The 57,671-nt window shown below is 70.7% G+C and carries 49 protein-coding genes; 28 read left to right on the top strand and 21 right to left on the bottom strand.

Annotated elements, in window-relative coordinates:
- Positions 1–198: 198 nt before the first annotated feature.
- On the bottom strand, positions 199–1,122 hold the full coding sequence (gene murQ / locus QMG73_RS26770; RefSeq protein ID WP_281900167.1) for an N-acetylmuramic acid 6-phosphate etherase: 924 nt from the start codon (positions 1,120–1,122) through the stop codon (positions 199–201).
- Positions 1,119–2,033, bottom strand: a complete 915-nt coding sequence (locus tag QMG73_RS26765) for a MurR/RpiR family transcriptional regulator (protein WP_281900166.1) — start codon at positions 2,031–2,033, stop codon at positions 1,119–1,121. Before QMG73_RS26765 ends, murQ begins: the two co-directional genes overlap by 4 nt.
- A gap of 160 nt (positions 2,034–2,193) precedes the next feature.
- On the opposite strand from QMG73_RS26765, the gene QMG73_RS26760 reads away from it, so the two are divergent.
- Positions 2,194–2,874: an SDR family NAD(P)-dependent oxidoreductase gene (locus tag QMG73_RS26760; protein ID WP_281900165.1), complete on the top strand. Its 681-nt coding sequence runs from the start codon at positions 2,194–2,196 to the stop codon at positions 2,872–2,874.
- Here QMG73_RS26760 and QMG73_RS26755 read toward each other — a convergent pair.
- On the bottom strand, positions 2,827–3,504 hold the full coding sequence (locus tag QMG73_RS26755) for a dTMP kinase (RefSeq protein WP_281900163.1): 678 nt from the start codon (positions 3,502–3,504) through the stop codon (positions 2,827–2,829). The two genes, QMG73_RS26760 and QMG73_RS26755, sit on opposite strands and share 48 nt — an antisense overlap.
- A gap of 265 nt (positions 3,505–3,769) precedes the next feature.
- Between QMG73_RS26755 and QMG73_RS26750 the strand changes: the two genes are divergently transcribed.
- The 6 genes from QMG73_RS26750 (at position 3,770) to QMG73_RS26725 (ending at position 7,300) form a co-directional block, all read left to right on the top strand.
- Positions 3,770–4,492 (top strand): RNA polymerase sigma factor SigF, encoded by a 723-nt coding sequence (locus tag QMG73_RS26750; protein WP_281900317.1) that lies wholly within the window; start codon positions 3,770–3,772, stop codon positions 4,490–4,492.
- Positions 4,493–4,528: 36 nt separating this feature from the next.
- Positions 4,529–5,101, top strand: coding sequence for a nucleotidyltransferase family protein (locus tag QMG73_RS26745; RefSeq protein ID WP_281900161.1), 573 nt, complete (start codon positions 4,529–4,531; stop codon positions 5,099–5,101).
- A complete protein-coding gene (locus tag QMG73_RS26740; RefSeq protein WP_281900160.1) occupies positions 5,098–5,343 on the top strand; it encodes a hypothetical protein in 246 nt (81 codons plus the stop codon). Before QMG73_RS26745 ends, QMG73_RS26740 begins: the two co-directional genes overlap by 4 nt.
- Complete coding sequence (locus QMG73_RS26735) at positions 5,340–6,050, top strand: metallophosphoesterase family protein (RefSeq protein WP_281900159.1); 711 nt, start codon at positions 5,340–5,342, stop codon at positions 6,048–6,050. The genes QMG73_RS26740 and QMG73_RS26735 overlap by 4 nt, the downstream gene beginning before the upstream one ends.
- A gap of 53 nt (positions 6,051–6,103) precedes the next feature.
- The gene (locus QMG73_RS26730) at positions 6,104–6,247 is read left to right on the top strand and encodes a GPGG-motif small membrane protein (RefSeq protein ID WP_170167261.1); all 144 of its coding nucleotides are present in this window, start codon (positions 6,104–6,106) and stop codon (positions 6,245–6,247) included.
- A 171-nt stretch (positions 6,248–6,418) separates the two neighbouring features.
- Complete coding sequence (locus QMG73_RS26725) at positions 6,419–7,300, top strand: MHYT domain-containing protein (RefSeq protein WP_281900155.1); 882 nt, start codon at positions 6,419–6,421, stop codon at positions 7,298–7,300.
- On the opposite strand, the gene QMG73_RS26720 is transcribed toward QMG73_RS26725, so the two are convergent.
- Positions 7,275–8,057 (bottom strand): peptidoglycan DD-metalloendopeptidase family protein, encoded by a 783-nt coding sequence (locus tag QMG73_RS26720; RefSeq protein ID WP_281900153.1) that lies wholly within the window; start codon positions 8,055–8,057, stop codon positions 7,275–7,277. The genes QMG73_RS26725 and QMG73_RS26720 overlap by 26 nt on opposite strands.
- Before the next feature lie 240 nt (positions 8,058–8,297).
- Here QMG73_RS26720 and QMG73_RS26715 point away from each other — a divergent pair, with 240 nt between their 5' ends.
- The 5 genes from QMG73_RS26715 (at position 8,298) to QMG73_RS26695 (ending at position 14,361) form a co-directional block, all read left to right on the top strand.
- Positions 8,298–9,638, top strand: a complete 1,341-nt coding sequence (locus QMG73_RS26715) for an ABC transporter substrate-binding protein (protein WP_281900151.1) — start codon at positions 8,298–8,300, stop codon at positions 9,636–9,638.
- Positions 9,639–9,700: 62 nt separating this feature from the next.
- Positions 9,701–10,750, top strand: coding sequence for a carbohydrate ABC transporter permease (locus tag QMG73_RS26710; protein WP_281900149.1), 1,050 nt, complete (start codon positions 9,701–9,703; stop codon positions 10,748–10,750).
- A gap of 1 nt (position 10,751) precedes the next feature.
- The gene (locus QMG73_RS26705; protein ID WP_281900147.1) at positions 10,752–11,714 is read left to right on the top strand and encodes a carbohydrate ABC transporter permease; all 963 of its coding nucleotides are present in this window, start codon (positions 10,752–10,754) and stop codon (positions 11,712–11,714) included.
- A gap of 17 nt (positions 11,715–11,731) precedes the next feature.
- Complete coding sequence (locus QMG73_RS26700; protein WP_281900145.1) at positions 11,732–12,751, top strand: LacI family DNA-binding transcriptional regulator; 1,020 nt, start codon at positions 11,732–11,734, stop codon at positions 12,749–12,751.
- A gap of 5 nt (positions 12,752–12,756) precedes the next feature.
- Positions 12,757–14,361, top strand: a complete 1,605-nt coding sequence (locus QMG73_RS26695; RefSeq protein ID WP_281900143.1) for a glycoside hydrolase family 13 protein — start codon at positions 12,757–12,759, stop codon at positions 14,359–14,361.
- A gap of 60 nt (positions 14,362–14,421) precedes the next feature.
- On the opposite strand, the gene QMG73_RS26690 is transcribed toward QMG73_RS26695, so the two are convergent.
- Positions 14,422–15,825 (bottom strand): MFS transporter, encoded by a 1,404-nt coding sequence (locus tag QMG73_RS26690; protein WP_281900141.1) that lies wholly within the window; start codon positions 15,823–15,825, stop codon positions 14,422–14,424.
- 95 nt (positions 15,826–15,920) lie between these two features.
- Between QMG73_RS26690 and QMG73_RS26685 the strand changes: the two genes are divergently transcribed.
- On the top strand, positions 15,921–24,335 hold the full coding sequence (locus QMG73_RS26685) for a toxin glutamine deamidase domain-containing protein (RefSeq protein ID WP_281900140.1): 8,415 nt from the start codon (positions 15,921–15,923) through the stop codon (positions 24,333–24,335).
- A 6-nt stretch (positions 24,336–24,341) separates the two neighbouring features.
- On the opposite strand, the gene QMG73_RS26680 is transcribed toward QMG73_RS26685, so the two are convergent.
- From QMG73_RS26680 to xylA, 6 genes are all read right to left on the bottom strand, one after another.
- Entirely contained in the window at positions 24,342–24,803 is a 462-nt protein-coding gene (locus QMG73_RS26680) for a hypothetical protein (RefSeq protein ID WP_281900139.1), read from the bottom strand.
- A gap of 401 nt (positions 24,804–25,204) precedes the next feature.
- The gene (locus tag QMG73_RS26675) at positions 25,205–26,635 is read right to left on the bottom strand and encodes a hypothetical protein (RefSeq protein WP_281900138.1); all 1,431 of its coding nucleotides are present in this window, start codon (positions 26,633–26,635) and stop codon (positions 25,205–25,207) included.
- Entirely contained in the window at positions 26,632–27,687 is a 1,056-nt protein-coding gene (locus tag QMG73_RS26670) for an SUKH-3 domain-containing protein (protein ID WP_281900137.1), read from the bottom strand. Before QMG73_RS26670 ends, QMG73_RS26675 begins: the two co-directional genes overlap by 4 nt.
- Entirely contained in the window at positions 27,684–28,409 is a 726-nt protein-coding gene (locus QMG73_RS26665; RefSeq protein ID WP_281900135.1) for a YwqJ-related putative deaminase, read from the bottom strand. The genes QMG73_RS26670 and QMG73_RS26665 overlap by 4 nt, the downstream gene beginning before the upstream one ends.
- A gap of 22 nt (positions 28,410–28,431) precedes the next feature.
- Positions 28,432–29,829 carry a xylulokinase gene (gene xylB, locus QMG73_RS26660; protein ID WP_281900133.1) on the bottom strand — a complete coding sequence of 466 codons (1,398 nt, stop codon included), beginning with the start codon at positions 29,827–29,829 and terminating at the stop codon, positions 28,432–28,434.
- A 16-nt stretch (positions 29,830–29,845) separates the two neighbouring features.
- Positions 29,846–31,033: a xylose isomerase gene (gene xylA, locus QMG73_RS26655; protein ID WP_281900132.1), complete on the bottom strand. Its 1,188-nt coding sequence runs from the start codon at positions 31,031–31,033 to the stop codon at positions 29,846–29,848.
- A gap of 74 nt (positions 31,034–31,107) precedes the next feature.
- On the opposite strand from xylA, the gene QMG73_RS26650 reads away from it, so the two are divergent.
- Positions 31,108–32,292 (top strand): ROK family protein, encoded by a 1,185-nt coding sequence (locus QMG73_RS26650; protein ID WP_281900130.1) that lies wholly within the window; start codon positions 31,108–31,110, stop codon positions 32,290–32,292.
- Here the strand turns inward: QMG73_RS26650 and QMG73_RS26645 are convergent.
- Positions 32,247–32,738, bottom strand: a complete 492-nt coding sequence (locus tag QMG73_RS26645; RefSeq protein ID WP_281900128.1) for a MarR family winged helix-turn-helix transcriptional regulator — start codon at positions 32,736–32,738, stop codon at positions 32,247–32,249. The genes QMG73_RS26650 and QMG73_RS26645 overlap by 46 nt on opposite strands.
- Positions 32,739–32,790: 52 nt before the next feature.
- Between QMG73_RS26645 and QMG73_RS26640 the strand changes: the two genes are divergently transcribed.
- A complete protein-coding gene (locus QMG73_RS26640; RefSeq protein ID WP_281900126.1) occupies positions 32,791–33,906 on the top strand; it encodes a PP2C family protein-serine/threonine phosphatase in 1,116 nt (371 codons plus the stop codon).
- Between the two features lie 7 nt (positions 33,907–33,913).
- Here QMG73_RS26640 and QMG73_RS26635 read toward each other — a convergent pair whose 3' ends face one another.
- From QMG73_RS26635 to QMG73_RS26625, 3 genes are all read right to left on the bottom strand, one after another.
- Positions 33,914–35,419 carry a sugar transferase gene (locus tag QMG73_RS26635; protein WP_407676863.1) on the bottom strand — a complete coding sequence of 502 codons (1,506 nt, stop codon included), beginning with the start codon at positions 35,417–35,419 and terminating at the stop codon, positions 33,914–33,916.
- A 175-nt stretch (positions 35,420–35,594) separates the two neighbouring features.
- Complete coding sequence (locus QMG73_RS26630) at positions 35,595–37,325, bottom strand: substrate-binding domain-containing protein (protein ID WP_281900125.1); 1,731 nt, start codon at positions 37,323–37,325, stop codon at positions 35,595–35,597.
- 209 nt (positions 37,326–37,534) lie between these two features.
- Entirely contained in the window at positions 37,535–38,581 is a 1,047-nt protein-coding gene (locus QMG73_RS26625; RefSeq protein ID WP_281900124.1) for a lactonase family protein, read from the bottom strand.
- 66 nt (positions 38,582–38,647) lie between these two features.
- On the opposite strand from QMG73_RS26625, the gene QMG73_RS26620 reads away from it, so the two are divergent.
- The 4 genes from QMG73_RS26620 to QMG73_RS26605 all read left to right on the top strand — a co-directional run bounded on the left by QMG73_RS26620 (position 38,648) and on the right by QMG73_RS26605 (position 42,203).
- Positions 38,648–39,298, top strand: coding sequence for a GntR family transcriptional regulator (locus QMG73_RS26620; protein WP_281900122.1), 651 nt, complete (start codon positions 38,648–38,650; stop codon positions 39,296–39,298).
- Positions 39,295–39,999, top strand: coding sequence for a (Fe-S)-binding protein (locus QMG73_RS26615; RefSeq protein ID WP_281900121.1), 705 nt, complete (start codon positions 39,295–39,297; stop codon positions 39,997–39,999). Before QMG73_RS26620 ends, QMG73_RS26615 begins: the two co-directional genes overlap by 4 nt.
- A gap of 75 nt (positions 40,000–40,074) precedes the next feature.
- The gene (locus tag QMG73_RS26610; protein WP_281900119.1) at positions 40,075–41,481 is read left to right on the top strand and encodes a LutB/LldF family L-lactate oxidation iron-sulfur protein; all 1,407 of its coding nucleotides are present in this window, start codon (positions 40,075–40,077) and stop codon (positions 41,479–41,481) included.
- Positions 41,482–41,588: 107 nt separating this feature from the next.
- The gene (locus tag QMG73_RS26605; protein ID WP_281900118.1) at positions 41,589–42,203 is read left to right on the top strand and encodes a LutC/YkgG family protein; all 615 of its coding nucleotides are present in this window, start codon (positions 41,589–41,591) and stop codon (positions 42,201–42,203) included.
- Here QMG73_RS26605 and QMG73_RS26600 read toward each other — a convergent pair.
- Complete coding sequence (locus QMG73_RS26600) at positions 42,187–43,290, bottom strand: type 2 periplasmic-binding domain-containing protein (protein ID WP_281900116.1); 1,104 nt, start codon at positions 43,288–43,290, stop codon at positions 42,187–42,189. The genes QMG73_RS26605 and QMG73_RS26600 overlap by 17 nt on opposite strands.
- Positions 43,291–43,329: 39 nt before the next feature.
- On the opposite strand from QMG73_RS26600, the gene QMG73_RS26595 reads away from it, so the two are divergent.
- The gene (locus tag QMG73_RS26595) at positions 43,330–44,034 is read left to right on the top strand and encodes a hypothetical protein (protein ID WP_281900114.1); all 705 of its coding nucleotides are present in this window, start codon (positions 43,330–43,332) and stop codon (positions 44,032–44,034) included.
- Between the two features lie 82 nt (positions 44,035–44,116).
- Here QMG73_RS26595 and QMG73_RS26590 read toward each other — a convergent pair whose 3' ends face one another.
- From QMG73_RS26590 to QMG73_RS26575, 4 genes are read right to left on the bottom strand one after another with little or no spacing between them, the layout of a single operon-like run.
- On the bottom strand, positions 44,117–44,704 hold the full coding sequence (locus QMG73_RS26590) for a GTP-binding protein (RefSeq protein WP_281900112.1): 588 nt from the start codon (positions 44,702–44,704) through the stop codon (positions 44,117–44,119).
- The gene (locus tag QMG73_RS26585; RefSeq protein ID WP_281900110.1) at positions 44,685–45,080 is read right to left on the bottom strand and encodes a DUF742 domain-containing protein; all 396 of its coding nucleotides are present in this window, start codon (positions 45,078–45,080) and stop codon (positions 44,685–44,687) included. Before QMG73_RS26585 ends, QMG73_RS26590 begins: the two co-directional genes overlap by 20 nt.
- Positions 45,070–45,480, bottom strand: coding sequence for a roadblock/LC7 domain-containing protein (locus tag QMG73_RS26580; RefSeq protein WP_281900315.1), 411 nt, complete (start codon positions 45,478–45,480; stop codon positions 45,070–45,072). The genes QMG73_RS26585 and QMG73_RS26580 overlap by 11 nt, the downstream gene beginning before the upstream one ends.
- Positions 45,481–45,511: 31 nt before the next feature.
- Complete coding sequence (locus QMG73_RS26575; protein WP_281900108.1) at positions 45,512–47,890, bottom strand: sensor histidine kinase; 2,379 nt, start codon at positions 47,888–47,890, stop codon at positions 45,512–45,514.
- A gap of 135 nt (positions 47,891–48,025) precedes the next feature.
- Between QMG73_RS26575 and QMG73_RS26570 the strand changes: the two genes are divergently transcribed.
- From QMG73_RS26570 to QMG73_RS26535, 8 genes are all read left to right on the top strand, one after another.
- Entirely contained in the window at positions 48,026–48,574 is a 549-nt protein-coding gene (locus QMG73_RS26570; protein WP_281900106.1) for a hypothetical protein, read from the top strand.
- 11 nt (positions 48,575–48,585) lie between these two features.
- Positions 48,586–49,587 (top strand): hypothetical protein, encoded by a 1,002-nt coding sequence (locus QMG73_RS26565; protein WP_281900104.1) that lies wholly within the window; start codon positions 48,586–48,588, stop codon positions 49,585–49,587.
- A 168-nt stretch (positions 49,588–49,755) separates the two neighbouring features.
- Positions 49,756–51,390: a DUF4331 domain-containing protein gene (locus QMG73_RS26560; RefSeq protein WP_281900102.1), complete on the top strand. Its 1,635-nt coding sequence runs from the start codon at positions 49,756–49,758 to the stop codon at positions 51,388–51,390.
- A gap of 61 nt (positions 51,391–51,451) precedes the next feature.
- Complete coding sequence (locus QMG73_RS26555) at positions 51,452–52,705, top strand: tetratricopeptide repeat protein (protein WP_281900101.1); 1,254 nt, start codon at positions 51,452–51,454, stop codon at positions 52,703–52,705.
- The gene (locus QMG73_RS26550; protein WP_281900100.1) at positions 52,702–54,069 is read left to right on the top strand and encodes an urease accessory protein UreH domain-containing protein; all 1,368 of its coding nucleotides are present in this window, start codon (positions 52,702–52,704) and stop codon (positions 54,067–54,069) included. Before QMG73_RS26555 ends, QMG73_RS26550 begins: the two co-directional genes overlap by 4 nt.
- 48 nt (positions 54,070–54,117) lie before the next feature.
- Positions 54,118–55,572 (top strand): flavin-containing monooxygenase, encoded by a 1,455-nt coding sequence (locus QMG73_RS26545; protein ID WP_281900099.1) that lies wholly within the window; start codon positions 54,118–54,120, stop codon positions 55,570–55,572.
- The gene (locus tag QMG73_RS26540; protein ID WP_281900098.1) at positions 55,569–56,423 is read left to right on the top strand and encodes an SDR family oxidoreductase; all 855 of its coding nucleotides are present in this window, start codon (positions 55,569–55,571) and stop codon (positions 56,421–56,423) included. Before QMG73_RS26545 ends, QMG73_RS26540 begins: the two co-directional genes overlap by 4 nt.
- Positions 56,420–57,196 (top strand): alpha/beta fold hydrolase, encoded by a 777-nt coding sequence (locus QMG73_RS26535; protein ID WP_281900096.1) that lies wholly within the window; start codon positions 56,420–56,422, stop codon positions 57,194–57,196. The genes QMG73_RS26540 and QMG73_RS26535 overlap by 4 nt, the downstream gene beginning before the upstream one ends.
- Before the next feature lie 70 nt (positions 57,197–57,266).
- Here QMG73_RS26535 and QMG73_RS26530 read toward each other — a convergent pair.
- A partial coding sequence (locus tag QMG73_RS26530) for a family 43 glycosylhydrolase (protein WP_281900094.1) occupies positions 57,267–57,671 on the bottom strand: 405 nt, incomplete at its 5' end.

Below are 57,671 nucleotides of genomic sequence, written 5' to 3'. Positions count from 1 at the left end.
TATCAAGGGATTCGGTTACAACCTCGGGGCGGATTGGACGGCCACTGTGCACGTTTCGCCCAGTCGATGACATCACCTGGTGCTGGCCCGCACAGCGATCCGGCTCACTACCTGTCTGCGATCCTCGTCACTTCACAGTACGGACGTACGCCGTCGGTGGTTCAGCGCTTGTTCAGGGCTTACCCGTGGCGCGGCACACTATGCGAGGTGAGTGAGGGCGCCTCGAACATGGCCCGCGGACCGTCCCAGCGCCGCCTTGGCGCCAGCGACGTCGGCGCCGGACACCAGAGTCACGAGTGCGATCTTGAGGTCGCCACCCGCCTCGGCGAGCGCCCGCCGGCAGTCCTCTTCGCTCCGGTCGGTCGCGGCCATGAGGATCGAGATCATCCGGCCGCGCAGCTTCGCGTTGGTGGCGACTAAGTCGATCATCAGGTTCGAGTACACGCGGCCGAGGCGGACCATGACCGCGGTGGAGAACGCGTTCAGCACGAGCTTCTGCGCGGTGGCGGCCTTCATCCGGGTGGAGCCGGTGATGACCTCGGGACCGGTGTCGACGCCGATGAAGACGTCTACCTCGGCGGCGGCCGCCGCACCCGGGTCGGCGGCGACGAGGGCGCAGGACGCGCCGTTGGCCCGCGCGGTGCGCAGTGCGCCCAGCACGTACGGCGTGCGACCGCTGGCGGCCAGGCCCACGACGAGGTCACCGGCGCGTACCGAGGCGGCCGCCTCGCTGGCCCCGGCCGCCTCGTCGTCCTCCGCGTCCTCGACCGCGTGGTGGGTCGCCTCGGGCCCGCCGGCGAGGTGGGCGCGGAACCAGTCGGGCGGCGTGTTGAACGTGGGCGCGAGCTCCGCCACGTCGAGCACGCCGAGTCGACCGGACGTGCCGGCGCCGAAGTAGTGCACGCGGTGCCCGCCCCTGATCGCGGCGACAGCCAGGTCGACCGCCGCGGCGACCTCGTCGAGTACCGCCGAGACCGCCAGCGGCACAGCCTGGTCGGCCTCGTTGATGACCCCGAGCACCTCGCGGGTCGACATCAGGTCCAGGTCTTCGCTGCTTGGGTTTCGCAGTTCGGTGGGCGAGCCGATACGGACGACGGGTCGGCCGTCCGTATCCGCCGTCAACGCGACCGCCGTGCGGAGGTCACCCGATGGGGCTGTACCGCCTCGGCGGTGACCTCCAGCGCCCGGCGTGCCTTGGTCCGGTTACGGGCGGCGACGCCGACGAAGAGGCAGTCGATGACGGTCAGCTGCGCCAACCGGCTGGCCATCGCCCCGGAGCGGTACGTGGTCTCGCGGGCCGCCGTGGTGAGCACGAAGTCCGCGGTATCCGTGATCGGCGAGCGCGGGAAATTGGTCAGCGCCACCGTGGTGGCCCCGCGCGCCTTTGCCTGCTGCAACACCTCGATCACGTCGGAGGTGGTGCCGGTGTGCGAGATACCGATCGCGACGTCGCCCTTGCCCAGCAGCGCGGCGGAGGTGAGCGCCATGTGTATGTCGGGCCAGTAGAACGCGGTGCGGCCGATGCGGTGCAGCTTCTGCTGGAAGTCGGAGGCGACGAACCCGCTGGCGGCGGCGCCGTACACGTCGACGCGACCGGCGGCGGTGATGGCGTCGACGACCTGCTCGCACACGGCGGGGTCGAGTTGCTCGGCGGTCTCCTCGACAGCGCGCGCGTCGTTGAACGAGATCGTGGCGATGATCTGGGCCAGGTCGGCGCCGGGCGGGATGTCACCGCCGACGACCCGGGCGTCCGGCGGCTCGACCCGGCGGGCGGCCTCGGCCGCGAGGCGGATGCGCAGCTGCGGGTATCCCTCCATGCCGACCGACCGGCAGAACCGGATGACGGTGGCCTCGGAGGTCTCGGCGGCGGTGGCGAGGTCGGTGATGGTGCGGCGCGCGGCGTCGGCGGGATCGGCCACGACGAGACGAGCGACGCGCTGCTCGGCCGGCGACAACGACGGCAGCAGGCCGCTGATGTGAACAATCAGCCCGCTTGACTCGTGTGTCGCAGAAACCTTCGTCGTCTTCGCCACGGATGAAACTTACTTTCAGAATGCCCGGACCGTCAACCGTGACTGTCGAGTACTGAGAAGGTACGCCCAACTGGGCGTGCGTGGGCGCCAGAATAGCTATCTGACCGTGCCATTCGCCTACCACATTCGGCTCATCCGGTCCGGCGATACGGTGTGACCCATGTCAGACAGGACGGTGCTGGTCACCGGCGGCACGGGTGGGCTCGGCAGAGCGGTCACGACCGCGTTCGCCGCGGCGGGCTGGCGGGTCGTCGCGCCCGTGCGCTCGGCAACCGAGGAAAAGGGCGACGCGACATATGTGATCGCCGACCTGAATGACCCGGGGGCGGTCGAGGAAGCGGTGTCCACCGCCGCGGGCGAGGCCGCCGCGCCGTTGCGGGCGGTCGTCAATCTCGTCGGCGGGTACGCGTCGACGGGGCTGGTGCACGAGACGCCGTACGAGGCGTTCGAGGCGATGCTCACGCTCAACCTGCGCGCCACCTACCTCGTGACCCACGCCGCGCTGCCGCACCTGCTGGCGGCCGGCGGAGGCGCGGTGGTGTGCGTGTCGTCGCGCGCGGCCGTCGCGCCGTTCCCGGGCGCGGCCGGCTACATCACCGCGAAGGCGGCGGTGCTCGCGTTCGCGGGGGCGGTCGCGGCCGAGTACCGGCAGAAGGGCGTGCGGTGCAACACCGTGCTGCCGAGCGTGATCGACACCCCGGCCAACCGGGCCGCGCAGCCGGACGCCGACCACTCCCGGTGGGTACAGCCGGAGGAGATCGCACCGATCATCCGGTACCTGGCCAGCGACGAATCAGGGCCGACCAGCGGCGCGGCTGTTCCGGTCTACGGCAGAGCCTGAGAACTCCAGATCCGCGAGGCCCAGCTGCTCGTGGATCCGGCGGGTCACCTGATCCGGGGTGCCGTTGGCGTCGATCGCCCGAAATGTCGGGTACTCCGGAAGCGACCGGTACGCCGCGCTCGCCGCCGCGAGGTAGTCGACGGTCTCGTGGTCGGTGCCGCGCAGTTCGATCCGCTGGTACGCCTCACCGGGGCGCACGTCGAGCAGAAACGTCACGTCAGGCGGCGGGAACACCGCGTACGCCAGTCGCGCCAGCCACTCACCACGGCCGCCGCCGACCTGGGTGCGGATGCTCGCGTACTGGCACACCGCATACCGGTCCATGACCGCCACCTGCCCGGTGAGCACCGAGCGCAGCAGCGCCCGCGCGATCGCGAGCCAGCGCAGCAGCGACTCGACCCAGAGCAGGCCGGTGCGGCCAAGCAGACCCTGGGCGTCGCGCCGTCCCAGGTGCCGGGCCAGCCGCCCGAACCAGCGGCGGCCACCGGCGTTCTGCCAGTAGTGAGCGGGGATGCCGCGATCGGTCAGCTCGGCGGCGAGTCGATGGGCCTGGGTGGTCTTGCCCGAGCCGTCGACGCCGACGAGCGCCACGATGCGCGGACGGCGGACCGGATGGGCGGGGAGAACCATGCCAACCAACGGTACCGAGACGATGCCACCTATTGGCAAATAGTCCCTTTTACCCTTTTCGAACCACTTATCCATCGTCCTTTCGGCTAGATTTCCCATGCACTTCTGGTTTATGGTCGATATCTGATCAGCCAATGCGTGTCGCTTTTTGGCCCGTGTCCGCAACTGCCTTACAGGGGGGACCGCCGTGCCGACCAAGACTGTGCCGACCACGCCGCTCGACGAGCGGAGCCTTGCCGATAGCGCCAGCAACCTGCTGGCAACCATGACTTCCCTGCCCGCGGGCCACCCGTCCCGGGCCCGGGTCCGCGATCAGGTGATCGAGAGCTGGCTCCCGCTGGCCAACCACCTGGCGAATCGCTTCTCCGGACGCGGCGAGCCGCTCGACGACCTCGTGCAGACCGCCACCGTCGGCCTCATCAAGGCGGTCGACAAGTTCGACCCCGAGCGTGGTGTCGAGTTCGCCGCCTACGCGATCCCGACCATCATCGGCGAGATCAAGCGCCACTTCCGGGACCGCACCTGGGACATCCGCGTGCCGCGCCGGCTGCAGGAGCTGCGCCTGTCGATCTCCGAGGCGACCAGCACGCTGCTCCAGTCGCTCGGTCGTTCGCCGACGGTCGCCGACCTCTCCGCGCACCTCGGGATCAGCGAAGAAGCGGTGCTGGAAGGGCTGGAGGGCGCCCGCGCGTACAACGCGGTGTCGCTGTCGACGCCGACCAGCGACGGCGATCGCGCCACCGAGCTGGGCGACCTGCTCGGCAGCACCGACGCGGAGTTCGAGCTCGCCGAATTGCGGGTCGCGCTCGGTCCCGCGCTCGCGACGCTCGACCAGCGCGAGCAGCGCATCCTGACGCTGCGGTTCTACGGCAACATGACCCAGTCGCAGATCGCGGAGCAGATCGGCGTGTCCCAGATGCACGTCTCGCGGCTGCTCGCCCGCGCGCTCGTCAAGCTCCGCGGCCAGCTGGGTGAAGACGCGGCATAGTGTGTGAAATAGATCGCCCACGGGTATTCGTAGCTGATGACCAATGGCGTTGACGTAGGCCTGCTCAAGACCCTGAAGCGCGTTGCCGCCACCCTGAAACTGGCGGATGTGCCGTTCGTTCTCGGCGGAAGCTTCGCCGTCTACGCGCACGGTGGGCACTCCGGCGACCACGACGTCGACTTCCTCATCCGGGAACGCGACGTCGATGGGGCGCTGGAGGCGCTGGTGGCCGCCGGCTTCACCGCCGAGCGGCCGCCCGAGGACTGGCTGGTCAAGGTGTACGACGAGCACGGGCACATGGTGGACCTGATCCACCGCCCCATCGAGACACCGGTGACCGACGAGACGCTGTCCGGCGGTGTGATCCGGCCGGTGGACGCGATCCAGATGCCCTGCCTGTCGGCCACGAACCTGATGGTCCACAAGCTGCTCAGTTACTCGCAGCACTACTGCGACTTCGCGCGCGGGCTGCCGCTCGCCCGGTCGCTGCGCGAGCAGATCGACTGGGACCAGGTGCGCAAGGAGACCGCCGCGTCGCCGTACGCGGAAGCGTTCCTGGTGCTGCTCGACCGGCTCGAGGTGGTGCCACAGAAGGAGCCGTCGTCATGATCGACGAATACACCGAGGCCGCCGTCCAGCGCCTGCTCACCGAGCATGGTGGCCTCGCCGAACAGGGCATCAAGGTGGTACGCCGGGAGCGGGTGCTCGTGCTGTGCGGCGAGGTGGAGAGCCGCCAGCGCCGCGACGAGATCCTGCGCCTGGTACACGAAAGCTTCCCGGACGTCCCGTTGTCGGTCGACATCGGTGTCACCCGGGCGAATGCCCCGACCGAGGCGGAGGAGCTTCCATGATCCGCGTAGCCGCGGTCGGCGACGTACACATGGACCAGGACGTCGTCGGCCGGTTCCGACCCGCCCTGGATCGCCTGCCCGAGCAGGCCGACGTGCTGCTGCTCGCCGGCGACCTCACCCGCCACGGCACCGAGTCCGAGGCGCGGTGCGTCGCCGCCGAGTTCGGCGGGCTCGGCGTGCCCGTGGTGGCCGTCCTGGGCAACCACGACCACCACTGCGACCAGGTGCCGCAGGTGGTCAAGGTGCTCACGGACGCCGGGATCGCGGTACTGGAGGGCGACAGTACGGTCGTCGACACCCCCGGCGGGGCGCTCGGCATCGCCGGTGCCAAGGGCTTCGGTGGCGGGTTCGCCGGCCGGTGCGCCAGCGAGTTCGGCGAGCCGGAGATGAAGGCGTTCGTGCGCACGACCAGCGTCACAGCGGAGCAGCTCGGTGCCGCGCTGCGGGAGCTCGACTGCGATACCCGGGTCGCGCTGACCCACTACGCCCCGGTACCGGACACGCTGGCCGGCGAGCCACCGGAGATCTACCCGTTCCTCGGCTCGTACCTGCTGGGCCAGGCCATCGATTCGGCGCCCACCGCGCTGGCGGTACACGGCCACGCGCACGCCGGCACCGAGCGCGGCACGACGCCGGGCGGGGTACGCGTGCGCAACGTCGCCCACCCGGTGATCAAGCAGGCGTACAGCGTGTTTCACCTGGGCTGACCCTCGGCTGATCAGCAGGTTTCCGCGCCAGAGCGCTCGGGTACATCATCGGCATGGACTTACTTCTGTGGATTCTCGCAGTGATTCTCGTGGTCGCCGGCGTACTCGCGCTGTTCCGCCGGCAGATCCTGTGGGGCGTCGTCCTCATCATCGTGGGCCTGCTCGTTGGCCCAGGCGGGGTCAGCATCTTCACGTAAACCCCGCACATCCCCTCATCCGTGCCGACCCGACCCGCTGAGGTCGCCGTACCCGAGCAGCTACGTCCTCCCCGACGGTGGGGCCGGTACGGCGACCTCAGCGCTTGACTCTGCTCGCCGGCGCACAGAATGTCCGGCTAGCCCGCCTTGTGGCGTGACTGAATCGCCACCGTGGCCGAAATCCATCACCTCACGCATGGCGTGGTCAGCCCCGTCGTCGCGTACCTCATAAGTTTTCTGGGCTCGCTCCTGGGCCTCGTCTGCACGACCCGCGCCCGCGAAGCCCGCACTCGCCGCCGCCGCGCCCGGTGGCTGGTCCTCGCGGCGGTCTCGATCGGCGGAGCCGCGATCTGGCTGATGCACTTCACCGCGATGCTCGGCTTCGACGTGCCGGAGAGTCCCGTCCGGTACGACCCGTTCCTGACCGCCGCGAGCCTGGTGATCGCGATCGCCACCGTGGGCGGCGGGGTCTTCATCGCCGGCCACGGCCGCCGCTCCTCGGCCCGCATCGCGGGCGGCGGGCTGCTGACCGGCTGCGGCGTGCTCGCCATGCACTACACGGGGATGGCCGCCGTGCGGGTGGCCGGGCGGATCGAGTACGACACCGGGATGGTCGCCGCTTCCGCGGTCATCGCCGTCGTCGCGGCGACGGTGGCCCTCTGGTTCACGGTCACGATCCGGGGCTGGCGGGCGATCGTCATCGCCTCGGGCATCATGGGCGTCGCCGTCTGCGGCATGCACTACACCGGGATGGCCGCGATGCGGGTCCGGCTGTGGCCGATCGGCGAGGGCCGAGTGGAGGGCATCAACCCGTCGCTGCTGGTCGTACCCATCACCCTGCTCACCTCGACCGCGCTGGTCGCCGCCGCGCTGAGCGCGCTTCAGGCCATGACGGAGGAGGAGTTCACCGATCCGGTGACGCCGCGGGTGGGCAGGCACGCCACGGTCGCGCTCGACCTGGGCCGGATCCGGGCGCACCGCGACCGGCTCACCCCGATCCGGCCCAGGACGTCGTGGGAGGACGAGCTCAACACCGGGGAACGCTGGGTATGAAGCCGTCGTAGCCGGTTTGCACGTACGTGTCCGACACGAACCGGCCGGTGCCGATGCGGTCCCAGATGTTGCTGGTGCCGTAGGTACCGGTGACCGTGGTGCCGGTGGTCTGGCAGTAGATGGTGACAGTGGCGCCGTCGGCCACGCTGCCAACCGCGCTGTACCCGGTGCCCGGCCCGGAACGGACCGTCAGCGCGACGCCGGAGGTCGTGTTGACCGTGCCCACGCCCGTGTTGCTGCCCGAGCACGCGTTGTCGCTGGTGTACGTCTTCTCGCCCCAGTACAGCGCCAGCGCGCCGTTGAAGCGGATCTGGACGTCGCTGCCGTTGAGGCGCTGCTCGTAGTGCAGGTGCGGGCCGCTGGAGCCGCCGGTGGTGCCGACCCAGCCGATCACCGATCCGTACCCGACGGTCTGCCCGACAGACACGTTGAACGCGTTGAGGTGCGCGTAGTACGTCGTGTACCCGCCACCGTGATTGATCCGTACGTACTTCCCGTAGCTCGTGCTGCCGAGGTCGGTGACCCGGTCGACGGTGCCGGGCGCGCTCGCGACGACGGGGTCACCCTGGTCGTCGGTGCGGTTGAAGTCGATGGCGTTGGCGGGGCTGTGCTCGGGACGCGTCTGCCCGGCCCATGACTGTCCACAGGGGAACGGCACCTTGAACGTCGGTGCCGCCTGTGCCGTACCGGGGATCACCACGACCGCTGCCGCGACGGCGGCCACCGCGGCGAGGATCGGGAGCGTACGTCTATACATCCAGCACCTCCTATGATGAAATCCTTCTACATAGACAGGCATCTTGGCAGAAATTTTCAGACATGGGAAGACTCGGCCTTCAGGCCACATGGAAGCGCTCCCAAAGTTTCCGAATCGTTACGGCACGTGTCCCCCGAAAGCCTGGACGAAAGATCGTGCAAGCGCTTACATGTGAGGACGACGCCCATCTCAGTCGGGACCGGTGCGCGGGCCGGCGCATCGGAAGGGAAGGAGGACGGCATGGCGGTCTTTCCCAGACCACGCCAAGCCCTCGTGATCGCCAGTGTGGTAGGTCTGGCGATCAGCGCCGCCGCTTGCGGCGGCGACGACAGCGGAAGTGGCAACGGAGACTCGGCGGACTGCGCCGCTTTTGACAAGTACGACGGCAACGACGGCAAGAAGGTCTCGATCTACGCGTCGATCCGTGACACGGAGGCCGACCTGCTGGAGCAGTCCTGGGAGCAGTTCACCGAGTGCACCGGGATCGATATCGACTACGAGGGCAGCGGCGAGTTCGAGGCCCAGCTTCAGGTGCGTGTCGACGGCGGTAACGCGCCCGACATCGCGTTCATCCCGCAGCCGGGTCTGCTGGCCACGTTCGCCAAGGCCGGCAAGCTCAAGGCGGCTCCCGCCGACACCAAGTCGTCGGCCGAGGCCAACTACCCGGCCGACTGGCTGAAGTACAGCACGGTCGACGGCAAGTTCTACGGCGCGCCGCTCGGCTCGAACGTCAAGTCCTTCGTCTGGTACTCGCCGAAGCAGTTCCAGGAGAAGGGATACACGGTCCCGAAGACCTGGGCCGAGCTCATCTCGCTGAGCGACAAGATCGCGGGTACCAAGGAAAAGCCGTGGTGTGCCGGCATCGAGTCCGGTGACGCCACCGGCTGGCCGGCGACCGACTGGCTCGAAGACCTCATGCTCCGCACCGCGGGCCCCGAGGTCTACGACCAGTGGGTCACCCACGGGATCCCGTTCAACGACCCCAAGGTCGCCACCGCGCTGAACCAGGCCGGTGAGATCCTCAAGAACCCGAAGTACGTCAACGGCGGCTTCGGCGACGTCAAGAGCATCTCGACGACCTCGTTCCAGGAAGCCGGTCTTCCGATCCTGGAAAACAAGTGCTCCCTGCACCGGCAGGCGTCGTTCTACGCCAACCAGTGGCCCGAGGGCACCAAGGTCGCCGAAGACGGCGACGTGTTCGCGTTCTACTTCCCCGCCATCGACCCGAGCAAGGGCGAGCCGGTACTGGCCGCTGGTGAGTTCACCGTCGCCTTCGCCGACCGTCCCGAGGTCCAGGCGGTGCAGAACTACCTGGCCACTCCGGACTACGCCAACAGCCGCGCGAAGCTCGGCAACTGGGTCTCCGGCAGCCGTGGCGCGGACATCAACAACTTCGCCAACCCGATCGACAAGCTGTCGGTCCAGATCCTTCAGGACCAGAGCAAGGTGCTCCGGTTCGACGGGTCCGACCTGATGCCTTCGGCCGTCGGCGCCGGCACGCTGTGGCGCGCCATGGTCGACTGGATCAACGGCAGGGACACCGCCACCACGCTCACGACCGTCCAGAACTCCTGGAAATAACGGCGAGGCCGGCCCGAGCCTCCTGCTGAGGTTCGGGCCGGCCGATCCCCCGGGGAGGGCGGATGGAATTCGAGGACATCTCTCCGAAGCTCGTGATGCTGCTGTACGGACTCGTTGGGTTCGTCGTGGTGGTCGGAGGGCTCCTTCTGCTACTGGACACCGTGCCGGCGTTCTTCGGCCGCCGGCGCGAACGCCGGCTCGTGGCCATCGCGGCCGGTGACATACCCGCGCCTACTCGCCGGCCGCGCAAGCCGCGCGAGTTCGGATACGCGCTGTTCTTCCTGTTCCCGGTGCTGGTTCTGCTGGCCATCGGGCTTGTCGTGCCGGCGATCCGGACGACGCTGCTGTCGTTCATGAACGGCGACAGTTCGGAGTTCGTCGGGTTCGACAACTACAACTGGATGTTCACCAACGACGACGCGGTGAAGGTCCTGCTCAACAGCCTTCTGTGGGTCGTGCTCGTGCCCACGGTGGCCACGTCGGTCGGGCTCATCTACGCGGTACTGGTCGACAAGGCCCGCCTGGAGGCGGTCGCCAAGTCGCTCATCTTCCTGCCGATGGCGATCTCGTTCGTCGGCGCCAGCATCATCTGGCGGTTCGTCTACGCGTACCGGTCGGAGGAGCAGGACCAGATCGGCCTGCTCAACCAGATCGTGGTCTGGTTCGGTGGCACGCCGAAGCAGTGGCTGCTCGACTCGCCACTCAACACGCTGCTGCTGATCGTGGTCATGGTGTGGATCCAGGCCGGCTTCGCCATGGTCATCCTCTCCGCCGCGATCAAGGCGATCCCCGCCGACATCGTCGAAGCCGCGCGCCTCGACGGAGTCACCGCCTGGCAGATGTTCTGGCGCGTGACGATGCCGAGCATCCGGCCGGCGTTGATCGTCGTGATCGTCGCGATCACGGTCGCCACGATGAAGATCTTCGACATCGTGCGGACCATGACGAACGGCAACTACGACACCAACGTGATCGCGCTCGAGATGTACAACCAGTCCTTCCGGTACCAGCAGACCGGGCAGGGTTCAGCCCTAGCTGTCTTCCTGTTCGTGCTGGTCATCCCCATCGTGATCTTCCAGATTCGCAACCTCCGGAAGCAGCGGGAGGGCTGACATGTCAACCACGACACCGGTACTGCCGGGCGTCACCAGTGAGAAGCTGCCCGGCACCGCCGCCGGGCGGGTCCGCAAGCGGCTCAACACCCGTGCCGCCACGGTCGTCTCGATCATCATCGCGGTGCTCTGGACGATCCCGACGTTCGGGCTGTTCGTCTCGTCGCTGCGCCCGGAGCAAGACATCAAGACCACCGGGTGGTGGACGTTCTTCAGCAGCCCCGCTTTCACGCTGGAGAACTACAACGACGTGCTCTTCGGCCGGTCCGCCTCATCCGGGCAGCTGGCCAACTACTTCGTCAACTCGGTCGTCATCACGATCCCGTCGGTGCTCTTCCCGATCGCGTTCGCGGCGATGGCGGCGTACGCGCTGTCCTGGATCAAGTTCCGCGGTCGCGACTGGATCTACGTCGGGATCTTCGCCCTGCAGATCGTGCCGCTTCAGATGGCGCTGGTGCCGCTGTTGAGCTTCTTCTCTCGCGGGGTCACCCTCGCCGGCATCACGCTGATGCCGGCCTGGAATCTCGACGACGAGCAGAAGTTCATCCAGGTGTGGTTCGCGCACACCTGCTTCGCGCTGCCGTTCGCCGTCTTCCTGCTGCACAACTTCGTCTCCCAGCTCCCCGGTGAGCTGATGGAGGCGGCTCGGGTCGACGGCGCCAGCCACGCGAAGATCTTCCGGACGATCGTCCTCCCGCTGATCACGCCGGCACTCGCGTCGCTGACCATCTTCCAGTTCCTCTGGGTGTGGAACGACCTGCTGGTGGCGCTGATCTTCGCGGGTGGTGGTGACGAAACCGCGCCGCTGACGGTGCGGCTGGCGGAGTTGGCCGGTACCCGAGGCAACGAATGGCAACGGTTGACCTCCGGCGCCTTCGTCGCGATCGTCATCCCGCTACTCGTGTTCCTGTCCCTCCAGCGGTACTTCGTCCGCGGCCTGCTCACCGGCAGCGTCAAGGGCTAGGCCCGAGAAGGTGCGGCGTGCCTCGGATCGATGACGTCGCGAGGCTGGCCGGCGTGTCGACGGCCACCGTTTCCCGAGCGTTGCGCGGCCTGCCGACAGTCTCCGAGGCCACCCGGTCCCGGGTACTGGAGGCGGCCGCGCAGCTCGGGTACATCGCCTCGCCCAGCGCTTCCCGCCTGGCCGGTGGCAAGACCCGGTCCGTTGCCGTCGTCGTGCCGCGGATCACCCGGTGGTTCTTCGCCACCGTGGTCGAGGCCGCGGAAGACGCCTTCCACCAAGCCGGCTACGACCTGCTGCTCTACAACCTCGGCGGCAGCGAGCACGAACGCCAGCGGCTGCTGCACACCTCCGCCCTGTACAAGCGGGTCGACGCGGTGATGCTCGTCGCCACCCCGTTGCTGGCCGACGACTTCGCCTCGGTCACCGGGCTCAAGCTGCCCGGTGTCACGGTCAGCTCCGGCACGCGGGTGCCCGGCTGGCCCAGTATCCGGATCGACGATGTCGCGGCCGCGCGTACCGCGACCGAACATCTCATCGGGCTCGGACACCGGCGGATCGCGCACATCTCCGGCGACCCTTCCGACGAGCTGGCCTTCACCACCCACATCGACCGCCGCCAAGGCTGGTGCCAGGCGCTCCTGGCCGCGGGCATCGAGCCCGACGCGCAGCTCGACGTCGAGGCGGAGTTCACCGTCGCCGGCGGCGGGCGCGCGGTGGCCGAGCTGCTGCGGCGCGGAGCGCCACCCACCGCGATCTTCGCGGCGTGCGACGAGATCGCCATGGGAGCGATGGCCGCGCTCCGCCAGGCTGGTTTGCGGGTACCGGCGGACGTCAGCGTGATCGGCATCGACGATCACGACCTGGCAGGTGTGGTGGGGCTCACGACGGTGGCTCAGCCGGCCGCCGAGCAGGGCCGGTTGGCGGCCGCCACGCTGCTGCGTCCACTCACGCAGGACCATGGCCCGGTCGACGACACCGTGATCCTGCCAACACGTCTCACCGTCCGCGAATCCACCGCGCCGCCTCGGGCACACTAGAGCTCATGCCAGAGCAGAGCGCGCCGTGGTGGCGCCATGCCGTGATCTACCAGGTGTACCCGCGGTCCTGGGCCGACTCCAACGGTGACGGCGTCGGCGACCTGCCCGGCATCACCTCCCGCTTGGACCACCTCGTCGAGCTTGGCGTCGACGCGCTCTGGCTCTCGCCGTTCTATCCTTCGCCGCAGGCCGACGCCGGGTACGACGTATCCGACTACCGCGGCGTCGATCCGATCTTCGGCAGCCTCGAAGACGCCGACAAGCTGCTCGCCGCGGCCCGCGAGCGCGGCCTGCGGGTGATCGTCGACCTGGTGCCCAACCACACGTCGAGCGAGCACCCCTGGTTCCGTGCGGCGCTCGCCGCCGGCCCGGGCAGCCCGGAGCGCGCGCGATACATCTTCCGCCCCGAGAAGCCCAACAACTGGAAGAGCACGTTCGGTGGGCCGGCGTGGACCCAGGTGGCGGACGGCGAGTGGTACCTGCACCTGTTCGACGCCGCGCAGCCCGACCTCAACTGGGATCACCCCGAGGTGCGCGCCGAGTTCCTCGACGTCCTGCGCTTCTGGCTCGACCGGGGCGTCGACGGGTTCCGTGTCGATGTCGCGCACGGCCTGATCAAGCAGGCCGACCTCGCCGACTGGCACTACCCCGCCGAGCTGCTGTTCGCCGCTGACGCCGATCACCCGCGGCCGCCCATGTGGGACCAGGACGGCGTACACGAGATCTACCGCGACTGGCGGCAGGTGACCGACGAGTACCCGGGCGAGCGCGTCCTGGTCGCCGAGGCGTGGGTGGAGCCCGCGGAACGGCTGGCGGCCTACGTGCGGCCCGACGAGATGCACCAGGCGTTCAACTTCGAGTATCTGGAGGCGTCCTGGAGCGCCGGCGCCCAGTACTCGGTGATCACCCGGTCGTTGGCCGCCAACGCCGCCGTCGGCGCGCCCACCACCTGGGTGCTGTCCAACCACGACGTGGTGCGGCACGCCTCGCGCCTCGGCCTGCCCGTCGGCACGCCCCGCCCGCAGGGCATCGGCCCCGACGACCCGCAGCCCGACGCGGTGCTCGGCCTGCGCCGGGCGCGGGCGGCCACGCTGCTGATGCTGGCCCTGCCCGGCTCCGCCTACCTGTACCAGGGCGAGGAGCTCGGTCTTCCGGAGGACACCGCGGTGCCCGACGAGGCACGGCAGGACCCGTTGTTCTTCCGCACCGGCGGCGAGTCGAAGGGGCGCGACGGCTGCCGGGTGCCCGTCCCGTGGGAGGCGGACGCGCCGTCGTACGGCTTCGGCCCCACCGACGCGAGTTGGCTGCCGCAGCCGGCGATCTGGGCCGAGTACGCGGTCGACCGGCAGCGGGGCGTTCCCGGCTCGACGTACGAGCTGTACCGGGCGGCGTTGCGGCTGCGCGCCCAGCACGCGCTCGGCACCGGCGCGCTGGGTTGGGAGACCCATACCGACGACGTGCTGGCCTTCCGCAACGGCGATGTGTACGTGCTGACCAACTTCGGCCCCGACCCCGCGCCCGTCCCGGCCGGCCTGACAGTGCTCCTGTCCAGCGAACCCTTGACCGAATCCGGCAAGGTCCCCCAGGACGTAACCGTTTGGGCTGCGTAGCGCTTTTCTCGTGATCAGGGCGTCCCTCAAGTCGTTAGAGCGACTTGAGGGACGCCCTGATCATGGGTGGAGGGCGCGTTCGGCGCGGGCTTCGAGGAGGGCGTGGACCTCGGCGATGTCGCGCGGCGAGGTCCGAGACGCGAGCCAGTACATGATGCCGGTCGGCACGAAGAACAGCTGGAACGCCGCCAGCCCGACCGCGTAGTTCAGCGGCGGCGGGAACGGGCCCTGCAAGGCCCGGAAAACCACACCTACCAGGCCATTTCCGGCCGCGCGGCCCACGCCGTTCGCGAGGTTGCCCAGGCTGTACACCGTGCCGCGGTGCTCCGGCAGGTTGACGTCGGCGATCAGGGCGAACCAGTTCGGCGAGTTCGCCGAGGTCATCGCCAGCGCCACGATCGCCGCCAGCAGGCTGAGCCCAACGGTCGGCTCGGTCACCACGCTGCCGAGTACCGCCCGGATCACCGCGCCCGCCGACGCGCCGTCCGGCACGTCGACCCGCAACGGCACGAAGAACAGCACGAAGTAGAACGGCAGCGCCGCGAGAACGCCGACGGCCGCGACCATGGCCCGGCCCCGAGGTGTACGCCGTTGAAGCCGGTCACCCACCAGACCGCCCACAATCGACAGTGCGCCGCCGAGCTGGAAGAGGATCGCGAAGATGCTGCCGACGACGATCGCGGTGTCTTCGCTGTACCCCTGCGCCTCGGCCCGCTCGCGGAAGAGCACCGGCAGCCACACCAGCGAACCGAATGCCACCTGCGCCGTCACGCCCTGTAGCACCAGCCAGGCGTTGGTGCGCCGCCGCAGGATGGTCGGCACGTCGGAGCGGCTGATCCGGTAGTCGTAGTCGCCGCCGCTGGCCAGTACACCCTTCAGCTCGGTGTCGCTCTGGCCGCGCCGGATGTCGTACGTGAAGAGGTACGCGAGGGTGGCGACCAGGCCGACCACGGTGAGAGTGAGGAAAGGCAGTCGCCAGTCGCCACGGCCAAGCACGCCACCCACGAGCGTGCCAGCCAGCGTGCCGACGCCCTGTGACAGCCCCCACAGGCTCATCACCAGACCCCGTCGCCGAGGCGAGATCAGGTCACTCACCACGGAAAACCCGACCGACGCCACGGCACCCAACCCGATCGCCGCGAGCACCTGCGCCGCGAAGAACGCCGCGTAACCGTTCGACAACGCCGTGCCAGCGGTACCCGCCGCCCACAGCAGCGTGCCCATCATCAGCAACGGCTTCCGGTTACCCCGGTCCCCCGTGTACGCCCAGGCCACGGCCGCGATCGCGCTAACGAGAAACGTGACAGCCGTAACCAGTCCGATCGCGCTCTCCGGCACCTCCAGCGCGTCGCCGATCTTCCCGTACAGCGGCGGCACCAGCCCGATCGCTACATTGTCGAGAGAGGCGAGCACCACGAAGACAGCCACGCTGTAGGTCCGGTGACCTTGCCCGCCGCGTCTCATGACCGGCACCCAACCAGCAATAGATCACGATCCGGTAGCGCCACGCCCGGGCTACCCCCACCTACAATGGCGAGACTTCGACCGAAAGGGTGAGCGTGGCCGAGTCCCAGGACATCCTGCTCGAGATTCGGGAGTTCTTCCAGAGTCTCGACGAGTGGATCCCTGGCGCCGGCAGCTTCTTCGTCGAGAGCGTGCTGATGTTTCCCGAGGCGCGCCACGACCGGCTCTTCGACCTCGCCGACGCGTACCAGACCGCCGCCGAGATGTACGCCGACCACCTCGAGGAGATCCGGCCATACCTGACCGACCTCCAGGCATGGCAGGGCGACGGCGGCGCGCAGGTGACGCACGCGCAGCTCCAGGCGTACTTCGACGAGGTCAGCAGCATGTCGGAGGCGATCTCCGCCCTCCAGCAGGGCGTGCACGGCAAGGCGCTGGAGATCGAGATGGCCGTCTACATGGCCATCGTCAACCTCATCATGGTCGGCATCGCGCTCGTGCAGCTGCTGCTGACCTTCTGGACCGGCATCGGCGCGATCAGCGGCGCCGGGGCGATGGCCACCGGCCGCTGGGCGATCATCCAGGTGATGAAAAAGCTGCTCCAGCGGATGTGGGAGCAGACCATCAAGGCCGGCATCCGCCGCACCATCGACGCCGGCATCAAGGGCGCCGCCAAGACCGCGCTCAAGAGCGGCCTGATGTACGCCGGATTCATGGGCGTGACAAAGGGCGGCATCACGCTCATCCAGGCGGCGGAGGGCCACGACCCGTTCACCGAGAACTGGGGCAACAAGTTCGCGCGTGAGCTCTTCGACGGGTTCATCGCCGGTGCCCTGGGCGGACCGCTCCAGATGGGCATCCAGAACAGGCTCGCCGGCGGCCTCGCCTTCATGGGCGGCCAGTTCGGCAGCAACGCCATCCAGCTCGGCCGGGACCGGCTCATCGACCTCATGGGCGGCACCGAATGGGCGCAGCGTAACGGCCTGTACAGCGGCATGACGTGGGACGGCATGAAGCACGGCATGACGCCCGCCGCCCTCTTCGGTGCGATGATCACCGACTTCGGCGGGTACGGTCGGGGCGCTCTCAAGGCCGACATCGCCGCCTGGCGCGGCGACGCCAACCTCTTCGGCGGCGCACACGGCCTCGACGGTGCCGGCCTGCCGGGCGCGCTGCCCGACGGGGCCCGGGCCGAAGCTCCGAGCGGCGCCCACGCCGAAGGCACCGGCACGGGCACCCAGACGCTGGCACCGCCCAGCCACCTCACCGAGGGCGCGCCGCAGCAGCAGGGTGGGCAGCAGGGCGGCACGGGCAACCGCGGTGGCACCTCGACCACCGGCTCGGGCAGCACCTCAGGCACGGGCTCGACGGGACGCGACGGCGGGACGTCCGGCTCGGGCTCGTCCCGCGACACAAGCTCGTCCCGCGACTCCGGCTCCACACAGTCCACTCCGGACGGTTCCCGGGCCGACTCCTCCACCCGCACCGAAGACGGCTCCTCTGCGCGAGACGACTCCGCTACCCGCACGGACGACGGCTCCTCGTCGCGGGACGACTCCGCCACCCGCACCGAAGACGGCGGGCCGCCGCGCGAGCCGGTCCGGGCCGAGCCAACACCCGAGGCCCCGCGCGGCGAGACCGCCACGCCCGACGGCCCGCGCGCTGAAACCGGCACGCCAGACGGCGCGCGCACCGAGACCGCCACGCCCGATCAGGGCCGCGCCGACACAGCGTCCCCAGACGGCACACGTGCGGAGACGCGCGCGCCGGACCAGGTCCGCGCCGACGCGCCGCCACCCGACGCGGTGCGAGGCGAGCCTGTACGTGCCGATCCAACGGCGCTCGACCCGGCGCGAACCGACGCGGGCACTCCACACTCGACGGCCGACGCGGGCGGCACTCGCGCCGACGCGGGCACTCCACACAGCACTGCCGACGCCGGTGGGCCGCGCACCGACGCGGCCGCTCCACACTCGACAGCCGACGCGGGTGGCGCCCGCGCTGACAGTGGGTCCACTCCGGACAGCAGCCGGACGACGCACGACGGCTCCTCGCCGGACGGCGGCCCACTCGTCGACGGCCGGCCACCCGCCGATGGCACGTCCCCTGTGGACAGTCCACGCGCGACAGACGGCACCCGCGGGCCCGACTCCCTCGCCCACGACGGCGGTCCCGCCCGCGACGGCGACGGCACCGGCCCGGCGACCCGCGAGGACGCGACCGTGGGCGCCCGCGACGGTGGCGACCCACCCGGCGGCGACCCGGTAGCCACCGCGCCCCCCGACACCGGCCGCGCCGACACAGGACGAGCAGACGGCGCGCGAGCGGACGGTGGGCGGGCCGACGCGGGCCGCGCCGACGCCGGGCGCAGCGAGAGCCGCTGGTCGGAGTGGCGCCAGCGGCTGGAGGCGCGGGCCGAGCAGCAGTTCGGCCGGGCGGTCGGCGAAAACTTCGGCGGGCGCCCCGCCGGCCGGGGCGGCGAGGCCGGTCCCGGGCGACTCACGCCCGAGATGGTGCAGCGCGCGCTCGACACGCCACCGGAGCGGCTCAACGCGTACGGCAACCGGCTGCGCGACTTCGTAGAGCAGCACTTCACCCACGTCGACGAGACCACCGGCACGCGCCGCCCGATGGACGGCGAAGCCATCGACGCCCGCCTGCGCGAACTGCGCGGCGACACCCCCGCCGGCACCCCGCGCGACTCCACCCCAGACGAAGCCCGCGAAGACGGACCACAACGCACCGAGGACGGTGGAGACCGTGGGGATACTGGTCGACTTCCGGAAGATGCGGGAAGACAACCAGACGGTGGAGTACCTGTTCGGGTACCCGGAGATGGACCGGCGCCTGCTCATCCAGAAGGACGCCCGGACGGGACACCCACTGGACGGGGAGACGAACGGGCTGTACCGACACGCGCTGATGGGGATCCTGAAGCGGCATCACCGCGACCGGACGTGGCCGGACCGCGGGACCTGGGCGTCCTAGACCAGCCCACTCGCGCCGACGACGGCACGGCCCGCGACACCGCCGCCCGCGACGACGCTCCCACCCAGGACGGGCGCGCGCGCGAGGACGCGCCCCCGCGCGAAGACGGGACGACACGCGAAGACGCGCCCGCGCGTGAAGATGGCGCCCGGCGGGACGACGGCGCGGGCCGTGATGACGCCCCCGCGCGGGACGACGGCACCGTTCGCGACGATGGCACCGCCCGGGATGACGGCCCGGCACGGGACGACAGCGCACGGCGGGAAGACGGCGCTCGCCGGGACGACGGCGCCGCTCGCGACGATGGCACCGCCCGGGATGACGGCCCGGCACGGGACGACGGCGCGCGGCGGGAAGACGGTGCGCGGGACGATGGCGCGCGGCGGGAAGACGGTGCGCGGGAGGACGGCGCTCGGCGGGAGGATAGCGCCGCGCGGGATGACGCGTTGGTGCCGGATCGCGGTGGGCGGGCTGACGAGCCGGGGGCGGTGGCGCCCGTACGCGATGCCGGGCCTGGGCGCACCGATCCAGGTGACACGCCGCGCAACAAGCTCATCGACCGGGTCAAGGCCCGCATCCACGACCTTTTCGGCCGGCAGGAGCAGCTCAACCGCGAGCAGGCGCTGCGCGACCAGGCCGTGCGCGACCAGTACCACGAGGAGATGCGCCAGGCCCGGGAGCGCATCGCGCAGGCGATCGAGGGCGATCCCCGGCTGCGCCAGGCGCGGTACGAGACGCAGCAGCACCGCTGGGCGGAGCAGCACGCCCGCGCGGAGGTCAACGCCAAGCAGGCCGAAGCACAGATCGCCCGCGCCGACGAGGCGCACTCGCGGCAGCGGGCGCAGCAGTTGCGCGACTGGGCCAACCGGCTCGATCCGGCGAACCCGCAGCGCAACGGGCTGATCCACCAGGCCGACCAGTCGATCGCGCATGCCAATCAGCGGGCCGTCGACGCGCAGCGGGCGGACGTCGAGGCACAGCAGGCGCACCAGCGAGCCGAGGACGCGCGCACCAAGGCCACCGAGTCCACCAACGCCGCCGACAAGATCACGCGAGACCTGTACGGCGAGAACAAGCAGGCGTGGAAGTGGGCGAACCAGCGACTCGAACAGGGATACTCCCTCGTCGGCCGGGACCACCGCGGTCCGGAGGTATCCGCACTCACCGGGCGCGGTGACCCGCCTCCCGTCTGGGCCAACCGCCCGTACGGGGAGAACGGCGGGCTGCGGCACCCGCTGGCCGTCGACCAGGCGCGGCTGGAAAACGCCCTCCGCGACCCAAGCGGTGGCTACCAGCGCGCAGCGGACCCGAAGGGCCCGTGGCTGAAGCTGGTCAACGCGTTCGGGTTCCATGCCGACCCGACGCGCACCCAGAACTGCCTCGACACCGTGGCGGCGCTGTTCGACACGTTCGTGCACGGCAGGCCCACGGTGGCGGCGCCACGAACCTTCGACGGGTACAGCAACGGCAACGCGCACCTGCCCTTCGCGGGTGAGCACGGCGGTCCCGGCCGGATGGAGGACCTGACCGGCGGCCGGTACCAGTCGGTGGTCAACAACGTGGCGGGCCAGCATCCGACGCAGGCGCTGCCCCGGGTCGACGCCGGCTTCGACGCCATCAGCCAGCAGTTGCTCGCTGGCGGCCACGGCTCCTTCGCGTCGATCATCACGGGGTGGCGGGGCGGCGGCTCGCACGCCTGGGCGGCGGTCAACTTCCAGGGCACCGTGCACTTCATCGACCCGCAGGCCGGCACTGTCGTGACGGCGGTCGATACGCCGCACGGCACGCAGTTCGTCGACGCCGACACCGGGCAGGTCGTCCAGAACCCGATCCACAGCCGCAACCAGATCACGGCCATGGACGCGCTGGTCGTGGACGGCAACGCGCGGCCCATGCCGTTCGCCGACCGGCCCGCGGGCACCTGGAACGACCGGCCACTGACCCGGGAGTACCTGGCGCACCAGCCGCCGGACGTGCGTGCCACGCAGGGTGCGCACGCCGAGCACGGCACCGCCCGCGCCGAGGCCGACCAGGCACGGCAGCAGACCGACCTCGCGAACAAGGCCAGAACAGAAGCGCAGCAGCACGCCAACGACGCGCAGGCCGCGCGTACCCAATCACAGGATGCCGCGAACCGCGCGGCCACCCACCGGGCCGACCGCGACGCGGCGTGGAACGAGGGCGCGCGCCGCGACCAGGTCGCGCAGCAGCACGACGCCGCGGCCCGCCAATGGGCGGAAAGCCAGGGCCGGGGTACGCCGGAGCAGGCACGCCACGCCGAGCAGATGGAGCGGCACCACCGCGAGCAGGCGCAACAGGCTCGGCAGGAGGCCAACGCGCACCGGGTCCGCGCGCACGAGCACGATGGCCTGCGCCAGCAGGCGGAGCTTCAGCAGCAGCGGGCGACCGAGTCGGCCAGCAACTTCGAGAACCGGCGCAACTACGCCGAGCAGGCGGCACGGCAGCACGACCAGACCGCGCAGGCGCACGAGCAGCGCGCGCAGCAGGCCGAGGCCCAGTACCGCCAGCATGCCGACCAGGCCGCGAACGCCCACGACCAGCAGGCCGCCCAGGCAAAGGCGGAGGCGGCGCAGCACCGGCAACAGGCCGCCCAGCACCCGCCGAACGACCCGGTCCGGCAATTGGAGGAGGGGCGCGCCCAGCACCAGGAGCGCATGGCCGAGGCGGCGGAGAAAGCGGCCAACCAGTACCGGGGCGCGGAGCACTACCAGCGTTCCGCCGAGGCGCACGACCAGCGGGCCAACCAGCACTCGCAGGCCGCCGAGTCGAGCCGCCAGCACGCGGCACGCGACACCCAGGCGGCACACGCCGCCGAGCAGCGCCGCCTGGCCGCCGCCGAGCGCGCCCGCCAGATGGACCCCATTGACCCACAGGTGGCCCAGCAACACCGGGCCGAAGCCGCTCAACACGCGCAGGCTCGCGACGACGCGATGGCGCGCGCCGCGCAGCACCGCCAGGACGCGCAGACGGCCGAGCAGACGGCAGCCACCGAACGGGCCGAGGCGGCCAAGGACCGGGTCACCCGCGACCAGTTCCACGACGCCGCCGAGGCGTGGCACAGCCAGCTGCGTAACGAGCGTCTGTTCGACCCGGGCGCACCGGGAGCGGGGCGCGAGCCGTTCAACCGCGACAACCTGCCCGACAACCTGCGTGACCGGTACGACGCGCTGCAGGACCCGCGCGCCCGCGAGCAGTTCGAGCGGCTGTACGACAAGGCGGGCGAGCGGCTGGAGACCGCGCTCGACAACATGGAGCGCAAGGCCGTCCAGGACGGGCGCACGCTCGAAGACTCACTGATCGACAAGCACGATGCCGAGACGGCGAAGCAAGCCGCGAAGGACGCGATCCAGCCGCCGCCGCCCGATGTCCTGCACGAGATCGAAACCCAGCTACGCGGCGCCGATGACGTCCGCAGCCGGATCGAGGAGTACGCGCGCACTCACCCGGAGGTACGCGGCACCGAAGGCTGGCTTGGGGATGTCCGCAACGAGGTCTCACCGTTGCGAGCAGAGCAGCAGGGCAAGGGCGACCCATCCGTGCAACTCGCCCGTGACCACGGCAACAACATCCGGGGTATCGAGGGCGAGGTGATCCTCGCGGAACGGTCCCACGGCGTGGTGGAGGTCAGCAAGGACATCTCGGCGGTCGGTCCCGATGGCAAGCTGCACAAGACCGACGTCGACGTGGTGGCCGAAGGCGGCCGGGTGTGGCGGGATGCCAAGAACTACAACCCGTTCGGCCCAGGCAGCAAGAACATAGGCAAGTTCACCCGCCAGATCGAGACGCAGCTGCGTGCGCTCGTGTTCGATACCGCGCACCACGTCGACGGACAGCCGCCACGCCTGGAGTGGCACTTCACGCGCGGCGTCGATCCAGCCGTAGCGGCGATCCTCGAGGGCATCCGGATCAAGGACCCGGTGACGGGCGCCGAGCTGCCGCACCGCGTACACGTCATAGATGGCACCCGTCCGGTCGAAGCCCCACCACCACCGGACGGACCGCGACCGCCCGACGGCGGCCCGACGCCCCCTCCGCGCCCGGAGGCGCCGGAAGGCGCATCGCACGCCGACCCGCCCGCCGGCCCACCCCACGCGGAGCCGCCCGGCGGCCACCCGGAGACGCCCGCCGGTGCGGTCCGATCGGACCTGCCCCGCGCGATGGCGGAGGTGCGGCCCTACTTCCCGCATGACTGGGTACAGGTAAGCGGCGAAACCCTGCGCATCTCGTCGCCGGACGGCGGCACCATCACGATTCGGCTCGAGGTCGGCCCGGTCACCGACGGCTGGAGCACGAGTCGCTTCGACTCCCAGGCTGGCGAGCACGTCATCCGGATCTCCGAGACCATCGGCCGCGAGGACCTCGTCCGGGCGCTGGTCGATCAGGTGACCACTGTGGCCACCGCCGAGGTCGGCGGTCGCCCCAACGCGGGTGGACTGCGGCAGTTGGACGTGCTCGCCACGGAACAGGCGCGCGTGCAGCATCAGCTCAACCACGCCACCGACGCGACCCCGGCGCAGCGTGAAGCGTGGGCGCGGGAGGACGCGCGACTGACCCGCGAATTCCGGACCCACGCCGAACTCCTCGGCATCCTGGACCCCGAGCACCGCACCGGCCTGGACCCGGACACGCAGGCCCGCCGCGACGAGGTATGGGCCGACCTGTCCGATGGCGCCCGAGCCATCGTCGCCACGATGGCCGATCCCCACAGCGTGCTCGGGGCGAGCTCGAAGGCCCGCTCGTTCCTGCCGCTGTCGGAGGAGTTCCGGACGCCGTACGAAGCCATCGACAACTTCAGCTACTACGCCGAAACTCATCTTCCGCCGGAACTCCGGCAGCGCTTCCAAGAGGAGCTGCTGCCCCAGATTCGCGAGTTCCAGAAGGAAGCTCTCGAGCAGTTCAAGGCCACCTACAAGGAGTTCTTCCCCTCCACGTCAGCGGAGCGCGCGCTTCCGCCGGCCCGGGACGCGGCGGCCCGCGCCGAGGTGCAGCCGCTCGTCGACCGCACCGAGGCCATGCTGGGTGAGATCCACGACTGGGCCCAGCGCACCGGGGTCGAAGAACTGCGCGACGCCGGTTTCGACCGGGCGGTTGAGCTCGGCGAGCAGGCGTGGCGTGCGCGATACGAGGAGTACCGGACGGCGATCAACGAGGTCATCGCGCGCTTCGACTACATGGGCGAGCCGCTCGGTTACATCGGCAGCATGCAGGACGGCATGCGCGGACCGCACAAGGCCATGGCCCACGCCGACCTACGCGAGTTCGACGTGGACCTGTATGTGATCCACCAGGCGGAGTTCGACCGGCTCTACGACTCCGTAATGGAGAACGCACCGAACCAGATCAGCCGCGGCAAGATCTTCCCAGACAACGACCGTCCGGACGTTGCGCCCGACCTGCTCCTGCTCGGCAGAGAAATCGTAGATCAGCTTGAGCTGCTTTTCCCCGATAACCCCGGCATCGCGGACAGTATGGTGGTCCTGCGCCGTGAACCACCATACTGAGCAGTGCTATCCGGCGATATCGGCGGCGACGCCGTCGAACGCGTTGAGCAGGACCCGCCGCTCACCGACGCGGTAGCGCTGGAAGTTACGGCCATGCTCCGAGGAGTCGTGGTCTTTCACCGCCGCCACATTGGCTTGCTGGAATACGGCCAGCACGTCTTCGAGCCGCGCGGATGTCCAGTCGCACTCCAGCTGGCTAGCGACCTGCTCCGGTAGCTCGAACGGAAGCCGTTTGAAGGACAGGCTGAGGGATCGCAGGAGCAGGTTCTCGTCACCGGCCGGATCGCCTGTGCGGCGCCTGAATGTCAGCGACAGGCTGCCGTACCGGTAGCGTTGAAAGTTGTCGTCACCCTGGATCCACCTGCTGCTGTCCGGCGGACCGAGGAGCTGCACCACCTCAACCGCCGTCATGTCCTTCCGGAGCGGCCCCAGGTCACCTGTCTGGGAGAATTCGATGAGCGCGTCCACGTGGGCGACTCTACCGGGCCCTCCGGTGCATCCCCGTCCGTCGCGTTGCCGACGGTGCGGTAGAGGCGCACGTTGGGCGGTACCCCACTCGACCGATACGCGAAGGCCGCGCGGACCGCGCGGCGATAGAGGAAGCGACGCCCGTCCGCGCTGCCAGCGGTGCGGAGCGGGGGGGCGCGGTGAACTCGCTCTGGTGTGGCGCCGGGTCGCCGAAGTCGGCGACGCCGATCAAGGAGATCCGCAGGGATCAAGGGCGAACGCACGTGGGAAAGAGATCGAAGCACGTGCGTTTGCCCTTGATCGGCGGAGAGAGGGCCCGCTGCGCGGGCGGCCCGCGCGGGCCGGCGGGCGGCGCGCGGGCGCAGCGCACGGGCGGCGCAGCGCACGCGCCGCGCGGCGGGTTAGGAGAGGGCTGTCAACTCGGCCTCGCGGGAAGCGGGGGGTATGCCGAACAGCGCGGTCTCTACGGTCAGGCGCGCTTCGGCGTTGGCTACCGCGATCGCACGAACCTCTGGTGAAGCCGACGCCAAGCGGGCGGCGCGGCGGGCGGCGCCTGGGCCGTCGGTCTCGTCGGGCGCCGGGCGGGCCGCCAACGCGTACTGGCCAGCCAGCGTGTGCCACAACGGTGACGCCTCGCCGACCACGGTGTCCGTCGGGGCGGGGCCCTGCGCGGTGAGCAGCCCCGCCGTCAGTGTGTCCGGGTCGCCGTAGCCAGCGGTCAGCAGCGAGTTGACCGTCTCGCAGGCGATCCGCCACGCGACCAGGTAGTCCGGCCACGCCTCGGTGGCGAGGGCCGCCGTGTACCGGGCGATCGCCTCGCCCAGCATGGGCTGCACGGTCGCCACCGCGGATACGGGCAGCATCGCGGCCAAGCCCTCGGCGACGGGCGGGCGACCCTCGATGCGCCAACCCGGTGGCAGCGGGAAGACGCGGCGGGCCGACACGTACCGCTCCAGTGTCGAGCCGGCCAGGTCGACGGGGTGCACCTCGCGGGTGACCCGGTCGACGATCCAGCCCGGCTGGTCGTACCGGATGGTCTCGGTGTCGCCGGGATACGGGGTCGGGCCGCCGATGGTGATGATCTGGTCGAGCGGGACGTCCCAGCGCACCTGGTACACCAGCTCGGTGCCGGTGACCAGGAAGCCCGGGTCGCCTTCGACGAACAACCGGTACGAGCCGAACGGCTCCTTCGCGTGCTCGCGCACCAGTTCGATCGCCTCGGCTGGGCTGCCGACGGGAGGCGGGAGCGGCTCGGGAAGGGGGCCGGGCGGCAGCCCGCCGGGCGGGAGGAGCTTAGGCGGGATACCGGTGGACAGGGCGGCCACCTCGGCGTCGGTGAACGCCAGGGCGGGCCCGAGCGGCATCCCGGGGCCCTGCTGCGCGGCGCCGGCGAAAGCGCGTTCGAGGATCGCGGTGGCGCGTAGCAGTGGCGGCAACGCGGCGAGCTGCCGCAGGTACCCGTCGTTTTCGATCTCTCCGCGCAGGCCGGCGGGGGCCATGGCCAGTACCATCGCCGCCGTCCAGTCGAGCGGGCGGCCCCGCGCGGACAGCGGCGACCGCGGGCCGAGGAGGCCGTTGTCGAACCAGGGAAGCGCGACCGCGGCGGCCAGCAGCTCGGGGTCCGGGGGCGCCTCCTTGGCGAGGGTGAGCGCGGTGTCGACGCCGATCCGCATGATCGTCGGATGCCACGGCGCTGTCGGCGGCTGGCCGTGCAGCGCCAGGTCGAGCAGGTCGAGCACCAGCGCGTCGAAGCGGTCGCGGTCGGAGCGGTGCAGCGCCTTGACGAGCTTGCGGCGGTGCTTGCCCCAGACGTCGGAAAGGGTGCCTTTCACGGCGACCCGGCGAAGAGGTGGCCGCCGGTGACCGGCAACTCGTCGCGGGGCGCGACCCCGTAGTCCATCTTGTCGGTCAGGTACAGCAACTCGAATCCCCGGTCGACGAGCGCGTCGCCATCGACGGTGACCACGTCGTACGCCCGGTCGACCACCGCCTGGAGCAGGCTGGGCACCCGCTGGGCGTGCAGGAATGCCACGTCGAGGTCTGGCGCCAGTGCGGCGCACGCGTTGCGGAAGGCCTCCAGGACCTGCTGCCCACCCTCCTCGCGCCACGCGTGCTGCTCGAAGGCGAGCACGAGCACCGTGGTGCCCTCCACCAGGTCGAGCAGCCGCACCTCGCAGCTCTGACCGCCCCACTCCACCCAGAACGTGCCGGGGTCGGATTCGTTGACCCAGGGCACGGTGCCAATCCTGTTGAGCAGGCTGGGAAGCAGCACATAGTGCAGGTTGGCCGGGGTGCGGGGCAGGTAGAACGCCGCGCCGATCGGGCGTTTCAGCCCCCACTGCGGCAGCAGGTCGCCCTGCTCCAGCTCGTCGGGGGGCGGCGGGAGCCAGTCGGGCTCGTGGATGCCGCCGGTGCCGAGCAGTCGGGGCGCTCGACCGGTGACGAGCGTCTCCAGGGCCTCGTCGAACGTGTCGCCGAGGAGCCATTCGCCGACGGGGTCGATGGCGATCACCGCACCCGTGGCGGCGATGGCGAGCACCGCCTCGTCGTCGCCTTCGACGCCGATCGGGTAGAGCCGGGTGCCGAGCGCGCGGCCGGCGTCGATGAGCGTCTCGACGCTGTGCGCGGCCAGCGACGGGTCGATGGCGAACGGGCGCGGGCTGACCTGCAGCCCTTCCCGGTCACCGCCGATGACCAGGCCGCCGAATTCGGCAAGTACCGGATCGGCGGCGTATGAGGCGGTCAGCTTGCCGCCGAAGACGCCGCTTCGCGCGGACACCGCGCGATGGATTTCGGCGAGGGCGTCGGCGTCGAGCGTGCGGCCCGGCCGCCAGCCGGCGTCGCGCAGCGCGGTCTCGACGTCGGGGGCGAAGCGCTCACTCATGGCGCGTCCTCCGAAGGCGGCTGGAGGGCGAAGCCGAAGTGGAGCAGCATCGCCTGGCACGACACGCACGGTGATGTGGGCTGCCCAGCGGTGGGGTCGCCGGGCTCGCGGACGCGGTACGTGACCAGGTCGGCGCCGCTCAGCAGGCCGGTGCGGGCGTCGTCGAGGGTGATCGGCGGCTCGCCGGACAGCGCGCGGCGGGCGTCTTCGGCGTGCAGGGCGTCGGAGAGGGCGGCCACCTCGGCGCACCGGTCGTTGCCGCGTTCGCGGTATCGCACGGGCAGGTCGTCGAGGAACTCCCGCACCAGGGGGTGCAGGTTGGGCGTGCCCTCGCCCTTCATGCTCTGCGCCATCCGCATCCGGCCGCGACGCAGCCCGAGGTGGGTGACGTCGACCGGGAAGGCCGCCCGCACGCGGTCGTGCCGGGCGCGCGCGACCGGGTCCCAGCTCAGCGGCGCGGCCGGCATATCGGCGCGGAACGCCCGGTACTGATCGACCACCTCCGGTATCGGAGACGACGGCCAGTACGTCAGCTCGCCGTTGACCTTGTCGATGACGATCCGCCCGGAGCCCACGTCTTCGGCCATGCCCATCGGCAGGACTCGCGAGAAGACGTATCCCAGGTCGAAATCGTGCACCTCGTAATCGCGCGCCACGCCAACCGAAACGTCCTGGTTGACCCATGGCGCCGCGATGAGTTCCGCCTCCCACCGGTCGACCACGGCACCACCCTATACGGCCCGGTCAGGCGAGCCTGTCCAGGATGTGGTCGCGGGCTGCGGCGTACCGCTCCCGGATGTGCGGCACCGGCTTCTCCTCGTACTGTTCGACCGCTCCCCCGGCCCACGCCGGCGGCTCCGCACCGCCCATCGCGATCCACGCCGCCTGCCGGGCCGCCCCATCGGCGACGTACTCGCCTGGAGGCGGCACGACGACCGGGCACCCGAACACCTCGGGCGCGATCCGGCGCACCGCCTCGGACCGGGCGCCGCCGCCGACCAGTACCACGCGGTTGACCGTCGAGCCCTGCGCCACCAGGGCGTCGAGGCCGTCCGCCAGGGCGCACAGCATGCCTTCGACGGCCGCCCGGGCCAGGTGCGCCGGTGTCGAGGTGCCGAGGGTGAGCCCGTGCACCGAACCGGTCGACAGTGGACGGTTGGGGGTCCGCTCGCCTTCCAGGTACGGCACGAGCACCAGCCCGTCGGCGCCGGCCGGCGCGCTCAGCGCGAGGCGGGACAGCTCGTCGTGGTCGACCCCGAGCAGAGCCGCCGCCGCGTCGAGCACCCGGGCCGCGTTGAGCGTGCACACCAGCGGCAGGAACCGGCCGGTGCAGTCGGCGAACCCGGCCACGATGCCGGTCGGGTCGGCCGCGGGAGTGTCGGCGACGCTGAAGACGGTGCCGGAGGTACCGATGGAGACCACGACGTCGCCCGGCAGCGCGCCGGCGCCCAGTCCCGCCGCGGCGTTGTCGCCGGCCCCCGGGCCGAGCGGCGCACCGGACGGCAGGGCGCCCGCCGGCTCGGTCGGACCCAGCACCACCGGCACGATCGGCTCCCGGTCGAACGCGTGCCGGAGCAGGTCGGGCCGGTACGCGCCGGTGGCGGCCGACCAGTACCCGGTGCCGCTGGCGTCGCTGCGGTCGGTGCGCAGGGCGTCGAGCCCGGGTGCGCCGGCGAGCTTCCAGGTCAGCCAGTCGTGCGGCAGGCAGACGGCGGCGGTGCGGTCAGCGGCGTCTGGCTCGTTGCGGGCGAGCCAGCGCAGCTTGGTGATCGTGAAGCTGGCCACCGGTACGAGACCCACCGCGTCGGCCCACGCCTGCGCGCCGCCGAGCTCCTCGATCAGCTCGTTGGCGGCGCCGGCCGAACGGGTGTCGTTCCACAGCAGGGCCGGGCGGACGACCTCGCCGTGCTCGTCGAGGCACACCATGCCGTGCTGCTGCCCTGCCACCGCCGCGGCGGCGACGTCGTCGAGCCCGCCGGCCTGAGCGACGGCCTCCTGGAGCGCCGACCACCACGCGTCGGGGTGCACCTCGGTGCCGTCCGGGTGGCTGGCCCGCCCTTCGCGGACCAGCTCTCCGGTCGATGCGTCACGGATGACGACCTTGCAGGACTGGGTGGACGAGTCGACGCCGGCAACCAGCATCTGGATCCCCTTCGGGTCAGCGCGCGCCGAGCGCGTGCTCGGCCGCGAGCTGGTTGAGGCGGACGAAGCCGTAGCCCCGCTCGCCCGCCGCGTCGGGGTCGAAGTCTTCGAACGCCGAGCGGTCGGCCAGCAGGTCCTGGTAGGTCTCGCCCTCGTTCAGCGTGGGCGTGGAGAGCTCGACCACGCGGGCGTCGGCGAGCGCCTCCTGCACCTCCGGGTCGGCCCGGAAGGCGGCGGCACGCTCCTTGAGCAGCAGGTACATCTTCATGTTGGCCTTGGCCGACTCCCACACGCCGGTGTAGTCCTCGGTGCGGGACGGCTTGTAGTCGAAGTGCCGCGGCCCCTCGTATGCCGGCCCGCCCGCCGGTCCACCGTTTTCCAGCAGGTCGACCAGCGCGAACGAGTTGAGCAGGTCGCCGTGCCCGAAGACCAGGTCCTGGTCGAACTTGATGCCCCGCTGGCCGTTCAGGTCGATGTGGAAGAGCTTTCCGTGCCACAGCGCCTGCGCGATGCCGTGCGCGAAGTTGAGCCCGGCCATCTGCTCGTGGCCGACCTCCGGGTTGAGCCCGACCAGCTCGGGATGCGCCAGGTTGGAGATGAACGCCAGCGCGTGCCCGACGGTCGGCAGCAGGATGTCGCCGCGCGGCTCGTTGGGCTTGGGCTCGATCGCGAAGCGCAGCCCGTACCCCTGGTCGATCACGTACTGCCCGAGCAGGTCGACGGCTTCCTTGTACCGGTCGAGAGCGGCGCGCACGTCCTTGGCGTGGTCGTACTCGGCGCCTTCGCGCCCGCCCCACATGACGAACGTCTGCGCGCCCAGCTCGGCGGCCAGGTCGAGGTTGCGCAGCACCTTGCGCAGCGCGTATCGCCGGACGGAACGGTCGTTGCTGGTGAAGCCGCCGTCTTTGAACACCGGGTGGGTGAACAGGTTGGTGGTCACCATCGGCACCACCATGCCGGTCTCGTCGAGCGCCTTGCGGAACCGCCCGATGTGGTCGTCGCGCGTCGCGCTGTCGGACCCGAACGGCACCAGGTCGTCGTCGTGGAAGGTGAGGCCGTAGGCGCCCAGCTCGGAGAGCTTGTGCACCGCCTCGACCGGGTCGAGGGGCGCGCGGGTGGCGTCACCGAACGGGTCGCGGGCCTGCCAGCCCACGGTCCAGAGGCCAAACGAGAACTTGTCGGCGCGGGTGGGCTGGACGCTCATCGTGACCTCCGGGACATGTCTACGATTTGTTCAACGGTTGAATTATTTGCCGCTCCTATGGCACTGTCAAGGCCATGAGTGACCTTCCCGTGCGGCAGGGCTCGCTGCGCGAGCACAACCTCGGGTTGGTCCTGCGGCAGGTGGCGAACGCGCCCCGGCCGCCATCGCGTGCCGACATCGCGGCCGCCACCAGTCTCACCCGCGCCACCGTGTCCGCGCTGGTGGATGACCTGATCACCGGCCGGTTACTGGCCGAGGTCGACCCGGCGCCGCGGGCCGGCGCCGGCCGGCCGGCGGCCGGTCTCGTGCTGGCGGCGAACGGCCCGGCGGGGCTGGGCTTGGAGATCAACATCGACTACCTCGCGGCCTGCGTCGTCGATCTCGCGGGAGCGGTCCGGCATCATCGTGTACGCCACGCGGATCAGCGCCCACGCCGGCCGGCTGAGGTCCTCGGCGAGCTGTCCGAGCTGGCCGCGACGGCCCGCGCGGATGCGGAGCGGGAGGGCGTCGAGGTGGCCGGTGCGGCGGTCGCCGTACCCGGTCTGGTGAGCGCCGGCGGCCTCGTCCGGCTCGCGCCCAACCTGGGCTGGCGCGGCGTCGATGTGCCCGATGGGCTCGGACTCGACGGGCTCGCGGTCACCGTCGACAACGAGGCCAACCTGGCGGCGCTCGGCGAGCTGCACGCCAGCCAGCAGACGCCAGCCAGCTTCCTGTACGTCTCCGGCGAGATCGGCATCGGCGCCGGCATCGTGCTGAACGGCGCCCTGTACCGGGGTGCCCGCGGCTGGAGCGGCGAGCTCGGCCACGTGGCGGTACGCCCGGACGGGCCGGCCTGCCGTTGCGGTGCTCGGGGCTGTCTCGAGCAGTACGCCGGCCAGGAGGCCATCCTGCACGCGGCCGGCACCGTGGACACCGAGGATCTGATCCGGCGAGCCGAAGACGGCGACCCCGCGACGCGTGCGGCTCTCACCAGCGCCGGCACGGCCCTCGGCGTCGCGGTCGCCGGTGTGGTCAACGTGCTCGACGTCGACACCGTCGTACTCGGCGGCGTCTACGCCCCGCTGTCGCGCTGGTTGTGCCCGGCCGTCGAGGCCGAGGTCGAGCGCCGGGTGTTGACCGCGGCGTGGTCGCCGGTGGCGGTACGCCGTTCGATGCTGGGTGCCGACGCCGCTTCGGTCGGTGCCGCCGGCGCGGTGGTACGGGAAATCCGCGATCACCCAGCAAGGTGGCTGACCCGCGCGCTGCCCCTCACCCCGTGATCGTTTGACGCGTTTCCGAACTCGCGAAGACCCTGGAGCAAGGCGTCGCGACCCGCTTCGCTCATGCCCTCCAGCACCGTCGCGAGCCTGGTGCGGCGGTCGGCGCGCATGTCGCCCAGCAGCGCGTGCCCTGCCGGGGTGACGTGCAGGGCGATCTCGCGGCGATCGGCGCGGCCCGGCTCACGCTCCAGGACGCCCGCGGCCACCAGCCGGTCGCAGAGGCGGCTCGCCGACGACAGGATCATGCCGAGCCCGGCGGCCAACCCGCGCAGGTTGATGCCCTCTTCGCGCTCCACGAAGAGCAGCGCCCGCAGCTGCGAACCGGAAAGGCGGCTGGAGGCATGCTCGCGGGTCGCTTCCCACACGCCCAGCAGCGCCTCCGCCGCTTCATCGACGGCGGCGGCGATACTCTGGTCCGGCCCGTCCGACCCATGGTTTCCGGACATGGTGGACCCGACACTACTCCTGCGACGACGCGAGCGGCTGGCGGTGAGGCATATGCACGAGCGACAGGCGGTGGCCCGGCGGGCTCTCGCGGAGGCGCCCGCGCACCTCTTGGTCGAGCGCCTCGCCGAGTGCCTGGCCGAGGCGTACGGGATCGATGACGTCGAGCTGTACCAGGTCGACTACCGCCTCGCCGCCCTCCTCCCGTTGGGCGGTGGAGAGACGCTGACCAGCGGCGACGACCCCGCCTGGCGCTCGTTCGACGAGCAGGCCGAGGTGGTCGACGGGCCCGCGCGCTACCTGCCGGTGACCATGCGCGGCGAGCGGATGGGCGTCCTGCGGCTGGCCCCGGTGACCGGTCACGCAAGCGAGCTCGCCGAGATCGCCACGATGCTGGCGCATGAGCTGTCGGCGGTACGGGGCAGCACCGACCGGTACACGGTGGCCGCCCGGAGCCGGCGGCTCAGCCTGGCCGCCGAGATGCAGTGGGAGCTGCTGCCCGGCCGCAGCCGTGCGCGTCCCGCCTTCAGCCTGGCCGGCCAGCTCGAACCGGCGTACGCCGTCCGCGGCGACAGCTTCGACTGGGCCGACGACGCCGATCGGCTGTACCTCACCACGCTCAACGGGATGGGCGAGGGTGTCGCGGCGGCCAGCCTGACCAGCCTCGCGACCAACGCGCTGCGCAACGCCCGCCGGGCCGGGCTCGACCTCGGCGACCAGGCGGCACTCGCCGACCAGGCGGTGTGGGCGTACCACGGTGGCACCCAGCACGTGTCGGCCCTGCTGCTCCAGCTCGACCTGGCGACCGGGCTGGTCACGGCGGTCGACGCCGGTTCGCCGCGACTGATGATCCTGCGCGACGGCGAGGTCATCGATCAGGAGCTGGTGGCGCAGTTCCCGCTCGGCATGTTCGAGGGCACCATGTACCACGAGCAGCGGTTCCATCTCGCGGCAGGCGACCGGCTCATGGTGGTCAGCGACGGCGTGCTCGACGCGATCTCAGCCGCTGGCCAGTACGGCGACCAGCAGCTGGCCAGCTTCGTGCGCGACGCCCGGTCGCTGGCGCCGCTGCAAGCGGTGCGGTCGCTGCTCGCCGACCTGCGCGCGTTCGTCGGTGGCGACCTCGTCGACGATGCCGTGGCCGTCTGCCTCGACTGGGCCCCCGCGTGATGGGGAGCTAGTAGGCGCCTCGGCTGCCGACGACCGCGCCGATGGTCTTCCAGAGGATGACCACATCGGAGGCCAGCGACCAGTTCTCCACGTAGTACAGGTCGAGCCGGATGCCGTCTTCCCAGGAGAGGTCGGACCGGCCGCTGACCTGCCACAAACCGGTGATGCCGGGCTTGACCAGCAGGCGGCGGGCGATGTCGCCGTCGTAGCGGGCCACTTCGGACGGCAGCGGCGGGCGCGGGCCGACCAGGCTCATGTCGCCGATCAGCACGTTGATGAGCTGGGGCAACTCGTCGAGGGAGAACTTGCGCAGGATGCGCCCGACCCGGGTGACCCGCGGATCCTTGCGCATCTTGAACAGCAGCCCGTCGTGCTCGTTGCGTGCCGCCAGCTTGGCCAGCATCTCGTCGGCGTTGACGACCATGGTCCGGAACTTGTAGACCCCGAACTCGCGGCCGCCCTGCCCGACGCGGATCTGCCGGAAGATCACCGGCCCCTTGCTGTCGAGCTTGATGGCGATCGCGATCACGAGCAGCAGCGGCAGCGCCAGCAGCAGCGCGATCGCCGAGCTGGCCCGGTCGACGAGGCCCTTGACGAGCTTGCGGGTGCCGCGGAACTCGGGCGCCTCCACGTGGATCAGCGGCAGGCCGGCGACCGGTCGAGTGTGGATGCGCGGGCCGGCGACGTCGGTCAGCGCGGGCGCCAGTACCAGGTCGATTTTGGTGCCCTCCAGCTGCCAGCCGAGCCGGCGCAGGCGGGCGGCGGTCAGCTCGCCGGAGGCGGTCACCGCGACGGTGTCGACGCCGGTGGCGGCCGCCGACTCCAGGATGCTGCGGAACGAACCGACCACCGGTACGTCACCCAGCCGCTGCGGCACGGGTGCGAGCAGCGCGTCGGGAATGCACGCGCCGACGACCCGGTACCCCGCGTACGGCTCGCGCCGCAGTGTGCGCACCAGCTCCAGTACGTGCGGCGCGTCGCCGACCACGAGCACGCGGCGCGACCATCCGACGCCCCGGGAACGGGCCCGGTGCAGCCATTTGCGGGCCACGTACCGCCCGGTGACCAGACCGACCGTGCCGAGCGCGAACGACAGCGCCAGGAAGCCCCGGGCCACGCCGACGCCCGCGATGTAGGCGAGGATCGCCACCGCACCGGCGAGGCGCAGGCTGCCCGAGGTGACCCGCCGGTACTCGTCAGCGCCGTACCCGAGCACGTTGACGTCATACCCGCGCAGCACCTTCACACTGCCGAGCCAAGCGAGCACCAGAGCCGGGCACAGCACCGCGTACGGGATCTCGGACCCGTACGGCAGGGCGCCACCGAACGGCGACAACGTGAAGTTGAACCGCCCGAAGTATCCGGCGACCACCGCCAGAGCGATGATGGCGCCATCGACAAGCATCAACGCGCGGGCGTAAGCGCGCATCCGGGCGCGTACACGCGCAGCCGGAGTCTCCAATGTGGACTCAATACCGACCCTGGCGGGCGTCAGGAGAGTCGCCGACGTCACCAGCCCTCCCCCAGCTTGATCCAGTCGACGCGTTATCCGGTCGCCGAGGAGTGCCCGGGCCGGAAGACCCCGTTATCTTCGCGCACCGAGAACCCCCGGGGGAACTTCCGACGGAAACCTGTCACTTCACGCCGGCAAACGAGCCGAATGGCCAGGTGAGAGCCCCGATTGGGCGTTACCGGGGAGCCGCGGGGCGCAGTGCCAGAGCCTTCAGGAAGATGTCGCCGATCTTCGTCGGGTCCTTGGCGATGAAGACGCCGCCACCGGTCGTCTTCGTGATGCGCTCCAACTGTCCCTGGTCGACGCCGTCGCCGATACCGAGGATGATCACCTGCACCGGCCGCTTGGGGTCGTTGAGGTCCTTGAGCTGGTTCAGCAGGTCGCCCTCGCTGATCCCGTTCTGGTCCTCGTTCTTGCCGTCGGTGAACATGACGATGGAGTTGATCCGGCCAGCCTGCCAACCGTCCTGCACGTTCTTGTACGCGGCGAGCATCGTGTCGTACAGGCCGGTGTTGCCGCCCCGCTTGGGCGTGATCTGCCGCAGCTGGTTGAGCGCACGGTCGCGCCCGCTGCTCAGCGGCCCGATCGGCACCAGTTCGCGGTAGTCGCGGCTGCCCTGGAGCTGGGTGGAGAAGACCCACAGCCCGAGCGCCCACGAGTCGTCGAAGAGGGCCAGGCCCCGCTCGGCGGCCGCCAGCGTCACCTGCATGCGGGTGGCGTTGTTGGCCTCCGGCACCGTTTCCAGCATCGAGCCGGAGATGTCCATGATCGCCAGCATCCGGCCGGGCGCGGTGACCGCCGTCCAGGTGGCCAGCGTGCCTTCGACCGCACCGGCGTCGAGGCCGGCCGCGGCCGAGCCACCCGGGTTCGCGTTCTGCGACGGCGGGACGCCGGCCGGGCTTGGCGCGCCGGTCGGCGGCGAGAACCCGGAGCCCCACGTGCCGTCCGGTGCGCGCAGGCCCTGCGCGCCGAGCTGGTCGCGGAAGCCAGCGGTGTTGAGCACCTTGTGCAGCGCGTCCGCCGCGGCGACCTTGGCGGGGTCGGTGCCCGGCATGATCGCGAACGGGTAGTCGAGCGGCGTCGGGGTCGGCTCCACGTACAGGGCGGCCAGCCGCACCGGCGGCTTCCTCGCGTTGTACGCGATGACGTCCTTCTCCGACAGCGCGGCGACGCTCAGGCCGGACGCCAGCGAGGACGCGTCGGCCGCCTGCGGGAACTTGGCCAGCAGGTCGTCGCGGAGCGCCGACCGGCCGGTGGCGAGCGAGCGCAGCGCCGCGACCCGGGTCTCCTGGGCGTTGCCGGCGGCGGACGCCAGCGACAGCAGCCCGGAGAGACCGGCGGCGTCACGGGTCGGCTCGACGATGCCGGTGCGCACGGTGGCGTCGGAGTTGACCTTCTGGAGCAGGTCGCTCCAGCCGACCTTCTTCTCCGGCCAGCCGAAGCCCTCGGCCACTGGCTCGGGCATCGCCGCGACGACCGGGCTGCGCGCGATCGTCGCGCCGTCGGTCGGCGTGAAGCCGGGCGCGGCCGCCTTGAGGCGGACCAGCCATGTCGAGGAGTCCGGCAGCCAGACGTCGGGGATGACCGTGGTGCCGCTGGCCCCACCGACGCCCGCGAGGCCGACACCGTGCTCAGCGGCCACCGCCGCCGCCATGTCGACCGGGTTGACCTCGGCGACCGAGACGATCACGCACGTGCCGTCGATGTCACCGCCCTCGTCGGCCCACTTGTCCGCCGTGGAACGGACAGCCGGTGCGATCTCAGATGCGGCCGCCACGGCAAGCTTCACCTCGCCGGTACAGCGGTTACCGGCGAGTTCCTGATATCCAAACCACGACCCACCCACGACGAGGACAAGCGCCACCGCTGCTGCGATGGCGCCTGCTCCGCGGATGTCTCTGCGCATGCGATGGCGACCCGGCACGGTCCCCATACTGCGCAGACACCGGCCGACCTGCCAGGTACGTTCGGCCGAAAGTTACGGATGAGAAACATCCGCGGTAGCGGTCAGTAGCCGAACGTTTCCACTCAGTCTATCCTTGCCACCGCAATCTTCAACAAACCGTGCTTTTTCGGGGCAGAGTTCAAGTGACACTGTTAATTGTCGTTATAGAGCTAGAAGGACTTAGCGGGCAAAACGCACGTTGGGCTGGGTAACCGCGTCACAACGCCCGGCTCCTCGGGCACACCCGAATCGGCGTTAAGGCGGAACGCGACCACGCTGTGTGACCGTTCGTTGGCCACATACAGGTGCTCCCCGATGATCGCGAAGTGCCGCGGCCAATGCCCGCCGGTCGGTACCTCGGTCACGTAGGCGGGCACCGGTCCATCGAGAGCGATCACCGAGATGGTGTCGGCGCCCCGGATGGCGACGTAGAGGTACCGCCCGTCGGGGCGCACCGCGATCTCGGAGGGCTGCGCGTCCGGATGCTCGCTCGCGGTCACCCTGGCCCGCTCGTGCAGGACTCCGCTCGCCCCATCCAGCTCGTACGCGGTCACCGAGGCGTCCAGCTCGCCCACCAGGTACGCCCGCTTGCCGTCGGGGTGCCGGGCGAGGTGGCGCGGTCCGGCGCCCGCGTGCGTGCGCACCCGGGGCGCGAGGGGCACCAGCCGCCCCGTGCCGGCCTCGACCTCGTACCGGTACACCGCGTCGGTGCCCAGGTCGACCACCAGGATCGCGCCGCCGCCGGGATTCGGCGAGACCATGTGCGCGTGCGCCCGCTCCTGCCGCTTCGGGTCAGGACCGGCGCCGTCGTGCACCAGCAGGTCGGTGCGCTCGCCAAGCGCACCAGTGCCATCCAGCCGGTGTACCGCGACGCTGCCGCTGGTGTAGTTGGCGCTGACCAGGTACCGGCTGTCGGCCGTGACCGCGAGGTGGCACGGGTGGGCGCCGCCGGTCTCCCCCGTGCCCAGTGGACTGAGGCTCGCACCGTCGACCGCCCAGGCGCTGACCGTGCCCTCGACGAGTTCGTTGACGGCGTACAGGACGGGCAGGGTCGGGTGCCACGTCAGGAACGAGGGCGAGGGTGCGCGCGCCGCGATGCCGAGCGGCGTGAGGGCACCGGTGCCGGAATCTCGCCGCACAGCGGTGATGCCGGATCCTTCGCCTCCGGTCTCCGGCGTGTAACACCCGATGAAGAGAATCTCACCCTCGGCGGTCACATAGAGATCAAACCAGAGCGCGGGCACCCTTCCTAGAGGCGGAGCAATCCTATAGGATCTTTGATCATGTCACCCATCCGGCCCGCTCGGCGCCTCACACTCACCGAGGATGTGTACGCCTCCGTGCAAGCGCTGATCATGGACCATGTGGTGGCTCCGGGAGAACGCATCAACATCGATGCCCTTGCCCGGCAACTTGAAGTTTCACCAACACCAGTCCGCGAGGCGCTCGCCCGGTTGGAGGCCGACGGGTTGGTGCGCAAGCGCCCGCTGGCCGGATACACCGCCGCTCCGCTGCTCACCCGTGCCGAGTTCGAGGAGCTCGTCGAGATGCGCCTGATCCTGGAGCCGGCCGCCGCCCGGCGCGCCGCGACCGGTGACGTCGACGCCGTCGCGCTGCGCGCCGAGGCCGACCTGCCGGACCGCGACGCCGGCATCGCCGCGTTCACCGCGCAGGACGCCCGCTTCCACCACCTGCTCGCCGAGCTGGCCGGCAACCGAATGCTCCACGAGGCGATCGTGCGACTCCGATCGCACCTGCACCTGTTCCGGCTGCACTTCCCGGCCGCCCACTACGGCATCAGCGCACGCGAGCACCACGTCGTGGTCGACGCGATCGCCACCCGTGACCCAGACGCCGCCGGCGCGGCCATGCGGCAGCACATCGCGGCCGCCCGCGAGCGACACCTCCCCTACTTCGCGGCGCGGCCGACATGAAGATCGCACTGTTCGTGACCTGCGTGAACGACCTGGTGTTCCCCGGCACCGGCAAGGCCGTCGTGCGCATCCTGGAGCGGCTCGGGCACACCGTCGAGTTCCCCGTGGGGCAGGGCTGTTGCGGCCAGATGCACGCGAACAGCGGGTACCGCGCCGAGGCGCTGCCGCTCGTGCGCAACTTCGTCCAGACGTTCGACCCATACGACGCGGTGGTTGCCCCGTCGGGCTCGTGCGTGGCGATGGTCCGGGACTCGTACCCGCGCCTGGTGCCCGGTTCGGCATCGGTGGCCGGCCGCACCTACGAGCTGTCCGAGCTGCTGGTCGACGTGCTCGGCGTGACCGACGTCGGCGCGGTGTTCCCGCACCGGGTCACCTACCACCCGACCTGCCACGGCCTGCGCATGCTGCGCCTCGGCGAACGGCCACGCGCGCTGCTGCGGGCGGTGCGCGGGCTGGAGCTGATCGAGCTGCCCGGCGCCGAGGAGTGCTGCGGGTTCGGTGGCACGTTCGCGATGAAGAACGCCGGCGTCTCGGCGGCGATGCTCGCCGACAAGTGCGGCGCCATCGTCGACACCGGAGCCGAGTACGTCGCCGCGGTCGACAACTCCTGCCTGGCGCACATCGGCGGTGGCCTCTCCCGCCGCACCGCCAGCGCGCAGGCGATCCACTACGCCGAGATCCTAGCCACCACCCCACCGTGATCAGGGCGTCCCTCAAGTCGCTAGAACAGCTTGAGGGACGCCCTGATCACGGGAGGTTTGAACGGGAGGTGAGGGATGACTGGCACTGGGAACATCGTGGCGCGGAAAGCGTTTCCGGCCGCCGCCAAGGAGAAGCTGACCGACACCCAGCTGCGGGCAAACCTACGCCGGGCCACCCACACCATCCGCGACAAGCGGCTGCGGGTGGTCGGCGAGGTGCCCGACTGGGAGGCGCTGCGGGTGGCCGGCGCGGCCATCAAGGACGACGTGCTGTCGCGGCTGCCGGAACTGCTGGAGCGGTTCGAAGCGGCGGCCACCGCGGCCGGCGCCGTCGTGCACTGGGCCCGCGACGCCGCCGAGGCCGCCGCGTTGGTGACCGATCTGGTACAGGCCACCGGCACCACCGAGGTCGTCAAGATCAAGTCGATGGCCACCCAGGAGATCGGGCTCAACGAGGAGCTCGAAGCGGCCGGCATCGCCGCCGTCGAGACCGACCTCGCCGAGCTGATCGTCCAGCTGGCCGGCGACACACCCTCGCACATCCTGGTACCGGCCATCCACTACAACCGCTCCCAGATCCGCGACATCTTCACCCGCAACGGGTTGTCGGCGCTCACCGACGACCCGCCCGCTCTCGCCGAGGCGGCCCGGCGGCACCTGCGCGCCAAGTTCCTCTCCGCCAAGGTCGCGATCTCCGGCGCCAACTTCGCGGTGGCCGAGTCGGGCACGCTCGTCGTGGTCGAGTCCGAGGGCAACGGCCGGATGTGCCTGACCCTGCCGGAGACGCTCATCTCCGTGGTCGGCATCGAGAAGCTGGTGCCGACCTTCCGCGACCTGGAGGTCTTTCTCCAGCTCCTGCCGCGATCGTCCACTGGCGAGCGGATGAACCCGTACACGTCACTGTGGACAGGCGTGACGCCCGGCGACGGGCCGCGGACGGTACACATCGTGCTCGTCGACAACGGGCGCACCGACACGCTCGCCGACGAGGTCGGCCGGCAGGCGCTGCGCTGCATCCGGTGCTCCGCCTGCCTCAACGTGTGCCCCGTTTACGAGCGCGTGGGCGGGCACGCCTACGGCTCGGTGTATCCGGGACCGATCGGCGCGATCCTCTCCCCGCAGATGAGCGGCGAGGGCGCCAACAGCACCCTGCCGTACGCCTCGACGCTCTGCGGCGCCTGCTACGACGCCTGCCCCGTGCGGATCAACATCCCCGAGGTGCTGGTGCACCTGCGGCAGACCGGGCCGCACCCGGCCGCCGAGCGCGCCGCGATGCGCGCGCTGTCCTGGACCATGCGAAGCCGCCGCCGGTACGCCGCCGCCCTGCGCGCCGCCCGCCGAGGCGCCGCGCCCGTGCGCTGGGCCACCGGTGGAAAGGTCCGCCGGCTCCCGTGGCCCATGTCGGCCTGGACAGCCGCCCGCGACGCCCCACTCCCCCCGAAGCAAACCTTCCGCGAATGGTGGGCCCGTGAACGCGCCTAGCCAACACCCGCTCTTCGTGATCAGGGCGTCCCTCAAGTTGTTAGGGCGACTTGAGGGACGCCCTGATCACGGCCGGTGGTGGGCGACCGAGCGAACCAGGAGACACAGTGAACGCTCGTGAGGAAGTGCTGCGGCGGGTGCGGGCGGCTCGGCCGGCGGAGCAGGTGGTGGTGCCGCGGGACTACGAGGTGGCGCGGGAGCCGGACGACCTGGTGGAGCTGCTGGTCGACCGGCTCGTCGACTACAAGGCCACCGTCCACCGCTGCACCGGAGACGGCCTGGCCGGCACGCTCGCCGAGGTGTTGGCCGGCACCGAGCGGATCGTCGTTCCCTCTGGGGTGCCGCAGGAGTGGCTGTCCGCGTACCAAGGTGACGTGATGCGCGACGAGCCGCGGCCCCTCGCGGTGGCCGACCTGGACGCGCCGGGGATCGCGGTCGTGACGGGATGCGCGGTGGTGGTCGCCGAGACCGGCACGCTGATCCTCGACGCCGGCCCCGACCAGGGCCGGCGGGCGCTGACGCTGGTGCCCGACCACCACATCTGCGTCGTCCACAACGGACAGATCGTGGCCGGCGTGCCCCAGGCGCTGCGGCGGCTGGCCGACCCGACGCGGCCGCTCACGCTGGTGTCGGGCCCGTCAGCCACCAGCGACATCGAGCTCAACCGCGTCGAGGGCGTACACGGACCGCGCCGCCTCGACGTGGTCATAGTGGACCGCTGAGCCCTGGCTCGTCCCCGCAGATCTTCTGCAGCATCGCGACGAGCGGGCGCAGGTAGCGGGGGCGCGGGTTCGCGGTGGTGACGTGCACGTCGAGCCGGAACGGCGCGCCCTCGTGGTGCAGCGGCACCCAGCGGGAATGCTCGACGCCCGCGCCACCGAAGCGCATGCCGGGCTTGTAGACCAGCGCGACGTCCGACGGTGCGAGCACGAGCGGTGTCGGCAGTCCGCGCTCGTGCAGCAGCGAGACGCATTCGATGACGCTGCCGATTTCGTACGTCTCACTCGCCACCCGGCGATGCTCGCCCGGATCATCGATGCCGTATGTGGCGATGGCGTTTTCGAGAAGCATTCGCGCGCCGGAATCCTTCGGCGGCAGATGCGACATGCGCGGCCACCGAACGAACTCATCGAGCGACATCGCATCACCCGGAAAGTCGGCCGGCACGAAAACTTCGAGCCGCGCGTCGTACAGCACGTCGGACTGTAGTTCGTCGCGGAACTCCTCCGGCGGCGCCGGACCGATCGCGAGATGGTACGCCCCCGTGGTGAGCGGCCACAGCGCTTGGTCGAAAAACGACTCGTTGCCGCGGTCGCTCTGCTGTAACTCCAGGATGTGGATTTTCTCCTCGCCGACCGGTTCCTGTTCGAGCGTGTCGACATAAAGCCTTTTCACGATCGTGGCGTGGTGCGGAAGGCACACCAGAGTTGGCACGTGCGACTCGGCGAAGTACCTGCGTTCGTCGAGGTAGATGCCGCGCACGCGCTCGCAGAAGCGAAGAAACCGCAGACCGCGCGGGGTGAGCCGGACCTTCCCGCGCGGCCCGACGCCCTCCTCCAGCGCCGGCCGGTGCAACCATTTGTTGATCTTATTGAGGATGACGCGGACGCCTTCCACCGTGATGTGTTCGTCGTACCGGTCCGCGAGCAGCCGTACCGCTTGCTGGCGCGTGCCCGTTTCCGCTAGCGCCATGAAGACGACACAGTCCCACTCGTCCGGTGCGCGATCCCTGACCTGTCCCACAGCGGCAAGATACCAACAATTAATTCTTCTGATCTTGGTTGAAGTCATATTGGTTGCCGTTTCCAAAACGCCATGCCGGACGCCGTGCGACCGATAGAAGTAAACATGCTGTGCACCTGGTTCAAGCTCAACCGTCCGAGCTGGCACTCGGTCATCTTCTACGTGGGCGCGGCAAACCTCATGCGGACGATGCTTTTGCGGATCCACCCGGAAACCGACCCGCATCCGCACACTCATTACGGCGCTTACGCGTTGTGTGCCGGGTTCGCGCTCGTGATCGGGCAACTCGTCGAACGCGCCCGCAGCCGCCTCACCTCGCGCGTGTGCAGCGCGCTGCTGGGCCTGTCGGCGATGCTGCTGGCGGTGTCGTACGGCCAGACCCCCGCCTTGCCGCTGCTCGTGGCGACCGCCGTGATCCTCGCCGCGACCGGCGCCGGTGAGGCCGCGTTCCGAATACTCGGCACCCGGCGCCCCAGCTGGCACTCCGTCATCTTCTTCATCGGCGCCGCCAGCGTGACCCGCACGTTGCTGGCGGCGCTCCATCCGGCGGCGAGCGCGCTCTCGCAGTTCGCGGCGTACGGGCTCTGCGTCGGGTTCGCGCTGCTGGTGGCCGCGCTGATGCGGCGAGCCGGCGACCTCACGGCGCGAGTGCACAGTGGAGGGCTGGGGCTGACGGGGCTGCTGCTGGCGGTGTTTCACGGCGACCTACCGCCGCACGCCCCCATCGCCGCGACCGCCCTGATCGTCGGCGTCACCTTCGCCGGCGAACTCGCCTACCGCGCCCGCGCCGCCCTCACCCCCCGCCCATGATCAGGCACCCGCGCCCGTGATCAGGGCGTCCCTCAAGTCGCTCTAACGACTTGAGGGACGCCCTGATCACAAAAAATGGGGATCAGCGGGTGGGGACGGGGTGGCCGCGCTTGGCCGCCACGTGCTCGACCAGGGCGACCAGTACATGCTTTCCGGATTGGCGGTCGCGGACGTCGCAGGACACCACGGGCACGTTGGGATCGAGGTCGAGCGCCTGCCGGACGGCGTCGGGCGTGAACCGCCGAGCGCCGTCGAACCGGTTGACGCCCACCACGAACGGGATGCGCCGCCGCTCGAAGTAGTCGACGGACGGGAAGCAGTCGGCCAGACGCCGGGTGTCGGCGAGCACCACCGCGCCCAGCGCCCCGAACGCCAACTCGTCCCACACGAACCAGAACCGCTCCTGGCCGGGCGTGCCGAACAGGTACACCTGAAGGTCGTCGTTGATCGTGATGCGCCCGAAGTCCATCGCGACGGTCGTGGTGCGCTTTGACTCGATGCCGAGGACGTCGTCAGTGCCGATGCCGGCGGTGGTGAGCACCTCTTCGGTGTGCAGCGGCCGCACCTCGCTGACCGACCCGACCAGGGTCGTCTTGCCCACCCCGAACCCGCCGGCCACGAGGATCTTCAAGGCCAGCGGGATGGAGGGTTCAGAGTGCCCGTAGTCCATTGACCACCGCCTGGAGGATGTCGTCGTCGGGTAGGTGGGCCATCGCCGAGGGCTCGTGCAGGGCGATGAGGCCGGACGCGAGCAGGTCGCCGAGCAGCACCCGGACGACGCCGACCACCAGGTCGAGGCCGGCGGCGATCTCGGCGACGGAGATCGGCTCGCGGGCCAGGGCGAGGATCGCGCGGTGCTCGGGCTGGAGCTGTGCGGCCTCGGGGGCGCGGGTGGCGCCCGGGGCGGCGAGCACGAACGCGAGCAGGTCGAACCCACCGGTCACCGGCCGTACGCGGCCACCGGTGACCGTGTACGGCCGCACCACGGGACCGGCGTCGTCGTCGAGCCAGTCGTGGTGCGGGAGTCCGGATCCGTTAGTGGGCATCGGTGTGCACCGTAGTCGTCCTCGTCGATGACGTCATGTTCTGGCCCACCCGGGCGACCAGCATGGCCATCTCGTACGCGATCAACCCGATGTCCGCGTCGGCGGCACTGATCAGGGCAAGGCAGGCGCCCATGCCGGCGGAGGTGACGAAGAGGTACCCGGATTCCATCTCCACGACGGTCTGCCGGACCGGCCCGGTGTGGAAGTGCCGGCTGGCGCCCTTCGCCAGGCTCTGGAAGCCAGCCGCGATGGCGGAGAGGTGCTCGGCGTCTTCGCGGGTCAGCCCGCGCGACTGGCCCAGCATCAACCCGTCGGCCGACAGCACCACCGCCTGGCGGGCCGAGGGCACCCGTTCGACCAGGTCGTTGAGCAGCCAGCTCAAATTGGCGGCCTGCCTCATCTGCACTGCGTTTCTCTTTCCCGTCTGATTGCTATTCCCCTTCTGGTGTCACGCCAGGCACCGGCGCGGTGCCGCGCGCCGCGGGCGCACCGTCGGCTTCCCGCCGGCCGCGCGCGGTGCCGGCCTGGAGTGCCGCCATCGCGGCCCGGGCCTGGTCGGCGGTGCGTGGGGCGGGCGCCGGGTCTTCGGGCAGGTCGCCGGTGGGCTGTTCGCGCAGTTGCGGCGCGAGGCTGGCCTGGCGGACGCGGCGCGGCAGGCCGTCGGTGTGCAGCGGCGGCGCCACAGTGGAGGCTGGCATCCCGTCCGGCGCGGGCCGCCCCGCGGGCACATCGCCCTCGACCGCGCGGACGCCGGAGTCGGAGCTGCGGACGGCGCGCAGGGTGGCCGCACCGCCGAGTGCGGTCGCGGCCGAAGGGGTCGGCGCGGATTCGATCGCCGGGGCGCTCTCCACGCGCGTCACGACCCGGACGCGCCGCCGGGGCACGTCGTCGGCCGGTGCGGCGAGCAGCGCGGCGGGTTCCGGCTCCGGGAGTACCAGATCGGGCGGGACCAGGACGACGGCGGTCACCCCGCCGAAGGGCGAGGAACGCAGCCGGATCTTCACGCCGTGGCGGGCGCCGAGCTGGGCCACCACGAAGAGGCCGAGCCGGGCACTGTTGGCCGGATCGAATTCGGGCGGCCGAGCCAGCCGCCGGTTGGCCTCCTCGAGCTCTTCGGACTTCATGCCGAGGCCGCGGTCTTCGATCTCGATGGCGTATCCATTGGGGACCGGCGCGCCGCTGACCTGTACCCGGGTCGTAGGCGGCGAGAACGATGTGGCGTTCTCGATCAGCTCGGCGAGCAGGTGGATCATGTCACCGACCGCCCGGCCGGCGACGGCGGCGGACTCCACGCCGTTGACCGCCACCCGCGCGTAGTCCTCCACTTCGGACACCGCACCGCGGATCACGTCGAGCATGGACACGGGATTGCGCCAGCCCCGGCCGGGTACGGCGCCAGCGAGGATCGCGAGGTCTTCGGCGTGCCGCCGCATCCGGGTGGCGAGGTGGTCGATGCGGAAGAGCTCCTCCAGCTCGTCTGGCTCGGTGGTGCGCCGCTCCATGCCGTCGAGCAGGGTGAGCTGGCGGTGCAGGAGGGTCTGGCTGCGCCGGGCGATGTTGAGGAACACCTCGTTGAGGCCCCGCCGCATGGTCGACTCGTCGACCGCCGCCTGTACCGCCGTGCGCTGCGCCTCGGTGAACGCGTGCCCGAGCTGGCCGATCTCGTCGGTGCCGTACTCCAGCGGTGGCGCCTCGGCGGCCACGTCGACGTCTTCACCCCGACGCAGCCGGGCCACCACCTCGGGCAGCCGCCTGTCGGCGAGGTCGAACGCGCTCTGCCGCAGCCCGCTGAGCCGGCGGATCAGCGACCGGCCCACCCGCAGGCAGAGCAGCAGCGACAGCGCGATCGCGGCGAGCCCGAAGAGCCCGGCGAGCGCGAGCCGGAGCAGCACGCCGGCGGCGACCGGGGTGGCCCGGTCCGTGAGGTCGTCGGAGATTCCCAGCTCGAAGTCGCGCAGCTGCCGCACCACCGGCTCGTACGCGCTCTGCCAGGCGTTGGCGTTGATCGGTACGGCGGCGTTGTCGCGGCCCTGCGCCATGATCCGGTCTTCGAGCTCCTTCAGCCGCTCGAACGCCTCCCCTTCGACCATCCGCTGGTGTGCCAGCCGGTCCTGTTCGGACAGTGCGGATACGGCGCCCACGTGCAGGTACCGCTCGGTGCCGATGATCTGCACGAGCTGGGAGTGCTCGCCGCTCTCGAACCGTTTGGCGGCGAACGCCCCGGCCAGCAAGGCGTCCTCCTGACCCAGCACCTCGCGGGCGCGCGTCAGCGCCACGGTGGCGCGAGCCTCCCGGTCGAGCGCGTCGTCGTCGAGGTTGGCGAGCGCGTCGAAGAGCCGCAGCGCCTCGTCGATCATGCCGGTGTACAGGCCGAGGGCACCGGCCTTGTCCATCTCCCGCCGATCGACGAAGCCCCGCCCGGCCGGCAGCAACTCCAGCGCGGTGGTCACCTGTTCGACGCGGGCGCGCACCGCCTCGTCGGCCGCGTCGCGCACATCCTCACCGCGCGCCCGCTCGCGGAAGTCGGTGACCGCCGCGTCGGTGCGGCTGCGCTGCTCGTCGAGGGCCGGCAACTCCTGCGCGCGGCCGGCGAGATAGACGACCGAAAGCCGGCGTTCCCGCTGCAACTCGGAGACCAGCGCGTCGCCGGGGCGACTCAGCTGATCGCGGAGGGCACGCGTATCGAGCAGGTGCAATGCCGGGCCGACGGTCAGCGTGGTCGTGAAGATCCACAGTGCTACGAGCGCGGCGAGAGGCACGGCCACCAGAGCGATGATCTTCGCGCGGATCGACCAGTTGCCTGTATTCATCAAAGAGACCTCGCCCGAGGGGGGACGGTTCGGCAGCCTCCGGCAGGATACATGGCCGTCTAGGCGTTTCAATGCGCCCCGATTTCCCGCCGGTACCTGGATTGATGATCACGTGCTAGCGGGAATACCACAGGTATGTCGTCAACTCAGATCATCGTCACCGTCATCGTCGTGCTCGCGGTGCTGGCTGTGGCCGGAATCGCCTGGTACTGGGCGCGCCGGCGAGCGTTGCGCGAAAGATTCGGCCCCGAGTACGACCGGGCCGTCGAGGAACGGGAGAGCCGCGCGGCGGCCGAGCGCGAATTGCGTGAGCGCGAGCGCCGCCACTCGGAGCTCCAGCTGAAGGAACTCTCCCCGGAGAGCCGGCAGCAGTACACCACGGACTGGGAAGAGATCCAGGCTCGCTTCGTCGAGGCTCCCGACGAGGCGGTACGCGCCGCGGATGAGCTGGTCAGCAGGCTGATCGCCGAACGCGGCTATCCCAATGACAGCTACGAGGAGCAGGTCACGCACCTCTCCGTCGAGCACGCCCGGACCCTCGGGCACTACCGAGACGCCCATGAGATCTACCTGGAGAACGAGCGCGGCGAGGCCAGTACCGAACGGCTCCGCCAGGCCCTCGTTCACTACCGGGCGCTCTTCGCCGACCTGCTCGGCGCCACTCCCGAGGTCCCCAGCCGCTGAGGAGGCACCACATGACGCACCAGCAGACCTACTCGTACCCTCCCACCGATCCTGATCAGCCGGATCGGGTCACCTCGGATCCCGTGCCGGTTCCCCCGCCCGCCGAAGACCGGGCGACAGAAGACCGGGCCTCGGAAGACCGGGACGAAACGGACGTCGCGGGCGCTGAGGACACGCCCGCCGAGGACGTGACCGATCGGGTACCGGAGGAGTCGCTCGACGATCAGGGCACGTTCGAGGACCCGGTGCTGTCCGAGGAGCGCACCGACCCCGACGACCTGACCGCCGTCACACCCAACCAGGACGGCGAGGTCACCGACACCGGCGCCGACCGCGACGAGCCGGAGTTCCACGAACCGGCCGCACAGCCGACCGCGTTCGGCGCCGCGACCGTCGGGGGCGCGGCGGCGGCCGCCGCGATGGCCGGCCCGTCCCGCGACGCCACCGACGAACGCGAGCGCGACGCGACCGACGAACGCGACGCCTTCGACAAGCGCGACACCTTCGATGAGCGCGATGCCGTCGACGAGCGTGACGCAACTGATGAGCGCGACGCCTTCGACGAGCGCGGTGAGGGGGCGGCCATCGAGGATGAGCCGGTCGCCGAGGAGGATCGCAGCGTCGACGCGGATCGGGTCGACGCGGATCGGGTCGACGCGGCCCCGCCGGCAGCGATCGCGGAGCCGCAGACAGAGATCGCGGAGCCGCACGCAGAGATGCTGCCGGGCGACGTGCCGGCGGAGCCGGTCACCGCGCTGTGGGGCGACGACACCGCCCAATCGTTCCGCGACCGCTGGCGCGACGTGCAACTCCGCTTCGTCGACGACCCGCAGGGCGCCGCCCGCGACGCGCAGAGCCTCGTGGACGACGCCGTCCAGTCGCTGACCACCGCGCTCACCAGCCAGCGCGACGAGCTCGGCGGATGGAGCAGCACCGACGGCAACGACACCGAGCAGTACCGGGTAGCGGTGCGCCAGTACCGCGACTTCCTGGACCGCCTGTTGGGCCTGTAATACCTACAACTAATACCTACAACTGCCGATTAGAGGGTTTCGTAGCCGGCACCGCCCTGGATGGGCGCGTGCCGGCTATCTGACAACGAACCGTCCACTCCCGCGCGGCTTCCGAATGCCTGGCATCACGTACCACTCGATCTGCACCAGGCGGAAGGAAAAACCGCGATGTCCCTACGTACCCGACTCTCACAGCGGCGCGGCCCCGCAGGGCTCGCGGTGGCCGCCCTACTGGTCGGTGCCGGCCTGTACGGGCTCGGACCCAGCACGGCCGGCGCGTCCAGCCACCGCGAGGCGCCGCTCATCGCCGCCGACCCGGCCGTCGACAACACCGACCTGTACGCCTTCGTCAGCCCCGACCGGCAGGACTACGTCACGTTCGTGGCGAACTTCATCCCGTTCGAGGAGCCCAACGGCGGCCCCAACTTCTACCCGTTCGCCACCGACGCGACGTACAACATCAACGTCGACAACGACGGTGACGCCAAGCCGGACTCGATTTTCCGGTTCCGGTTCAAGACCGTCGACAAGCGCGGCAACAACACGTTCCTGTACAACAACGGGCCGGTGACGTCGCTGGACGACGAGAACCTGCTCGTCCGCCAGATGTACACATTGGAGTCCTCATTTAACGGGGGCAACTCGTTCAAGACCCGGGTGACCGGTGCGCCGGTCGCGCCGTCGCGGGTCGGCAACGCGTCCATGCCGGACTACAACACGCTGCGGGACCAGGCGATCACCCAGCTGCCCGGCGGCTGGCAGATCTTCGCCGGCCAGGCCGACGACCCGTTCTTCCTCGACCTGCGGATCTTCGACCTGCTCTACGGCGGGGACCTGAGCGAGACCGGCACCGACACCGTGGCCGGCTACAACGTCAACACGATCGTGCTGCAGGTGCCGTTCAAGGACGTCGCGCTCAGGGGCGACGCCACCCGCAACCCCAACATCGGCATCTGGACCACCACCGAGCGGCCCCGCGTGCGGATCACGGGTGGCGGCTCGTCGGGCGGCCGCGTGCAGGTCTCGCGGCTCGGCAACCCGCTGGTCAACGAGGTGGTCGTGCCGGCCGGGCTCAAGGACGCGTTCAACGCCTCCCGCCCCGACCAGGACGGCAAGAACCCGGTCGTCGTCAAGCGCGTGACCGACCCCGAGGTACCCAAGCTGATCCAGGCCATCTACAACATCCCGGCACCGGCCACACCACGCAACGACCTCGTGGAGATCTTCCTGACCGGTATCACCACGAAGGCGGGCGGGCCCATCAAGGCCGACCTCAACTCGCAGCTCAACAACGCCGACGTGAACCCGAATCGGTTCGTACCGTCCGAGCAGCTCCGGCTCAACCTGAGCGTGCCGGTCACCGACCAGCCCAACCGGTTGGGCGTACTGGCGGGCGACAACCAGGGCTTCCCGAACGGCCGCCGGCTGACCGACGACGTCCTCGACATCGAGATCCAGGCCCTTGAGGGCGCGGCGGCCACCGGCCAGATCGTCGACGCGCTGGCCGCAGGCGACAAGGTCGACCAGAACGACCAGGCGTTCGGCGACACGTTCCCGTACCTGGCGCTGCCGAACACCGACAAGGGTGGCGGAGCCGCGGCACCGGCGCAGCCGGGCACGGACCAGACGCCTGGCGGCTCGCCCAACCCGTCGCTGACGCCGGCCGGCTTCCAGAGCCAGGACGACGGCAGCTCGGGGACCGTCGCGGCGGCAGCCGTGGGAGTCGCCGCGACCGCCGGCCTCGGACTGCTTCTCGCCGCCTGGTTCTGGCGACGCCGAAGCGGCAAGGCAGCCGACGCCTAAACCGACCGGGCGCGCCGCATGTCCCCGTGTGCGGCGCGCCCCCTTCCCCAGGAGGTTCGCCATGCGACGCCTGACCGTGGTCGCGCTCGCCGGTGCCGCAGCCCTCGCCATCACCGTCACCGCCGGCGCGCTGGGACGTCCCGAGGCGCCAGCGCCCACAGTGGACACCGTCGCCGCACCGGTACCGGTCGATCCGATCGCCCGGGCCCAGGAGCGGCTGAGGCTGGTGCCCGGCGCCTGGAACACGTGGGCGGCTCTCGCCGTCGCGTACGTCGAGCGCGGCCGGGTCACGGCGGACCCTACCAACTACCCGCGCGCTGAAGAGGCCGCCCGCCGCTCGCTCGAGCTGCGGCCCACCGACAACGGCGACGCCCTCGTCGCGCAGGGCGCGCTCGCCAACGCCCGCCACGACTTCGCGGCCGCACGGCGGTTCGCGCTCGACGCGGTGCGCGTCAACGACTTTGACGCCGACGCGTACGCCGTGCTGGGGGACGCCGAGACGCAACTGGGCAACGCGCCGGCCGCGACCGCCGCCGTGCAGCGCCTCCTGGATTTGCGGCCAGGGCTGTCCGCGTACGCCCGCGGCTCCTATGACCTGGAGCTACGCGGGCAGGTGGCGGAGGCGACCGGCCTGATGCGGCAGGCCCTCGAAACCGCGACCAGCCCGTCGGACATCGGCTTCTGCCGCGTGCAGCTCGGCGACCTCGCCTGGCACGCCGGCGACCTGGCGGGCGCCTCCCGGGAGTACACCGCCGGGCTCGCCGCCGACCCGACCAGCGTCGCGCTCCAGCGTGGCCGGGCGCGGGTCGCCGCCGCTGAGGGCCGGCTCGACGCCGGGATCGCCGACTACGCGGATCTCACCCGCCGCGCTCCCACGACCGAATACCTCATCGAGTACGCCGGGCTGCTGCACGCCGCTGGGAAGGCGACCGAGGCTCGGGTACAGCTCGACCTGGCGACCGCATCGCACGCGCTGTTCACCAGCAGCGGCGGGACGGATGGGCTGGCCGGTGCCGCGCTCGCGCTCGCCAAGGCGGATCCGGCAACCGCCGTCGCCGAGGCGCGTGCCGAGTGGAAGCGGCGGCAGCACGCCGATGTGGCCGACGCGCTCGCCTGGGCCCTGCACCACGCCGGTAAGGACGCCGAAGCACTGCCGTACGCCCAGCGGGCCACCGGCACCGGCGCCCGCTCGGCCGCGTACCTGCACCACCTTGGCGTCATCGAGATGGCGCTCGGACAGACCGCCGCCGGCCAGGCACACGTCGCCGAGGCGCTGCGCGTCAACCCGCACTTCGCCCTGGGAGTGATCCGATGAAACGCTGGCTGCTCGCCGTACCCGCCGCCGTCGTGGCGCTCCTCGCCCTCCCGAGTACCCCGGCGAGCGCACACCCAGCGGGGAGCCTGTCCGTCAACCAGTACCTCGGGCTGGCGCTGCGACCGGACTGGGTCGAGGCGACCGCCGTGGTCGACTTCGCCGAGATCCCCACGTTGCAGAACAAACAGGCGCCGACCTGCGCGCCGGTCGCGTCGGCCATCGCGCTCACTGTGGACGGTGAGCGTCTGGTGTGGACGGTGGCCGCCTCCGAGTTCGCCTACAACGAAGGTTCCGCTGGGCTGCGGACGAGCCGGCTCACCTGCGCTCTCGAGGCGCCGGCCACACTGGACCGGCCCGCCGAGGTGACGGTGGCGAACACGTATGCCGCGGACCGGATCGGCTGGCGGGAGATGACCGCGGTGGGCGAGGGCGTGCGGATCGTCGACTCTCCCCTGCCCACCACGAGCATCAGCGACGAACTGCGCACCTACCCGGCCGACCCGTTGGCGTCGGCGCCGGATGTCCGGTCAGCAACGCTCGACGTGGAGCCGGGTGACGGTACAGCTGAATCCGGCGCGGCGGCAGAGCGACCGGACGACGGCCTGTTGACCCGCTGGGCCGCGGCTCTTGAGAGCCGTTTCCAGGAACTGGCCGGCGGACCGCGACTGACCCCCACGGTCGGCCTGCTGGCGGTGCTGCTGGCGCTCGTGCTCGGCGCCGGCCACGCCGCGCTGCCGGGGCACGGTAAGACGGTGCTGGCCGCGTACGCCGCCGCGGAGCGCCGCCGCATCCGGGACGCCCTCGCCGTCGGGGCGACCGTGACGCTGACACACACCGGCGGCGTCCTGATCGTGGGCCTGCTCCTCAGCACGTCGAGCGCGCTCGCGGGTGATCGGCTCCTCGGCTACCTGGGGATCGTCAGTGGAGCCGTCGTGGTGGCGGTCGGTGCCGGCATGATCGTGGGGGCCCGCCGGCACCGCCGCCACCATCACCACCATGATCACGACCACGGTCACGATCACCACCACCATCATCATCACCATGGGCGGATGAGCCTGGCGGGCATCGGGATAGCTGGTGGGCTCGTGCCCAGCCCGTCGGCCATCGTGGTGCTGCTGGCCGCGATCGGGCTCGGGCGCACGTGGTTCGGGGTGCTGCTGGTGCTCGCGTACGGGATCGGCATGGCCGGCACGCTGACGGCGGTCGGTATCGCGCTGGTGGCGCTGCGCCGGCGTCTGGGCCGCATGCCGAGGCTGCCGCGCGTCACCCGCCGCCTCTCCCGCGCCGCGCCCACCGGCACCGCCGCCCTCGTCATGGTCGTCGGTGTCGGCGTGGCCGCACGCGCGGCGGCCGGGGTGTTCTAACGGCAAACGCCTCCTGACGCCAGCCGTACCCGGTGGTAACTTGATCGGATGGCGACGGCCACCCACGTCCGTATCGCAATCCTCGGCGCCGGTTTCGGTGGAATCGGCGCCGCTATCCGGCTGCGGCAGCAGGGCTACGACGACTTCGTGATCCTCGACCGCGGCGACGACGTCGGCGGCACCTGGCGCGACAACACCTACCCCGGTTGCGCCTGCGACGTGCCCTCGCACATGTACTCGTTCTCGTTCCTGCCCAACCCGCGGTGGAGCCGCAGCTTCTCGCCCCAGCCAGAGATCTGGGAGTACCTGCGGCGCTGCGTGGCCGAGCACGACCTTTCGCGGCATCTGAGGCTGCGCCACGAGGTGCACTCCGCGACCTGGGACGGCGCGTGGATCATCGAGACCTCGGGCGGGACGTACCGGGCCGACGCGCTGATCGTCGCCACCGGGCCGCTCACCGAGCCGGCGTTGCCCAAGCTGCCGGGCCTTCCGACGTTCGCGGGCGAGGTCTTCCATTCCGCGCGCTGGAACCACGAGTACGACCTGCGTGGCCGCCGCGTCGCGGTGGTGGGCACCGGCGCGTCGGCGATCCAGTTCGTGCCGGAGATCGCGCCAGACGTCGAGCGGATGCACGTCTTCCAGCGCACGCCTCCCTGGGTCATGTCGCGCGTCGACCGGCCGATCAGCCGGCTGGAGCAGCGGCTCTTCCGCGCCGTCCCGCCCGCCCAGCGGCTCGCCCGCACCGCCATCTACTGGGCGCGCGAGTTGCAGGGCACCGGCTTCCTGTATCCGGTCGTGATGCGCTTCGGCCAGGGCATGGCGCGCCGGCACCTGCGCCAGTCGATCGCCGACCCGGCGCTGCGCGCCAAGCTCACGCCCGCGTACACGATGGGGTGCAAGCGGGTGCTGCTGTCCAACACGTACTACCCGACTCTCACCCGCGACAACGTCGAGCTGGTCACCGACACCATCACGGAAGTGCGCCCCGACGCGGTGGTCACGGCCGACGGCACCGCGCGGCCCGTCGACACGATCATCTTTGGTACCGGGTTCCACGTGACCGACGCACCGGTGGCCCAACTGGTCCGCGGGCGTGACAGTCGCACGCTCGCCGAGGCGTGGGGCGGCTCGATGAGGGCGTACCTCGGCACCACCGTCACTGGCTTCCCCAACCTGTTCATCCTGCTCGGCCCGAACACCGGCCTGGGACACAACTCGGTCGTCTTCATGATCGAGGCGCAGCTGAACCACATCCTCAAGGCGCTGCGGCACCTCGACCGGCACGGCATCCCGGCGATCGAGCCGACGCCCCGGGCACAGCAGGCGTTCGTGTCCACTGTGGACCGGAAGATGACCGGCACCGTGTGGCTTCGGGGCGGCTGCCGAAGCTGGTACCTCGACACCACCGGCCGCAACTCGACGATCTGGCCCGGATACAGCTGGACGTTTCGCATGCGGACCCGGCGCTTCGACCCGGCCCACTACCAGGCGGTGACTTCGTGAACGCACCCCGCAAGCGGTCCCTCGCAGGCAAGGTCGTCTTCGTGACCGGCGCCGCCCGCGGCATCGGCGAGCACACGGCACGCGTGGCAGCGGCGCGCGGTGCGAAGGTGGCACTCGCCGGGCTGGAGCCTTCGCTGCTCGCACCGCTGGCCAACTCGCTCGGCGGCGCGTGGTTCGAGTGCGACGTCACCGACCAGGCGGCGCTGTCAGCCGCCGTGGCGGGCACGGTCGAGCGGTTCGGTGGCATCGACGCGGTGGTCGCCAACGCCGGCATCGCCCCGCGCGGCACGGTCGTGGTCGGCGACATCGAGAGCAACGTCCGCGCCGTCGAGGTCAACCTGATCGGCGTCATGCGCACCGTCAACGCCACCGTCCCGCACGTACTGGCCAACCGCGGCTACTACCTGCTGGTGTCGTCGGCGGCGGCCTTCACCGCGCTGCCCGGCATGTCCGCGTACTGCGCGTCCAAGGCGGGCGTCGAGCAGTACGGCAACGTGATGCGGCTGGAGCTCGCACACCGGGGCGTGGCGGTGGGCACGGCACACATGTCGTTCGTCGACACAGACATGACCCGCAGCGCTCAGGCGGATCTGCCGTCGTTCGGCGAGATGCTCCCCAAGCTGCCCCGGCCGATCGGGCGCTTCACTTCGGTGGAGGCGTGCGCGCGGGCCTTCGTCGACGGGATCGAGCGCCGCAAGCGCAAGGTGTACGTGCCGCGTGGAATGGCCGGCGTGCAGGCGCTGCGAACGGTGATGCTGAGCCCGTTCTCCGAGTTCGTCATCGGGCGCGGGGCGCGCACGGCGGTACCCCAGATGGAAGACGAGGTGCGAGCGCTCGGAGGTCCGCGTTGACCGTTTCCTACGAACGCCGGGGCTCTGGTGAGCCGCTGATCCTGCTGCACGGCATCGGGCACCACTGGCGCGCCTGGTCCCCGGTACTGGACCGGCTCGCCGAGGCGCACGACGTGATCGCCGTCGACCTGCCCGGCTTCGGCGCTTCACCGCTCCCGGCCGCCGGCGCGCCCGCGTCGATGGCCGAGGCGGTGGCCGGGATCGCCACCTTCATCGACGATCTGGGCATCGAGCGCCCTCATGTGGCCGGCAACAGCCTCGGCGGGGCGATCGCGCTGGAGCTGGCCGCCTCCGGGGTGGCCGCCTCGGCGACGGCGCTCTGCCCGGCGGGCTTCTGCACGCGCCGCGAACTGCGCTGGGCGATCAGCGTGCTCACGGCCCACCGGCTCGCGTCCCGCCTCCCGCAGCCGGTACTGCGCACGGTGCTGCGCTCATCATTGGTGCGCGCGATGTCGTACGGGATGATCTACGCTCACCCGTCCCTTCTGACGCCGGAAGAGGCCCTGTTGGACGCGCTGGCGCTGCGCAACGGGCAGGCGTTCGCGGCGGTGGCCCGAGCCGGTCGCGGGTACGCCTTCCAGGGCAGGCCCACGGTGCCGGTCACGGTGGCCTGGAGCACCGGCGACCGCGTCCTCCCGTACCGCCAGGCGGCGGTCGCCCGCCGCATCCTGCCCGAGGCCCGGCACGTCGACCTGCCCGGCTGCGGCCACGTCCCCATGCGCGACAACCCCGACCTGGTGGTGGAAACCATCCTTTCCACCACCCACACTTAATGAGTGATCAGGGCGTCCCTGAAGTCGCTCTAACGACTTGAGGGACGCCCTGATCACGGAAGTGGCGGTGTTAGGAGGCCGGCTCGCCGGACGGGACGGCCAGCTGGGTGCCCAACGACACCGGAGTGCCGAAGTTCGGCGTGCCATCCGCGTTCCACGTGAACTTCTGCGCCCGCGTCGACCGGTTCATGTCACACCCACCCGACGCCGACGAGTTCGCGTGATACACGATCCAGTCCTCCGTGCCATCCGGAGACTTGAAGAACCCGTTATGCCCCGGACCATACACACCATTCGCGTTCGACCGCTGGAACACCGGATTCGGGAACTTCCGCCACGACGCAGAGTTCAACGGATCCCCACTCACATACTCCAACATCCCCAACTTGTAATCCGGCGTCGAACAATGCGAAGCCGAGTACACGATGAACGTGCGCCCATTACGCTGCAACACCTCACCGCCCTCAGCAACCGC

It is taken from the genome of Phytohabitans aurantiacus, assembly GCF_027923225.1.
GTDB classification, from domain to species: domain Bacteria; phylum Actinomycetota; class Actinomycetes; order Mycobacteriales; family Micromonosporaceae; genus Phytohabitans; species Phytohabitans aurantiacus.
Note: the sequence above shows the minus strand (reverse complement) of the source record. Positions and strands in the feature narration are given on the sequence as shown.

Excerpts from the sequence above, each read along its gene's own strand:
- QMG73_RS26585 (WP_281900110.1), bottom strand. The coding sequence starts at position 45,080 with ATGCCCACTAACGGATCCGGACTCCCGCACCACGACTGGCTCGACGAC.
- QMG73_RS26740 (WP_281900160.1), top strand. The coding sequence starts at position 5,098 with ATGATCGACGAATACACCGAGGCCGCCGTCCAGCGCCTGCTCACCGAG.
- QMG73_RS26730 (WP_170167261.1), top strand. The coding sequence starts at position 6,104 with ATGGACTTACTTCTGTGGATTCTCGCAGTGATTCTCGTGGTCGCCGGC.
- QMG73_RS26610 (WP_281900119.1), top strand. The coding sequence starts at position 40,075 with ATGACTGGCACTGGGAACATCGTGGCGCGGAAAGCGTTTCCGGCCGCC.
- QMG73_RS26720 (WP_281900153.1), bottom strand. The coding sequence starts at position 8,057 with ATGTATAGACGTACGCTCCCGATCCTCGCCGCGGTGGCCGCCGTCGCG.
- QMG73_RS26580 (WP_281900315.1), bottom strand. The coding sequence starts at position 45,480 with ATGAGGCAGGCCGCCAATTTGAGCTGGCTGCTCAACGACCTGGTCGAA.
- QMG73_RS26760 (WP_281900165.1), top strand. The coding sequence starts at position 2,194 with ATGTCAGACAGGACGGTGCTGGTCACCGGCGGCACGGGTGGGCTCGGC.
- QMG73_RS26755 (WP_281900163.1), bottom strand. The coding sequence starts at position 3,504 with ATGGTTCTCCCCGCCCATCCGGTCCGCCGTCCGCGCATCGTGGCGCTC.
- QMG73_RS26570 (WP_281900106.1), top strand. The coding sequence starts at position 48,026 with ATGTCGTCAACTCAGATCATCGTCACCGTCATCGTCGTGCTCGCGGTG.
- QMG73_RS26550 (WP_281900100.1), top strand. The coding sequence starts at position 52,702 with ATGAAACGCTGGCTGCTCGCCGTACCCGCCGCCGTCGTGGCGCTCCTC.
- QMG73_RS26650 (WP_281900130.1), top strand. The coding sequence starts at position 31,108 with ATGAGTGACCTTCCCGTGCGGCAGGGCTCGCTGCGCGAGCACAACCTC.
- QMG73_RS26575 (WP_281900108.1), bottom strand. The coding sequence starts at position 47,890 with ATGAATACAGGCAACTGGTCGATCCGCGCGAAGATCATCGCTCTGGTG.
- QMG73_RS26555 (WP_281900101.1), top strand. The coding sequence starts at position 51,452 with ATGCGACGCCTGACCGTGGTCGCGCTCGCCGGTGCCGCAGCCCTCGCC.
- QMG73_RS26750 (WP_281900317.1), top strand. The coding sequence starts at position 3,770 with ATGACTTCCCTGCCCGCGGGCCACCCGTCCCGGGCCCGGGTCCGCGAT.
- QMG73_RS26590 (WP_281900112.1), bottom strand. The coding sequence starts at position 44,704 with ATGGACTACGGGCACTCTGAACCCTCCATCCCGCTGGCCTTGAAGATC.
- QMG73_RS26545 (WP_281900099.1), top strand. The coding sequence starts at position 54,118 with ATGGCGACGGCCACCCACGTCCGTATCGCAATCCTCGGCGCCGGTTTC.
- QMG73_RS26595 (WP_281900114.1), top strand. The coding sequence starts at position 43,330 with ATGCTGTGCACCTGGTTCAAGCTCAACCGTCCGAGCTGGCACTCGGTC.
- QMG73_RS26560 (WP_281900102.1), top strand. The coding sequence starts at position 49,756 with ATGTCCCTACGTACCCGACTCTCACAGCGGCGCGGCCCCGCAGGGCTC.
- QMG73_RS26735 (WP_281900159.1), top strand. The coding sequence starts at position 5,340 with ATGATCCGCGTAGCCGCGGTCGGCGACGTACACATGGACCAGGACGTC.
- QMG73_RS26715 (WP_281900151.1), top strand. The coding sequence starts at position 8,298 with ATGGCGGTCTTTCCCAGACCACGCCAAGCCCTCGTGATCGCCAGTGTG.
- QMG73_RS26565 (WP_281900104.1), top strand. The coding sequence starts at position 48,586 with ATGACGCACCAGCAGACCTACTCGTACCCTCCCACCGATCCTGATCAG.
- QMG73_RS26630 (WP_281900125.1), bottom strand. The coding sequence starts at position 37,325 with ATGCGCAGAGACATCCGCGGAGCAGGCGCCATCGCAGCAGCGGTGGCG.
- QMG73_RS26745 (WP_281900161.1), top strand. The coding sequence starts at position 4,529 with ATGACCAATGGCGTTGACGTAGGCCTGCTCAAGACCCTGAAGCGCGTT.
- QMG73_RS26615 (WP_281900121.1), top strand. The coding sequence starts at position 39,295 with ATGAAGATCGCACTGTTCGTGACCTGCGTGAACGACCTGGTGTTCCCC.
- xylA (WP_281900132.1), bottom strand. The coding sequence starts at position 31,033 with ATGAGCGTCCAGCCCACCCGCGCCGACAAGTTCTCGTTTGGCCTCTGG.
- QMG73_RS26670 (WP_281900137.1), bottom strand. The coding sequence starts at position 27,687 with ATGAGTGAGCGCTTCGCCCCCGACGTCGAGACCGCGCTGCGCGACGCC.
- xylB (WP_281900133.1), bottom strand. The coding sequence starts at position 29,829 with ATGCTGGTTGCCGGCGTCGACTCGTCCACCCAGTCCTGCAAGGTCGTC.
- QMG73_RS26690 (WP_281900141.1), bottom strand. The coding sequence starts at position 15,825 with ATGAGACGCGGCGGGCAAGGTCACCGGACCTACAGCGTGGCTGTCTTC.
- QMG73_RS26640 (WP_281900126.1), top strand. The coding sequence starts at position 32,791 with ATGCACGAGCGACAGGCGGTGGCCCGGCGGGCTCTCGCGGAGGCGCCC.
- QMG73_RS26645 (WP_281900128.1), bottom strand. The coding sequence starts at position 32,738 with ATGTCCGGAAACCATGGGTCGGACGGGCCGGACCAGAGTATCGCCGCC.
- QMG73_RS26620 (WP_281900122.1), top strand. The coding sequence starts at position 38,648 with ATGTCACCCATCCGGCCCGCTCGGCGCCTCACACTCACCGAGGATGTG.
- QMG73_RS26705 (WP_281900147.1), top strand. The coding sequence starts at position 10,752 with ATGTCAACCACGACACCGGTACTGCCGGGCGTCACCAGTGAGAAGCTG.
- QMG73_RS26695 (WP_281900143.1), top strand. The coding sequence starts at position 12,757 with ATGCCAGAGCAGAGCGCGCCGTGGTGGCGCCATGCCGTGATCTACCAG.
- QMG73_RS26710 (WP_281900149.1), top strand. The coding sequence starts at position 9,701 with ATGGAATTCGAGGACATCTCTCCGAAGCTCGTGATGCTGCTGTACGGA.